The organism is Rhizomonospora bruguierae, assembly GCF_018397995.1.
Lineage (GTDB): Bacteria > Actinomycetota > Actinomycetes > Mycobacteriales > Micromonosporaceae > Rhizomonospora > Rhizomonospora bruguierae.
Window position 1 is genome coordinate 57,672 of record NZ_BBQH01000026.1, and the last position, 57,303, is coordinate 114,974.

Consider the following 57,303-nt stretch of genomic DNA (forward strand, 5'->3'; position numbering starts at 1 on the left):
ACCCCCCGCTCCCCGAACTCCGGCGACTCCACCAGGGTCAGACCCTGGCCTCTGCGCCGGCCCTGGCCGGTGCGGCCGGGGCCGCCTTCGGCGTCCGGCGTCCGGGCATCCACCAGTTGGCCTTGCCGCACAGCTCCATCACCGCGGGGACGAGGACCATCCGGATGATGGTGGCGTCGACGAGCACGGCGACGGCCATGCCCAGGCCGATCTGCTTGACCGCGACGTCCGGCCCGAGCACGGCGGTCGCGAAGATGGCGATCATGATGGCGGCCGCGGCCGTGATGACCTTGGCCGTCCCCGCCAGGCCGCGGGTGACCGCCGTCCGGGTGTCGTCGGTGCGCTCGTACTCCTCACGGATCCGCGAGATCAGGAAGACCTCGTAGTCCATCGACAGGCCGAACAGCAGCGGGAACATCATCATCGGCACCCAGGTCGTGACCGGCATGTCGGTCGGGAAGCCGAGCGCCGAGCCGAGCCATCCCCACTGCACGATGGCTACCAGCACGCCGTAGGCGGCGCCGATCGACAGCAGGTTCAGCACGGCGGCCTGCAGCGCGATCGTGACCGACCGGACCAGCACGACCAGCAGCACCAGGGACAGCGCGATGACCACCGTGATCATCAGGGGCAGCCGGGAGCCGGTGTCCTCGGCGAAGTCGATCGCGCCGGCGTTCGGGCCGCCGACGTAGATCTTTTCGCCGCCGGCCGCCCCGGGCAGCACGTCGTCGCGGAGCTTGTGCACCAGGTCCGCGGTCGCCTCGTCCTGGAATCCGGTGGTGGGGAAGGCCATGAAGATGACGGCCTGCCCGTCCGTGCTGACCCGCGGCGGCGTGGCGTAGGCGATGCCGTCGGTCCTGCGGACCGCTGCGACGAGGGGACTCAGGTCGGTGCCCGCGGAGCCGACCTCGGTGGCGAAGATCAGCGGCGCGCTGTACCCGGGTCCGAAGCCCTCGGAGATGATCTTGTACGAGGTGTAGCTGCTCCGGTCGTGCGGCTGGACGCTGGCGTCGGGCAGGCTCAGCCGCATCGACAACACGGGTGCGGCCAGAATCAGCAGCGCCGCGCCGGCCAGGATCGCGGCGACCAGGGGCTTGCGCTGGATCACGCCGGCCCAGCGTTCGGCGGGGGTGCGGCGCTCCCGGGCCGGGCCGTCGCCGGCCCGGTGCCGGCGGGAGGTGCGCCGGGGCAGCCGCAGCGCATTGATCTTGTAGCCGGCGAAGCCCAGGAACGCCGGCAGCAGGGTCACCGCGGCGAGCATCGTCACCAGCACGGTCACCGACGCGCCGATGGCCACGCCGGTCATCATCTTCTGCCCCATGGTGACCAGGCCCAGCAGCGCGATCATGACGGTGGTGCCGGCGAACAGCACCGCGTGACCCGCGGTGGTGATCGCCCTGACCGTGGCGCTCTCCGGCTCGTCGCCGGCGCGCAGGTTGTCCTTATAGCGGGTCAGGATGAACAGTGCGTAGTCGATGCCGATGCCGAGCCCGATCAACACGGCGACGAGCACCGTGAAATCGGGCGACGGAACCAGGTGCCCGGCGAGCTTCATCAGGGCGACGCCGCCGAGGACCGCCATCAGCCCGGTCACGATCGGCAGGCCCATCGCCACCAGCGACCCGAAGGCGATGAACAGGATCACCGCCGCCGCCAGCAGGCCCACCCCCTCGATCGGGCCCTGCGGGGGTGTCTCCGCCTTCTCCGCCTTCTCTCCGCCCAGCCCCAGCGTCAGGCCGTCACCGGAGGCGTCCTTGACCAGGTCCACCAGCGGCTTGACCTCGGTCTTGGGCACGTCCTTGTCGGTCAGCGGGATGGTCGTGCGGGCGATGTGGCGGTCCTTCGTCACCAGGTTCTCGTCCTGGTACGGCGAGATCACCGGACCGGTGACGGGCGAGGCGTCCAGATCGGCGATGACCTTTTCGATCCGTTGCCGGGCGGTCGGGTCGTCGATCCCCTGGTCCGCCTTGATCGCGAGAGTCAGCGTGTCCCCCTGCTGCTCGGGGAAGTGCTTCGCGATCAGGCTCTGGGCCTGGGCGGAATCGGAGTCCCCACCGGCGTAGTCGTTGTCGGGCGTGGCGGGGTAGCCGAAGCCGACGAACGCCAGGGCGATGACGCCGACGATCCAGGCCAGCAGGACCGGGCGGCGGCGCCGGTAACAGAACCGGGCCAGCCTCGCCAGGGCGCCGTCGGCCCGGGGAGTCGCGCGCGCTCCTGAACGTGAGTCAGGGTGATCGTTCATGCCGTGATCGTCGCGCCGGTGCGGGTGTCCCGGCCTCGGACAGCGGATGTCGACGGCTACGCAATCGGGCGTAGTCGGTCGGTGCCCCGCTACGCCCGTCGCAGTACCGGGTCGCGCGGTTGAGCCGAGCGTTGTCCCTGCGTCACAACTATATGATCGCCGCATGAAACGCCCCGCCGTGCCGCCAGCCCTGCGCGCGGTGGCGTTGGACGTGGTGCTCGCGCTCTTCATCGCCGTGATGCAGGTGCAGGGCACGGTCGCCCGCGTCGCCGTCGACGGGGCGAAGCATCCGCTCAGCGACTTCGGCAACCTCGGGTACGTCCTGCTGGCGCTGAGCGGCCTGGTCCTGACCGTCCGCCGCCGCTGGCCGGTCGCGATGTTCGTCACCACCGCGCTCGCCAGCCTGGTGTACTACGGTCTCGACCTGCCGGACGGGCCCGGCTGGCTCGGGCTCTTCGTCGCCCTGTACACCCTGACCTCCTACGGGGACGGTCGCCGGTCGCTGGTGGTGGCCGGCGTGGGCACCGCCGTGCTCACCGTCGGGTGGCTGGTCGCCGCGACCGACATCGAACCGCGCGCCGCCATCGGCTGGGTGTTCTTCCGGATCGGCGCGTCGGTCATGAGCGCCGCCCTCGGCGAGTCCGTCCGGTCCCGGCGGGTCATCGCGGCCGAGGCCCAGCGGCGCGCCGACCTGGCCGAACGGACCCGCGAGGAGGAGGCGCGGGCGCGGGTCGACGCCGAGCGGCTGCGGATCGCGCGGGAGGTCCACGACACCGTCGCGCACGCCATAGCGATCATCAACGTGCAGGCCGGTGTCACCGCGCACGTGCTCGACAAGCGGCCGGAGGTGGCCCGCGAGGCGCTGGCCACCATCGAGCAGACCAGTTCCCGGGCGCTGCGGGAGATGCGGGCCATCCTCGGGGTGCTGCGCGACGACACCGACGGGCGGGTCCCGTACCCCGGGCTCGGGCAGATCGACGAACTCGCCGCCAAGGCGCGCGACGCCGGACTCGACATCAAGATCGAGGAGGTGTCGGCGGCGGCGCCGCTGCCGAGCGCGGTGGGCAGCGCCGCCTACCGGATCGTGCAGGAATCGATCACCAACGTGATCCGGCACGTCGGCCCGACCCGGGTGACGGTGGCGCTGAATCCCGGAATCGACGTTCTGGAGATCCGGGTGACCGATGAGGGCCGCCGGATCCGAGCCGGTGACGGCTTCGCGGTTCGACCGTCCGGCCACGGCGCGGAGAAGCCGGCCAAACCCGGTCGCGGGATCCTGGGCATGCGTGAGCGCTGCCGGCTGCTGGGTGGGGAACTCGACGCCGCGGCGACCCCGGAGGGCGGGTTCGAGGTCACGGCCCGGCTGCCGCTCGCGCCGATCGGATCGGTCCGGTGACCGCGCCGGCCGCGCCCTCGACCGGCGCCCCGATCAGGGTGCTGGTCGTCGACGACGAGGGTCTCGTGCGATCCGGGTTCAAGGTCCTGCTCGACCTGGAGGACGACATCACGGTGGTGGGGGAGGCCACCAACGGCGCCGAGGCCGTCGAGCGGGCCCGCGCCACCCGCCCCGATGTCATCCTCATGGACATCCGCATGCCGCGGCTGGACGGGATCCAGGCGACCGCCCGGATCGCCGGGACCCGCGGGCTGGAGCAGGTCCGCGTCCTCATCCTCACCACCTACGACACCGACGAGTACGTCTTCGAGGCGCTGCAGGCCGGCGCCAGCGGCTTCCTGCTCAAGGACGCCGGACCGGCCGAACTGCTGCACGCCATCCGGGTGGTCGCCGGCGGGGACGCGCTGCTCGCGCCGCGGATTACCCGGCGCCTCATCGGCCAGTTCACCGCGCGGCGGGCGGCCAGCCAGGTCGCCCAGGACCGGCTCGCGGTGCTGACCGGGCGCGAGCGCGAGGTGCTGGCCCTGGTGGGCCGGGGCCTGAGCAACGACGAGATCGGTGCCGAGTTGTTCCTCAGCCCGGCCACCGCGCGTACCCACGTCAGCCGCGCCATGGTCAAATTGGGGGCGCGGGACCGGGCGCAACTGGTCGTGATCGCATACCAGACCGGACTGGTCAGCCCGGACGAGGTATGACCGCGGATCATCGCGGGGGACGTGGGATGGCGGCAAGCCGGGCGGAGGGGAACGTGACCATCGACGAGGCGAACGGCTGGCTGCGCAGGATCGCCGAGAACCCGGGCCACTCGCGGTGGTACATCCAGCGGTTCCGCGACCTGGCGGCACGTGGCGAGGACCTGGCGGGCGAGGCGCGCCTGGTCGACGCGGTGGTGTCCCGCGGCTCCCGGATCCTCGACGCCGGCTGCGGCACCGGGCGGGTGGGCGGTTTCCTGGCCGCGGCCGGTCACGACGTCGTGGGCGTGGACCTGGACCCGGAACTGATCGCCGCCGCCCGCGAGGAGCACCCGGGGCCGCGCTGGCTGGTCGGTGACCTCGCCGGGTTGGACCTGCCGGCGGCGGGCATCCCGGCCGGCTTCGACGCCGTGGTCTGCGCCGGCAACGTGATGACCTTCGTGGCGCCGGCCACCCGGCGGGAGATCCTGCGCCGGTTCGGCGCGCACGTGCGGCCCGAGGGTCGGGTCGCCGTCGGGTTCGGCGCCGGCCGCGGCTACGAGTTCGACGCGTTCCTCGCCGACGCCGCGGCGGCCGGGCTGACCCCCGACCTGCTGCTGCGCAGCTGGGACCTGCGGCCGTTCACGCCCGGCTCGGACTTTCTGGTCGCCCTGCTCACTCCGCAGCCGCCGCGCTGACCCGCACGGGCCACCCCACTGCGGCCACCCGTCGAGTGACATGGCCCCCTCGCTGCCGGCGTGGGTTCAGGTCGGCGCCACGTCGCCGCGCCGCCGGGCGGCTTCCGCCTCGGCCGCCTCCGCCTCGGCGGCCTGCATGTCGGGCACGTAGCTGCGCCGCGCCCACAGGGTGATCAGCCCGTTGGCCAGCAGCGGCACGAGCATGAGCAGGAAGGCGTCGCGCAGGCCGGCGGCGTTGCCGGCCTTGCGCGACCCGCCCAGCCAGTCCGCCAGCAGGCCGAAACTGAGCGGGGCGATCGCCTCGGCGACCAGGCGCAGCACCGTGCGGGCGCTCTCGGCCCGCCCCCACAGCCACGGGGTCACGATGTCGAGCCGGGCGGCGTCCAGCGGCGGGTTGGCCGCGGCGAGCATCGTCGTGCCGAGCAGGAAGAACGGCAACGCCACCAGCACCGACCGGGTCAGCAGGCCCGGGGCGAACAGCAGCGCCGCCGCCGTGTAGGTCAACGCCGGCACGATGATCCGGGCGTTCGGGTGGCCGCGCGCGAGGAACTGGTCGGCCATCCGGCCGCCGAGCATCGTCCCGGCCAGGGCCGCCGCGCCGACCGCCAGGACGAGCAGGGTGATCTCGCGGGTGTTGACGCGGAACCACCCCTGGACGAACACGATCGTGAAGGTGCGCAGGCCGGCGAAGAAGAAGTAGCCGATCGAGGAGGAGACGACGAGGATGCGGACCGTGCGGATGCGCAGGATGAACACGAACGCCTCCCACAGCGCCCGCGACTCCCGCCGCAGGTCGCCGGAGCCGCGACCCTCCTCCCGGCGAAACGGGTTCCCGCGCAGCGACACCGGCGTCGAGTCGGGGACGGTCTGGGCGCCGGCGACCACCCGGCTGGCCCCGCCGCGCGCCGGCTCCGGCAGCCAGCGCAGCACCGCGGCGGCCAGTCCGAGCCCGAGGACCGCCAGCAACCAGAACCCGTACCGCCAGGGGAGCACCGTGGCGATGGCCCCGCCGGCCAGCAGCCCCAGGCCGGCGCCGACGAGTTCGCCGCTGAGGATCCACCCGTACACCTTGGCCCGCTCGTCGACCGGGATGTAGTCGCCGAGCAGCGAGGCGAGCAGCGGGCCGCTGGCGGCGATGGCGCCGCCCAGCGCGAGCCGGGAGGCCAGCAGCCACGCGTAGCTGCCCGCGGCGCCGCTGAACAGCAGCGCGATGCTCCACAGCACGATCGTGTAGATGAGCAGCCGGGTTCGCGGCACGTGGTCGGCCAGCGCGCCCATCGGGACGGTGACGAGCGCGCCGATCCCGGACGACGCGGTCGCCAGCAGCCCGAACTTGGCCTGGCTGATCTGGAACGCCGCCTCCAGTTCCCGGGCCAGGGCGCCGATCATGCCCATGTCCGCCGAACTGGTGGCGAGCACCGCGGCCAGCAGCACCACCACGCGGGTCCGGGCCGGGCCGCCCAGCGCCGACTCCAGCCGGGCCACCGGCGCGCGCAGGACGGTCACCGGTGGCCGCCGGTCCACGGGGGTGACGCGCGGGGCGCCGGACCGGCGGCCGCGCGGGCGCCGTCGGGGCGAAGTCGTGACATGTCCGATCTGGCTACCCGACCGTGTCGACTCGTAACGGCGGCCGGGGCCGGTGATCGTCACACAACCGCAGACTTCCCGTGCGTTGGTCGCCATGAACCGTTGGGAGATTGGTGGGGTACATGCCGCCAGGCCCTGCCGCAGGCGGTCGACCTCTTCCCTGTGCCGGTCGCCGCCGCCCGGCCCCACACCGCCGCACCGGTGCGGGGCCGGGCCAGGACGTGGTCCGGGGGCCGCGGGGGCCGCAGGTGACGACCCGGGGCGAGGATCAGAGGGGGCAGAGGCGATGCTGTGGCCGTACTTTGACGACTGGCTGGTCGACCTGGTCAACGCCAAGCGCGCCGCCGCGGCGCCGCGCCGAGGCGACGGGGAGGCCGACGAGGATCTGGCCCGGCGGGTGGCGGACCGGCTCGGCGGCGACGTGCGGACCTGCTACGAGCGCATCGACGTGCGGGCCCACCGGGGCGTCGTCATCCTGGACGGCACGGTGAGCTCGGCGGACGCCCGCAAGCTCGCCGGAACCTACGCCTGGAGCGTGCGGGGCACGTTCGACGTCTGCAACGCGCTGGTGGTCGAGGACCCGGACCGGTGAGGCGTCAGGGGTTGCCGGCCTCGTAGCTGGCCCGGCGCTGCAGGGACATCAGCGCCTGGCCCCGACTGTCGAACGTCGCGAACGTGGTGTGCAGGCGCATGGTGTGCAGCACGGTGAGCACGAACCGGGACGGCGCCGCCAGGTGCAGGCCGCCGCCGCGGTGCTTGGCCCGCTGGTACGCCCGCACGACCACACCCAGCGTGGCCGCGTCGACCGTGTGTACCCCGGCCAGGTCCAGCAGTACCGTGTGGCGTTCGGCGACGGCCCGCTCCAGCGCGTCGCGCAGCGGGCCGACGCTGCCGGCCGTGAGGTTGCCGTGCGGCGTCACGACCGCCACGACCGGCAGCACCTCCAGGCTCACGGCGACCGCGTCGACGGCACCGGGGGACCCGATCCGGCGGTCGTGGATCTTGGAGACCTGGTTCGGGCTGGTCTCCGGGGCGGCGATCACGGGTTCTCTCCTCGGCTCGACAGGCTCTGGTAGGTGCTGCCCTTCGGCGTCGACGGCGACGACGGCGTGGCCGGCAGGATGGCGAAGACGTGGCTGACCCGGGCGATGGCCAGGATCCGGCGCACCCGGGGCGTGAGCGAGCGCAGCGTCAGGGTGGCGTTGGCGCGCCACATCTGCCGGTGCACGTCCAGCAGCAGCCCGATTCCGGCGGCGTCGATCAGGTCACAGCCGGCGAGGTCGACCACCAGGTGCTGCGGCGCCAGCGCGAGCGCCGCGTCGAGATGCGGGCGGACCTGCGGTATCCCGGCCAGGTCGAGGTCCCGGCCGATCCGGATCTCGACCACCGGGACCGTGCACACCGGGGTCGTCGACTGCCCGCCTCGATCCACCGGCTCCCCCTCGGCGTCCGGTCCGCGCGCCTTCGCGCGCACTGCTCCCACCGGTCCGACCAGCCTGGACCCGGCCCATGGCGGCGCTTCCGCGGACGTGTGACAGTTGCGTGACAAACGTCCTGCCAGGGGCCGGCTGCGACGGTCGGTGCCGATGCGGCCGGACATGATGGGTGCGTGACGTCGGTTCTGGTGATCGAGGATGACGACCGCATCCGGCTGTCGCTGGTGCTGGCGCTGGAGGACGAGGGCTTCACCGCGCAGGGGGCGGCGACGGCGGAGGAGGGCCTGTTGACGCAGCGCCGCTCCCGCGCGGACACGGTCCTGGTCGACCTCATGCTGCCCGGCGTGGACGGCTTCGAGTGCATCCGGCGCCTGCGGCACCACGACGACGTGCCGATCATCGTGGTCAGCGCCCGGGACGACACCCACGACGTGGTCGCCGCGCTGGAGGCCGGCGCGGACGACTACGTGGTCAAGCCGGTCGCGGTCAAGGAGCTGTCGGCCCGGCTGCGGGCGCTGCTGCGCCGGGCCCGGGGCGCGGTGACCGTCGGCCGGGTGCCCGCGCTCGTCTTCGGCGATCTGGACATCCGCCCGGAGGCGGGCGAGGTGCGGGTGCGCGGTGAGCTGGTCAACGTCACCCGCACCGAGTTCCGGCTGCTGTGCGAGCTGGCCGAGCACGCGGGGCGGGTGCTGTCCCGCGAGCAGTTGCTGCGCCGGGTCTGGGAGTACGAGGTCGGCGACGAGCGGCTGGTGGACGTGCACGTGGGCCGGCTGCGCCAGAAGATCGAGGTCGACTCGGCCGAGCCCCGGCACCTGGTCACCGTGCGGGGACTCGGCTACAAACTTCAGCGATGAAACCGTTCAGCCTCCGCACCCGGGTCACCGCCGGATTCACCGCCGGTGCCCTGGCGCTGTCGGCGGGCATGGCGGTGACCTCGTACGAGCTGATCCGCCGGTCGCTGCTCAGCGAGCGGGAGCGGGGCGCCGTCCGGTCGGCCTACTACAACGCCACCATCGTCAACGGTGGGCTGGTCGGCGCCGAGCCGGACGTCGTGGACGTGCTCCGGTCGCTGGACACCGGTACCGAGCGCCGCCCGGTGCTGCGGCGCGACGACGCCTGGTTCTCCCGCAACGCCGACGCCGGGGTCACCGAGGCCATCCCGGCCCCGCTGCAGGCGCGGGTCGCCGCCGGCCTGCCCACCATGCAGCGCATCCGGGTCGACGGCGCGCCGGCCCTGGTCGTCGGCGTGCCGCTGGCCGGCGGCGCCGCCTTCTACCAGATCGACTCGCTGCGCGAACTGGACCGCACGTTCCAGATCGTGGCGCTGGCGCTGACCGCCGTCGCGGTGATCCTGGCCGGCGCGGGGGCGCTGCTGGGCTCGTCGATCAGCCGGTACATCCTGCGCCCGGTCGCCGGCGTCGCCTCGGCCGCGCGGGACATCGCCAGCGGCAACCTCGGCGCCCGCCTGGACCCGGCGACGGAACCGGACCTCGCCGTGCTGTCCGTCTCGTTCAACGACATGGTCGACCGGCTGGCCCAGCAGCTCGAGCGGGACCGGCGCTTCGCCGCCGACGTCGCGCACGAACTGCGCTCGCCGCTGCAGACGCTGGCGGCGGCCGGCAGCGTCGTGGCCGCCCGCCGGGGCGACCTGGACGCCCGCACCGCGACCGCGCTCGACCTGCTCACCGCGGAGATCGCCCGGTTCCAGACGCTGGTCAACGACCTGCTTGAACTGGCCCGGGCCGACCAGCCGGCCCGCCGCGAGCACGTGGACGTGGCGGAGTTGGCGCGGCAGGCGTGCCGCTCGCGGCGCATTCCCGACGGGATCGTCCAGGTCGAGGACGGCCTGCCGATCATCTGGCATGTGGACCGGCGCCGGATCCTCCAGTTGCTGGGCAACCTGCTCGACAACGCCGCGCGCCACGGCGGGGGAGCGACCGCGGTCCGGCTGGGCCGCAGCGGCGACCTGTGCTATCTGGAGGTCGACGACGAGGGCCCCGGCGTGGACCCGGCCGACAAGACCGTCATTTTCGACCGGTTCGTCCGCGGCCGCACCTCGGTGGCGCGGGCCGGGGGCGACGGCACCGGGCTCGGGCTCGCGCTCGTCGCCCAGCACGCCGCGGCGCACCATGGCACGGCCGTTGCCACGGCCAGGCCGGGCGGCGGCGCCCGGTTCCGTGTCGAGCTGGCCGGATGCCTGTCGTGAGCGGGTGCCTGCGGGTGAGTCGGGCGTCCGGGACGGTTTCTGAGGTGCGGAGGGCGGCATGAGCGTGATGTCCCGCGCCAGGGCCGGCTGCCTGTGGGCGGTGGCACTGGCGCTGCTCGGCGGCTGCGGCGTGCCGATCGACGACGAGCCCCGGGACGTGCAGCCACCGCGGGGGCCGTGGCCGTCCTTCACGGCCCCGCCGAGCGTCGCCGACACCCCGGTGGGTTCCTCTCCGGAGCGGCTGTGCTTCGTCCGGGACGGCCGGCTCGTCCCGGTCACCCGGCGGGTCGCGGACAGCCCGGACATCGCCGAGCAGATGCGGGACCTGCTGGCCGGCCCGGTCGACGTCGAACGCGACGAGGGCCTCACGACCGCGCTGACCGGAACCGGCGCCCTGACCGTGCTCGGCATCGCCGACGGCACCGCCCGCGTCGAGATCGGCGAGCCCGGCGAGGGCACCGGCCGCAGTGACGACGTGCTGGCCTTCGGGCAGCTCGTCTGCACCCTCACCGGCCGGCGGGAGATCACCGGGGTGGCCTTCGTCCGGCAGGGTGAACCGGTCCGGGTTCCTCGCGCCGACGGCTTCCTGTCGATCGGGCCGCTGAGCGCATTCGACTACGCCAGCATCACCCTGCCCGGGTAGCGAGCGCGCGGCCAACGGTGAGTTGACAGGCGAAGTAGTTAGGCACACTATGTAGCCGTGGACGGGATGACCGGCGGGAAGTGGCTCGGCGACTCCACGGTCGCCCTCCGACCCGGCCGTGGCCTCGGCTTCGTGTTGCTGAGTCGGCAGCGATGAACGCTGCCGAGCAGTGGCCAAGCGACTGGCTGCGGGCGACGCTCGGGCTCTGCGTGCTGCGGGCGCTGCAGCCCGGCCCGTCGTACGGCTACGCCATCATCACGGAACTTGCCCGCCGCGGCTTCGGCGAGATCAAGGGCGGAACGCTCTACCCGCTGCTGGCCCGGTACGAGGCGGCCGGCCTGGTCGAGACGCAATGGCGACCCGGAGCGGCCGGGCCGGGCCGGAAGTACTTCGCGCTGACCGACCAGGGGCGCAGTGAACTCACCAGGCTGCGCGCGGAATGGGCGCGCTTCGGCACGGTTCTCGACGATTTCCTCACCACCACAAAGGAGTGATCATGAGCGCGACCACCGATCGCACCTGGATCGACGACTTCGTGGTCGAACTACGGCTGCGCGGTGCCTCCGGCCGCGCCATCGGCGACGCCGTCGCGAGCGTGCGAGAGTTCTTGCGCGGCAGCGGCCAGAGCGCGACCGAGGCGTTCGGGTCACCGCGCGAGTATGCGGCCAGCCTCGACCTGACCAGCTCCGCGAAGCCGAAACAACAATTCCCGACGGTAGCGCGGTCCCTGGCCGGCCTCATCGCCTTCATCGGATTCAGCATGGCGACGACGTCCTGGCTTCGGGGCGACGAGAAGTTCCGCATCTCGGCGGGACAGCTTCTGGTCTTCGCTGTGCTTCTCGTCCTCGTGCTGCTGCTGCCGCTGTACCTGAACGTCCTGTTGCGATACCGGTGGCTGCTGGTGGCCGTCGTGATCGCGGGCGCCGGGATGGGCGCGTTCCTGACCCTGGCCGAGCCGCGCGGGCCGGCGAACACCACCCATGCGGTGTTCGCGGTGCCGCCGGTGCTCGCCGTCATCGTCACGGCGGCCGTACTGGTGGCGTTGTCGATCGAGCAGAGCATCGCCGCGCTGAGCGGCGCCGGCGTCGATCCGGTGCGCGAGCCACTCACCACGGCCGGATCGGTGCGGGGGCGCCGCGGCGCCGTCGGCATTGCCTTGGGCTTGGCCTGGATGTACCCGGCCGCTGCCCGCTTCTACCTCGGTGCCGTGCTCCTCCTCGCCCACTGATGGCGGCCTACCGGCGAGCGAGTACGCCCACGGGGCCAGATTCGTTCCACGAGCGGGAGGGATGATGTGACGATGGCGGACGAGGGCGGCTATCTCCTGGACAACCAGCAGAGCGAGGCAGGGGTCCGGTTCGATGCCCTGGCGACGCTGTTCAACCCCGCCACCTTCCGGCACATCGAGGCGCTCGGCATCGCGGCGGGCTGGCGGTGCTGGGAGGTCGGCGCGGGCGGGCCGACCGTGCCGGCCTGGCTGGCCGGGCGGGTCGGCCCGGCCGGGCGCGTGCTCGCCACCGACATCGACGTCACGTGGATGAGCGCATCGAGCGGCTACGAGGTCCGCCGCCACGACGTCGGTGCCGAGCCGGCGCCCGAGGGCGGGTTTGACCTGGTCCACGCGCGCCTGGTCCTCGTGCACGTACCCCAGCGCACCGCGGCGCTCGCCGCCATGGTCGCGGCGCTGCGGCCCGGCGGCTGGCTGCTGCTGGAGGAGGCCGACCCGATGCTGCAACCGCTGGCCTGCCCGGACGAGTCGGGCCCGGCGCAGCGGCTGGCGAACAAGCTCAAGCACAACTTCCGGACGCTGATGGCCCGGCGCGGCGTGGACCTGTCCTACGGGCGCACCCTGCCGCGACTGCTGCGCGGCGCGGGGCTGGCCCAGATCGGGGCCGACGCCTACTTCCCGGTCGGCGGAGTCGCCTGTGACTTGCTCGAACGGGCCACCGTGGCGCAGATCCGCGACCGGCTCGTCGCCGCCGGCCTGGCCACGAACGAGGAGATCGACCAGCATCTGGCTAATGTCACGGCGGGGCTTCTCGACGTGGCCACGTCACCGATGGTCTCCGCGTGGGGACGCAAGCCCGCGTGACCGGCTGCGGCAACCATCCATGCACGCCGTTGGGCGCCGCGGGCGTGAACCCGGTCACCGGCTCGGGATCAGGCCGGTGATCCGAAGAAGGGGGGACTGCCCAGGCATCATGCGCCGAAGAGCATCTTCCATGTTGGTCCACACTGGGGGTATCTTGAGGCCGCCAGCGTTGCTGCACTTGCTGGCCTCGCTGAGCGGAGGCTCACGCTTGCCGTCGAGGTGCCGACACGCGAGTTCCGTGTTGGCTGGACGAAATGTCTCGGGCTATGGCATCGCGACCTAGTATCCGCCGACCGTTGGTCGCGGTAGCCGCAGGAGGTGGTGAGGTGACAATGGGGGGCTCACGGCCGTGATCGGTCACCTTGGCGTCGCCCATCGGTTGGGTGTGCTAATGTGACACAAATCGAGAACCAATACTAAACAGCACATTCGGCGCAGCTTGGTCGAGCGCCGCACAGAGTTCCGTGTTTGGCGGACAGGGAGACCTTCGAACCTGGCCGGATCTGAGCGAGGGGCTCATGGTCACTGCTTTCATGTTTCCTGGCGCTGGCTCCTATTTCTCGACTCCCTTCGCGCACTACTCGGCGGGACGACGTATCGCCACGGAAGTCGCCGAGCGCATCGATCCGATCAGTGTCGCTTATGGCTGGTCGTCGGTACTCTCCGAATCGGGTCTAGATTCATGGGATCCGTTGAGTGAGTTGCGAACCTTTCATCTCCAGCTCTGTTGTTGGCGAATTCTTGAAGAGGAACTCGGACTCCGGGCCGACATAGTTTTCGGACATAGCCTCGGAGAGATTACATCCATGGTCGCCGCAGGGGGGTTCACTGTCGAAGACGGGGCGCGTCTTCTCTGCGAGCGGGCTCGCTCTCTCGAGTCCTACGCACAGCCGACCGCGGCGACGGCGGCGTTCATGCTCTCCCCGAACGAAGCGGAGGAATTTGCTCGGCAGGGAAATGATATCGTGGTCGCCGCGATAAACAGCCCGACACAGGTGATTCTCTCCGGGCCGGCCGAGCAGGTGCGACGATTGCTGCGTATCGCCGACTCCCGCGGCATATTGGCGACGAGGCTGCGCACCGGCCCGTATCCACAGCATCACCCCTGTCTCGATTCCGCTTTGCAGCATTATCTGGAATCGGTGCACGGAATCCAGACCGGGGTCATGCGGACGGCCGTGTATTCGACGATACTGGGGCGATGGCTTGCGCCGGATGATGACCTGCTCGCTGCGGTCGGGGCGCAGTTGGTGCATCCACTGAATTTCCCGCGGGCGGTGACAGAACTGCGCAAGGCGGGGGTCGACCGGTTTGTGGAATGCGGCCTCAGGGATAGCCTGTCGCGGTTTGTCGTCGAAATCGCAGGGGGCGACACCCGCGTTTTGACTCCATTTAGAACACGCCCAACCGATGCCAAGATTCAACAATACCGTAAGGAGTAGTCATGCTGCCCGACAACGACGCTCTCCTGGAGCGCCTGCAGAAGATGTACGCTACCGTACTGGAACTGCCCGAAGAAGTGGTGACGCCAGATGTGGACTTGGAGGCGGAACTCGGTCTGGACTCCCTGCAGCACCGGCTCGTGCTCGCGAATGCCGGGGAGTTGTGGGCAGTAGACACAGGAGCTTCCGAGTCTCCAGCGACGCTCACCCTTCGTTCGGTGGCCGATTTGTTGCAACGCCTCGACTCCGCAGCTAAGGCATAAGCGGTGCCCGCCGAACAGGTCTGCCTGGTCGGGGCAGGCGTGGTGCTCCCCGGGTGTGCGGGAATCGAGGATCTCTGGCATCGGGCGCAGCACGGACCACTCCTGTTTGGAAGACCTGACAGGTTCCGAGGGCATGAGGCGTTGGCCGTGGCGACCGAGGATGGGACCGGGCGGGTATACGACCTCCGCTTCGGTGCGGTACGCGAGGCTCCCGAACAGGGGGATGGGGATCTCCAGGCATCTTGGCTACGCCGTGCCCTGCGGCAGTGTCTGGCGGCGATGTCCGGGCCTTCGACCAGGCCCGGGCTCTTTCTCGCCGCGTCTACCGACACCAGCTATGAGATCGACATGGCTCTCACCGCCGACATGCTCGCCGCCGGTGCGGCGAGACACCTGCCGGTCGATGCGGACGACGCCGGGGCCAGCGAACGAATCCGGCACCGGTTGGCGCAGGCCGACCCGTGCGCCGGTTCGCATCACGGTGAGTTCCTTCCGTATGAGCTAGCCCGGAGGGCGATCGACGGTCTCCTGCCGCAGGACACCCCGATCCTGATCGTCGACAACATCTGCCCATCCTCGCTGTACTCGGTGGACCTCGGGGTCAAGCACCTGCTCGACGGCGCGGTGGACGTGGCCTTCTGCGGCGGGGTGAGCTCGCACGGACCGCTACGGCAGATCTATTTCTCAGAGATGGGAACGCTGTCCTCGTCAGGCGAGGTACGGGCGTTCGACTCGGCGGCGGACGGCACCGTCTTCTCAGAGGGCGCCGCACTCGTCACGCTCAAACGCCTCAGCGACGCGCTGCGCGACCACGACACCGTGCTCGCGGTTCTCGCCGGGTTCGGTGCCGCCGCCGACGGAAAGAGCAAGGCGATATTCGCGCCCAGCCAGGAGGGCCAGGTCCGGGCGATGATCCGGGCGAGGAGCGTCAACGACGTGCCCGGCGGCCAGGTAGCGTGGGTATTGGGACATGGCACGGCTACCCACGTGGGTGATGCCACCGAATTGCGTTCCATCGCCGCCGCGCATCCTGGCGGCACTCCCTGGGTGACCGGCAACAAGCCAATGCTCGGCCACAGCGGAATGGCGTGTGGGGCCGTCTCTCTTATCCAGGCAGCCCTTGGGTTGCATCGGTCTACCATTCCCCGGCAGCCCAATCACACGGCGTTGCCCGACTACGCTCGCTCGCTCTCAGTCCGGATTCCTTCCGCGCCGGTGAGACTCGACCAGTCGATGACGGACGGGCAACCGCCGTTTGTTGGTGTCTTCGCCTGCGGGCTGGGGGGTATCAACGGATACCAGCTCCTTGTCTCCCCGGACGCGGGTGAGCACACGGTGCGGTCCGCGCCTCCGTCGCTGTGTGACGAGCTGGTTCTCGTTCGCTGGAGCGCACTCCTCCCAGGACGGCCGGACGACGACGTCATCGCGGCGCGGATGTCCAGGGGAGAGGCGGGTGCCGAGGCGCTTCGCTTTGAGCGTCCCTACCCGGTCCCGGCATTCGAGAAGTCACTGATACCACCCAAGGTGGCGGCTCAGTTGGACATGAGCCAACTGCTGGTGGTCGAGCTCGTGAACCGCCTCGGGGCATCGGAGCCCGACCGGGGTTTGCTCTGGAACGGACTGGAAGAACGCACCGGCATCTTCGGCGCGCACTATGGTTTCACCCAATCGGCGGTCGACTCCACGCTCCGATCTTTGGGCACCGGTATCGCCCGATCGCTGGCTGGAGCGGATGCCCGAGCGGCGGCCGATTACCTGCGGGAACATCGATCGAGCACCAACCCGGTCGGGCCCTACAGTTTGGTGGGGCGTATGTCGTCCACCGCGCTCGGCTGGGTGGCGAACCGTCGAGACCTGCACGGGCCCACGATGATGGTCGACACTGGCCCGGCCTCCGGACTGGCGGTGTTGCACGCGGCGAGCAGCTACCTTCGACGCGGGGACATTGACCTCGCCCTTGTGATGGCGTGGAGCGCGGGCCCACTGGAGCAGAATGCGCAATCGCTCGGCCTCTGCCCGCAGGAGGTCGCCGAAGGCGCGTATGCGGTCGCGCTCGCGCGCCCCGAGACGGCCCGGGCACAGGGTTGGCAGGTGCTCGCGCGAGTGCGCACCGAACTTCGTGCGGATCCCCATGCGACAGACGAGCGGGGGACACCGAGCTATCTGGCTGGGGACGGGCTTGTCGGTGTGCTGCGTTCCATCCTCGAAGGCAGCCTGCCCCGACGCTTTTCGAGCACGGCGGGGCCGGCGGTCGACTTACTGCCGCCGTCGTGAGGCGGCTGTACCCAGGAGACTCGCCATGACACAGTTGTACTCGCTTCAGCTCGATCCCTGTCCAGGGGTGCCGGGGTTCGCGGAGCGCGAATCGCTGCCACCAGGCGCGCTGGTGCTCACCGATGATGGGGATATCGCGAACCAGCTGTCCAACTCAGCCGAGCCGAGCATCGTGGTCGTTCCACCCGAAGCGGCCACCTGGGACGAGGACGCGATGGTTAAGCTCATGACCGTCGGGGAAAGGGTCCCCGGTCACGTCCGCGTCATTACCTCCCTGCACGCGACCGGGTGGCCGGCGCCGCCTCAGCCGCAGTTGCTCGCCTTGCAAGAAGCGGCCTTCCTGGCCGCCAAACGGATAGCTCATTCGAACCCGCCGGACTCCTCATTCGCCGCTCTCGTCCTGGACCCCCTTGCGGGCGGGGCACCTCATCCGCACGGGGCGCTGCTCACCGGTCTGATCAAGGCCATCGTCTGGGAGTTGCCACGTACTCGCGTGTATGCCGTGGTGACTGACGCGGGCAGCCTGCCAACCGCACTGGCGCAACTGCGCCGCGAGTCCGTGTGTGTCCGGGGCCTACCCGTGGCCTACTACCGTGGGCAGTCGACGCCCGCCACGCGTCTGGAGGAACGGCTGCTGCCGGACAACGCCGCCACCGTCGGCGCACGCGATAGTGCTCCATCGTGGTCGACGGGTGAAGGGCCGGTCGTCCTCGCAGTGGGAGGAGCACGCGGCATCACAGCCCGATGCGTCGAAGGTCTGCGCACGTGGCCTTCGATGCTCTGGCTACTCGGCAGCACCGACCTGGAGACGATGGCGGAGCAGTCTCGCGAGATCGGTGAAACCACCAGCACGGAGTATGCGCGGAAACGCCGAGCAGCGGATCCCGGGGCCCATATCGCCCAGGTGCGGAGCTTCTATGACCGATGTCGTAAATCCCGCGAGTCTCTATCGCACCTGGCCGTCCTGCGGCAGCGGTTCGGTGCTACCCGGGTTCACTATCTGGGCTGTGACGTCACAGATGAGGCCGCCGTTCGCCGCGTCGCGGCAACAATCCGCAGCACGACACCCCGCCTCGACATGGTCATCAACGGTGCCGGAATCAGCGGCGCGCGACGGTTGGCGGCCAAGGACCTGACGACCTTTCGGAAGGTGCGGGACACCAAGGTAGCCGGGTACCACAATCTCAAGGCGGCTTTCAGCGATCCCGCACCTGGCCTGTGGTGCAACTTCAGCTCCGTAGCCGGAGCTTTCGGCCTGGCCGGGGAAAGTGACTACGGTCCGGCCAATGATGTTCTGAACTCCGCAGCCCGATACGAGACCGCGCACTCGGGGGTTGCCGAATACTCCATCTGCTGGAGCCTGTGGGGTGAATCAGGTCTCGGGCCACGGACCGGCTTCACAGAGTACACGGCGCGGACCGGGCAACTCGGCCTGCTCACAGACGCCGAAGGACAACGCCTGTTCAACGCCGAAATGGGGGCTCAGCGGTCGGGACGACGGGCAGTGCCCACGCCGTTGGGCACTGCGGAACTGCAAATGTTGCGTACCCGGTTCCCCGCGCTGGTGGACGCTACCCACCGGAGTCCCTATCTCGGGGATCCGTTGCGGGGGGACGATGGCGAACTCGTCTGGGAACTTGACCTTAGCCGGTACGTGCATCTCTATGGGCACATCCGAGAGTCACGGGCACTCGTGCCCGGAGCGCTGGCACTGGAACTCGCGGCGGAGGCGGCCGGTTACCTTGCCGGTGCGGCGCCCGTGAGCACCTTTCGAAACATCCGCTTCCAAGCTCCGATCGCAGTAGACCCTCAGGTGGTCAGGTACGTGCTCACCGCCTCATACACCCCGGCCGGGTTCGACTGTGGTGTGGTCCGGGTCGGTATCCACTCGCGGGTTCCCGGCGGGCCCCACGACCGGCGCGTCCAGCACTTCAACGTCCTGATCCCGATCGGTGACGCCGCCACGTCCGATCGGCGCGACAACCAGGGGGGCGCGACGACTGCGAAGCGGGCATCCGCCGCGATGTCGATGTCCGGGATCTTCGACCACGTTCGAGATGTGCGGCTTGGCGCGCGGCTGACCTCGGCCCGGTGGGAGCCACGCCTTTCCCAGGGGAACGACGACGAGTTCTTCTCTCGACACCGAATTCCGTGGCTATTGGCCGACGCCCTGTTGCAGACGGCCTGTTCCACCGGAGCACCGAACCGGTACGCGACACCGCATTCAATCGAAGAACTGAGACTGTTCACCACGGACAACGATTTCATGTTGTCGAAGGCGACGAATGGCATTCACCTGCGCGTCGACCACTCGGACGGGATTGCCGAAGGCGTTGCCAGCGGATCAGAAAATGGCGAGACGCTCCTTGCGATGAAGGACCTCGCGGTCAGCGGACGAGACCTGGCGAAGTGGTATGGATCATGAGTAGCCCGCAGGATGTCCTGCTGCGCCTGTTCAGCCCCGAAGGGCGCGCGAACCCTTATCCCTTCTACCGCGACCTGATGGCACGAGCTCCCGTCCTGCCGATCGGAAAAGATCGTGCGATAGTCATGGGATTTCGGGAAAGCGTCGACGTTCTGTTGCACTCGCAGCTGTTTCCGGTGCCCGATCCCGGCTATGCCGATCGCTCCTGGCCGGGCTGGCAGGTGCATCCGTCAACCATGCTCCTCTACAACAGCCTGCTCTTTCTCAATCCGCCGGAAAATCAGCCTGCGCGTCGTCTGGTTTCTCGTTTCTTCAACCCCAGACGAGTTAAGCTGATGCGTCCGATGATCGAACGTCACGTTGCCGCGCACATCGACATGCTTGTCGCCAGTGACGGCGGTGTTGACGCGACACAATCGTTCACCTCCATCCCGAACTCCGTGATGGGTGAGCTGCTCGACCTCCCGCACGACGACGTGAAGCAGTTGATGGCATGGCTCGACATGTTCCTGGAACGCAATGAGCTGCATCCCCCCGACAAGAGGCTCCGGGATGCTGATGAAGCCGCTTCCCACCTGATCTCCTACGTCAGGAGAAACCGCTCGGCGCGCCCGGCTGACGACGCCGGCCTAGCTGGATTGCTGACCCAGGATGGTTCCTTCGACGAGCAGGACATCATCAGCAACCTGGTATTCGTGCTCAGCGCGGGTACGGTGACCACGAGTTCTCTTCTCGGCAGCGGAATGCTCCAGCTCGCCCAGGACAATGATCTGCTACGCCAGGTGCGCACGGACGATGCCTTGCTGAGGTCGTTCGTGCTCGAAACCCTTCGCCACGACCCACCGATTCAGTATGCCGCCAGAGTCGTGGCCAAGGATACCGAGCTGGGCGGGCTGCCCATCGCCCGCGAGAGCCTGATACTCGTGTGCTTGGGCGCACTGGGCCGGGATTCCCGGCGATTTTCGAATCCGAGCGATTTCGTCGCGGACCGGTTCGTGGCGCCAGGTGCAGATCCCAGGGACATCTTGTCTTTTGGCCTGGGGGCACATCGCTGCGCCGGATCCGAGCTGGCCTTGGTCACGGCCGAAATCGCCTTCAGGCAACTCGCCCGGAGAGTCGAAGCGCTGGCCACGGTCAGCACACCGCAGCGGCAAAACCGCACGGTGGTCCGCAGATTCAGCAAGCTTGAGGTCCGGGTGTCCACGGTACCCGCGGTGGATCAGCAACGCACTCGGGATCGGCGGCCGGTGGCAGGGCAGCACGAATCACGGAGGCCAGATCAACCTCGGATGAGCTGAGGTAGAAGTGGCCGCCCGGGTACGTGCGCAGGTCGAAGGAGCCCGTGGTGTGCCGCCGCCACGCAACGGCCTCGTCCAGGAGGACCTCCGGATCGCTGTCGCCGAAGTAGACGTGGATCGGGGTGCGCAACGGCGCGGCATGGGACGAGAGCCGATAGGCGTCGATCGCTTCATAGTCGTTGCGCATCGCCGGTAGGGCCGCGCGGAGTGCCTGGCGGTTGTCGAGGAGGCGCGGGTCCGTGCCTCCCAGCCGTTTTAACTCGGCGAGGACGTCCTCCTCGTCACGCAGCCGTACGGCTCGTACCCGACGGCGCGACGGCGCGCGACACCCGGAGACGAACAGCCCCAGAGGGATGTGGCCATGCATCTCCAAGCGTCGGGCGACCTCGAAGGCGACTAATCCACCCATGCTGTGGCCAAACAGCGCGATGGGCCGGTCCAGACAGCGAGCCAGTTCGTCAGCCACCGCGTCCGCGAGTGCCTCGATCATGGGGACGCATGGCTCGCTGCGGCGGTCTCCGCGGCCCGGGTACTGGACGGCGAACACCCGGAGGTTGTCACTGAGGGCACGTGACATCGGCAGGAAAAAACTCGCCGATCCGCCGGCATGTGGAAAGCAGACCAACGTACTCGCTAGGCGTGGACCGGTGCGGTAGTTCCGGAGCCACCCCCTGTCGCCCCTGCTCATGCATGCCTCCGTAGTCACGATGCTCACTCGGTGCCGCGGCATGGAACCCTGCCGTTCAGTGCCGGAGGGGGCGCCGCTGCCTTCCCTCCAAGACTGTCTTACGTGGGCCACCAGCGTGGAAGGGGCACTCTCGGTGCAGTCGTGCTGTCCGTTCAGGTTGGCACCGAAACGAACGCAGAAAGTCCCCGCGCTGCGGACCTGTCGCTTCTTGGCCGGGCGTGGCTTCAGCGCTCGGGCATCACAGTAGTTTGCGCAGTCGCCGGCGGCGTTCGGCGTCGCGGGCGGCCAGCCAGGCGACGTCGGCGCCGGCGGCTTGATCGGTGCTTCCGGGCGGATCGACGATCGCCAGCCACTCTCCCAACGGTGTGGCCAACCGGTGTTTCAGTCCACAGTAGATCTCGTACGCTTCCCGCCACCGTACCCGGGCCGCGGCCAGGTCGGTGGTCAGCAGGCAGGAGGCGAGCAGGTCCAGGACGGCGGCCCCGCGCAGCGGGTCGCCGATCTCGGTGGCCAGGTGGAACTGCTGGTCAGCGTGCCGGCGGGCGGTGCGCAGGTCGTCGCCGCGCAGCGCCACCTCGGCCAGGTCGTGGTGGGCGTGGCAGGCATTCTGCAGGTCGCCGGCGCCGATGGCGAGGCTTAGGGCGTGGGTGAGCGCCTGGCGCGCGGCGGCGTGCCGTCCGAGGTCGAGCAGGGCGACCCCGAGGTTCAGGTAGGTGATGGTGGCGTAGCTCGGATCGCTGCCGTAGTCGGGGTCGGCCAGGGCCGCGCGCAGGTGGCGTACGCCGGACAGCGCGTCGCCCTCGGTGATGCACAACCCGCCGAGGTTGACGTGCATGCCCGCCGCCAGCCGGGTGTACCCGATCGTCTCGGCCAGCCGCAGAGCCTCCCGGTAGTGCTCCCGGGCGTCGAGGTATCGGCCCAGTTGCTTGTGGGCCACGCCCAGCGCGTTGTGCATCCGGGCCGCGGCGCGCGCGTCGCCCAGTTCTTCGGCGCAGCGCAGGCCCAGGCGTGCCGCGGTAATCCAGTCCGACCAGTGCCGGCGCAGGTGGAAAAGGCGAACATGCTGTCCGCGAGCTGCCAGGCGCTGCGCCGCCAGCCGTGCCGCTCGGCCTGGCGGATGGCTCCGATCAGGTTCTCCCGCTCCTCGTCGTGCCAGCGCAGGGCGGTTGTCCGGTCGGCGAATCGCAGCGACTCGGCGGGCGGGTACGCCAGGTCGCGGGGCCAGTCGTCGCGGCGGGGCAGCAGCTGCGGGTATGCCTCGTGAGCGGTCTGTACGTAGAAGTCGACCAGTCGGCGGCGGGCGCGGGCCACCTCGGCCGGGTCCGTGTCCGCCGCCCGCTTCCGGGCGGCGAAGCTGCGTAGCAGGTCGTGCATGGTGTAGCGGCCGGGCAGGTGCTCGGTCACCAGGTGCGCGGCACACGGCAAACCGAGCGGCTCGCGGACGTCCGCCTGCCGCAGGCCGGCCAGCGCGGCCGCCGCGGGCAGGCCGAAGTCGTGGCCGGGAACCAGGCCGAGGTACCTGAACAGCCGCCTGGCGCCGGAGGGCAGCGCGGTGTAGGACAGTTCGAACGCCGCCTGGACCGCTGCCTGCCCGTCCAGGCCCCCGTCGAGCGTGGCGAGCGGGTCCTCGCCAGCCAGTTCCCGGGCGTACCAGGCGATGCTGCTGTGCGGGTGGACGGCCAGGTTCGCCGCGGCGACGCGGAGCGCCAGCGGGGGGTAGGCGCAGCGGCGGGCCAGTTCGGTCGCCGCGACCGGCTCTGCCGCTACCGCCCGGTCGCCGAGGACACGCCGTAGGAGCGCATCCGCCTCGACGGCGGAGAGCACGTCCAGCGTCAGGCTGCGGGCGCCGTCCCGGGCGACCAGCCCGGTCAGGCGGTGTCGGCTGGTCACCAGGACCGCGCAACCGGGCCAGTCCGGCAGCAGTGGGCGGACCTGGTCGTCGCTGGCCGCGTTGTCCAGTACCACCAGGACCTGTCGCTCGGCGAGCAGGGAGCGGTACAGGGCGGACGCCTCGTCGACGTCCGGCGGGACGCTGTTCGGGTCCGCGCCGAGCGCGCGCAGGAACACCGGGACCGGGACGGAGGTCGGCACCTCTCGACGTACCCGCCAGCCCCGGCTGACCCCCCACGCCGCCACGCGCCGAGTCAGCTCAGCCGTCACCCACTCGGCAAGCCAATCGGTGAACGACAGAGGGAACAGACCACCGACAACGACTCGGCCGCCCGCGCTGACCGTTCCCCGAGATCCACCTTGGAGACCTTACGAGCAAGGTTCTCCCACCGGGAGCCAGCAGCGCGCAAGGCCCACTCCGGTGACAGCCGGCCGACAGCGGGGATCTGTCAGGGAGGCCGACTGGTACCCGCCGGGTCCTCCCTGACGACCATGGGTCGGTGGCTGCTGGCCGTGGAAGGCGCCTGTCGTTACCGTGGACAACGCGAGAACGCGCTGACGAGGGAGAACCATGGATCCGGTAACAGCGGGTGTCCTAGCGGCAACGGTAGTTCCCCTGGCCAGTGGGGCGGCGGGTGAGGCGGGTAAGCAGGCATGGAACTCGCTGCTCACCGCGTTCCGTCGGAGGTTCGGGCGGGACGCGGCCGCGTCGGTTGAAAACGCGATAACGGCCGGCGAAACGGCGGACGCCGAGTCGGTCATGGGCGAGGTCGTTCGTTCCGCAGAAAGTGATGCCGAGTTCGCCGGATGGCTCCAGGAGTGGATTCGTGACGCCGCACCGCTGGCGCAGCGGCACACCGCCGTGCGGAACGTGGTCGCGGGGCAGGCGGAGATCGGCGGCGGGCTCGTGCAGGCTCACACCATTAACGGCGCGGTGACTTTCGGCGCCCAACCCACTCCTCGAGAAATTCCACGAATCGATAGCTCTGTGGATTCCGTCCAGCCATCGAAAGTTTCGCCTACCTCCGGGAAACAGCCCAGGGATGCCGCCCTGTCTCACCGACGCCGAACGCAAGAAGGTTCAAACGAATATCCGCACGTTCAGTCACTCCTATCTGCACATCCCGGAGATTGAGATAAAGTAGTGCGAAAGCATCGAATAAGCCAAAATAGCCGGGAGCCGGGAGCCGGGAGCCGGGAGCCGGGAGCCGGGAGCCGGGAGCCGGGAGCCGGGAGCCGGGAGCCGGGAGCCGGGAGCCGGGAGCCGGGAGCCGGGAGCCGGGAGCCGGGAGCCGGGAGCCGGGAGCCGGGAGCCGGGAGCCGGGAGCCGGGAGCCGGGAGCCGGGAGCCGGGTAGCAGAACTCTGCTTGTCGGCTCACAATGGACTGATGTCCCGGTCGGTGGTTGGTCATCGTGTCGGGTGATTCGGGCGCCGGGGTACCGATGGGGTTGGATGCTCGGCGGTGGGCGACGGTGTCGGGTGCCCGGACGGTGTTGGCGGTTGGTCGGACGGTGACGTCGACGGTGCGCTTGCTGGAGGTCTTGGATCTGTTCCGGGACGACGTGCGGGTGCAGGTCCTCTTCGTGGTGGATCCGGGGTCGGTCTTTCGTGATGGTGTGCGGGAGTTGCTGGGGTCGGTCGGGGCGAAGATCGTTTCGTGGGATCTGGTGGCGACTCTCGATGTCGATCTTGTTCTGACGGCGAGTGAAAATGTGGAGCTTGCCGGGGTAGTGGCTCCGGTTGTGGTACTTCCTCACGGGGTGGGGTTCCACAAGCTGATTTCTGTCCGCGACGGTGGTGTCCGTGTTTCGGGGGTGGTCCCGGATCGGGTGGCGGCGCGGGATGATGTGGCGCTGGTGGTGTCGCATCCGGGGCAGATCGCGCAGTTGAAGCAGGTGTCGCCGCTGGCGGCGGAGCGGGCGGTGGTGGCCGGTGACCTGACCTATGACCGGTTCGTAGCGAGCGGGCGGTTGCGGGATCGGTACCGGCGCTTTCTGGGGGTTGAGGACGGCCGCCGGCTAGTGGTGTTGACCTCGACGTGGCGGGATCAGTCGTTGTGGGGGCGGTGGCGCAGCCTGCCGGAGCAGGTGCTGGCCGCGTTGCCGGCGGATGAGTACCGGGTGGCGATGATCCTGCATCCGAATGTGTGGTTCGGGCACGGCCCGTGGCAGGTCCGTACGTGGTTGACCCGGGCGCGGGAGGCGGGGCTGATGGTGGTGCCGCCGACCGCGGGCTGGCAGGCGACGGTGCTCGCCGCGGATGTCGTGGTGGGCGACCACGGATCGGTGACCTTCTACGCCGCCGCGATGGACACGCCGCTGCTGCTGGGTGCCTTCGGAGACGAGGCGGCTCCCGCGACGACGATGGCCGAGTTGGGTCGCCTGGCGAACCGGCTGGATCCGGAACAGCCGTTACGGCCGCAACTCGACGTCGCAATGGCAGGGCACCGACCCGGCCGTGTCGCTGCCCTGGCGGGGGAGGCGTTCGCGTTGGTGGGCCAGGCCAGCTCGACGTTACGGGACCTGCTATACGAGCGGTTGAACCTCACACCACTTCCCGGCCCGGCAGCGGTACACGCCTGGCCGGTTCCGGTCCCGGAACACACGCCCGCCGCCTCATTCGTCGTCTACACCACCGTGGATGTTCTCGGGGTGGTGGTACGGCGGTATCCGGCAACCGTGGAGCCGTATCCGGAGGAGGAGACGGGCCGGGTGCTCCGGCACCGCGCGGTCTATGACGACGAACCGGATCTGCGGTCGGTGGAGAACGCCTCGGTCATCGTCCGGCGCGGCACCTGCGACGAGGCGACCGCCACGGCCTGGGCAACAGCCGAGTTGCACCGGAACCCCGGTGTACGACTCACCGCCGCCTCCTCCGGCCGCACCTGCGTTGCCGTGTTGGACGACAACCGGCAGGTTACTGCGACGTCGGAATGGATCCATGATCCGATGCTGCCGGCGGCGGCCATCTACGCTCTTCTCCGTCTCCGACGCCTCACCGATGGTGCAGTTACGGTTCGCGTTGGAGGCTGCGAGACGCCCTTCGAGGTGCGCATACACGTGAGCTGAACGAGGCAGGAGCCTGCCCACTGAGCAGCGAGTGCACCTTACCGTTTCGCGGATCGCAGCGGTGAGTCACATCGGGTGAGCTGGTGTCGTGGGGTGGAAGTAGGCTCCCGCTCATGCGTCCTGCGACCGCTATCGACGAGTTGACCAAGCTGAAGACGGAGGCCGCGACGGCCGGTGGTTTCGTGCGCCGGTCGGGCGATTTCGAGTCGTGGAAGGGCCGGGTGCGCGGGTCTTCGTCCGAGCCTTGGGCGCAGAGAACAACCTCGTCGACCGGTTCGACAAGGTTCGGTACACACTCATGATGATGACGGATCTGACGCCGCAGTCGTCTTTCGACGACGCGCGGCGGCGGGGAGTGGAACGAGCGCTTGGGCTGATCGACGCCGCTGTCTACGAGCTGGGCTTGGCCGGTGGTGATGAGCCGGTGGACGAGCACGCGTACGACCCCGAGCTGTGGGCTCACGTGAAGACCCTGGTCGACGACGAACAGTGGGGAATGGTGGCGAGCCAGACCGCGATCTTCGTGGAGAACCAGATCCGGGGCTGGGCCGGCAACCCGCAGGGACGCGACGGCAACCTCGTCGGTAAAGCTCTTTACACCGACGTGTTCGGGGACGCGAGCGACTACCGGCTCGGCCGCCAGGCCAGCGAGCGTGAAGGCTGGCGGGCCCTTGGCGTCGGCTTCGCCCAAGCGCTGAGCAACGTCGACCGGCACCGGATCCAGGACCGCGATGACGCCAAGCGCTACGCCCTCGGCGTGCTCGGCTTGGGAAGCTTGCTGCTGACGCAGTTGCGGCACGAACATGGCGACATCCTCAAAACCGACACGTGATGCCCGTCAACCGTCCCTTTCCGTCCGGCTGAGCATGACTTCGTTTACGAGTCTGCCGAACCTGTTTGGGTTGGGAGTCTGGCCCGAAGTTCGTCCGCGTGGGGATTATGGGTTGCGTCCAGGATTTGCGCGGCGCGGGTGAGTGACTGTTCGGCGGCTTGCTGGTCGCCGAGCCGTTCCGCGACGGTGGCCAGCGTTTCCAGGGCTTGCGCTTCGTAGTGTGAGGCGCCTCGGGCGGCGAGGACCTGCACCGCTTCCACCAGCGCTTGGGCGGCCCGTTCATCCTGGCCGAGGTGGGCGTAGGCGGTGCCGAGGCTCGCCAATGCCCGCGCGGCCATCCGCCCGTCGTCCATGGCGCGTAGCTCGTTTAACGCCTGCGTCAGTGGGGTGATGGCCTGTTCGTGCTGGCCGGTCGCGTCGAGTGAGCAGCCGAGGAAGTACGTCGCGAGCGCCGCTCCGCGCCGTCCGTCGGGGCCGCCGGCCTGCTGGTTCGCCGCTATCGACTGTTGGTAGGCGGCGATGGCCTGTTGCGGGTCGGTCTTGTCCAGGTAGCGGCCTCGGAACTCCCACACCGAGGCCAGCAACACCGGGTTGCCGCAGCGTTCGGCGAGCGTCAGCGCCAGGTCCAGCTCGTCTCTGGCCCGGTCGAGCTGGTCCAAGTCCAACAGAGCCCGCGACGCCAACGTCCGCATCCGCGCTTCAACGTCGACCCGGCCGACCTGCTGCCCAGCCATGGCACCGAGGCGGCACACGTCGATCAGCTCGTGGGGTCGTCGTTCATTGAGGTATAGCGCGGCCAACGCCTCGGCCAACTGCCATACCCGCTGCGGCCAGCCCCGGTCCGCGCAGAGCCGCAGCACCGCCATCAGGCTGGCCCGCTCCCGCGACAACCACCCTTGCGCGCCAGCCGCACCACCGGTGAACGGGTCGCCTGTCTCGGTGCGGAGTTGCTCGTGATCGGCGAGGCGGAACCGCCGCACACCCATCACCGCGCGGTCGGCGTACGCCGCCCGTACCAGGTAGAAGTCCGCCAACGCCTCCAGCGCCCGCTCCGCGGTCTGTGGTGGTTCGTCGGTCCGGCCTCGGTCGGCGGCGTGCCGACTGACCAGACCGAAGAACCGGCACCGACCCTGCGGCAGCTCCTCGACCAGGTTCGCCGCCCGCAGCGCGCCCACCGCCGCCCGCGCCCTCGGCACAGGAACACCGAGCAGCGCGGCGGCTACCTCGGCGTCGAACTCCAGCCCTGGCACGAGGCCGCCGACCCGGTACACCCGCGCCGCGTCATCCGGTAGCGCTTGGTACGCGGCGGTGAACACCATCGACACCCCGGAGCTTCCGTCCAACGACAGCGCGTCCAGCCCCTCGCGTAGTTCCGCGACGAACTCCGCCACACTCAACGTCGGCTCCACGACCAGCCGCGCCGCCGCGACCCGCAACGCGATCGGCAACCCGGCACACAGCTCGACCAGCTCCGACACCAACGCCGGCTCACCGCCGAAACGATCCGTTCCGCAGACCGCTACGAGGGCTTCCCGGGCGCTTACCTCATCCAGAGGATCGATCATCAGCAGCTCCGCGCCGTCCAGTTGCAGCTCACCGACCCGGTACGCACTCGTGGCGACCACGACGCTGCCAGGGGCCTTCGGTAGCAGCGCGCGGACCTGCCGGGGCTCGGTCACGTCGTCGAGGACCACCAGCACCGCAAGTTCCGCCGTGCAGGTCCGGAACAGATTCACCCGCTCGGCAGCCCCGGCGGGGATGTGCTGGCCGTCCACGCCCAGGTCGCGCAGACAACCAGCCAGGGCCTCACCCACCGCAGCCTCGCCACCGACCTCCGAACGCAGCGCGGCGAAGTCGACGAACAACTCACCACCCGGGAACCGGGCACCGACGCGTTCGGCGATCCGCCGAGCCAACGCGGTCTTGCCGACCCCCGGCAGCCCACTCAGTACCGAAATCCGCAACAGTGCCCCGCCAGCGGGGGCGGGGAGGCCAAGACCGTCCAACCGGTCAAGCTCCCGGACCCGGTTGACGAAGTAGCGGTCTGACGCCGGGACCTGCCGAGGCACGCGCGCCACCCGAGGCAGTGCCGGTGGCAGCGACACGATCACGTCACCGAGGTGGTAGCCGGCCTGGACCACCGCGCCGGCGGACCCTGACCCGGAGAACTCGTTCGACACCGACGACAAGCCCACGAGCTGACCATCGGTGCTGGCACCGCGACCGCTGGCCTCGTCGGCACCGTCCACATTCACTCCCGATCAGTCCTCCACGACAGGTTTCGGCCCGCCTGTCGCAATTGAACCTCACCTTACGCGACCTGACAGCACCTGACCGCGAGGTCGCCGGCCTCCCGATCAGCCCCGGTCACCTACCAGGACTGGCCGACGTTGCTCGAACGGGACTGAGTCGACGCCGTCCTCCGACCAACAGAACCCCTGCCGCGCCAACTTGCCGATCATCGTGGGACTCGACAGCCGGCGCCGGCTGTCGGGCGTCGGTCAGGCAGCCGTTCGCCGGGCGATGTCGTCCGGATCAGCGAGGTCGGCGAGGCGTAGCCGGGCTCCGGGTCGGCGGTGGAGCCACCACACGTCGTCGGCGGGGCTGGCGGCCCGTTGTGTGGTGCTGTCGCGGGCTGCGGTGGCGACGGGTAGACCACGTCGGCGTCGGTGAGGCGGGCGTGTAGGTGGCGTTCCCGTACGGTCGAGTGGAGCCAGAACAGCACGGTCCAGATCCGGTTGGTGACTCGGGCCAGGTTCATGTAGCCGTCGATTTTGTCGACCACGACCGGGAGCGGTTCGGTGCCGGTGTCGATCTCGGCGAAGAACCGGAGGCTGGTGCGGTGTTCGGTCCAGATCCCGTGTCCGTCGGTGCGGACCCGTGGCCGGTAGATGTAGACCTGCGGCGGGTCGTCGGGTTCGGCGAACGCGCCGGGGCGTTGGAAGCGGGAGGCGGGCCACCACCGGTCCAGGCTCGCGCCGAGGTGGGTGCGGGCGTGGCCGGCGAGGTCGGTGAAGAACCCGTTGACCGCGAGAAGGTGCGGCAGGTTGGACGTGTTCGTCAGGTGCCAGCGCCGTTTACGGGCCTGGTCCTTACGCGGCAGGTCTTCGCCACGGTGCGCGGCGGTGCCGACGATCAGCGCCACCCGCGGAACCCATCCGGTCGCCCGCCCGGCGCGACGCTGCGCCACCAGGTACAGGGGTGCGACGATCTCTAGCCCGTCAGCGCTGATCGGGAACGTGGTTTTCGGGCAGCAGCAGCCGGTCCAGCTCGGCCAGTTGCTCGGCCCGAACGGTGAAGTCGGGTACGGCGGCGGGTAGCTGGGCCGGCGCGGGACGGCCGGCCGGGCGTGACAGCGACATCGCCGGGCGCTCCGGCGGGACAGTGACCTGCCCGCGCAGGACTCGCAGGTGCGCCTCCCGGACCTGCGCACCGGGCTCCACCCCCAACTCGACGCCGAGGCGCTTACCCAGGTCGGCGAAGACCGCCAGGGCCGCGGCCTGGTGGCTGCAGTTCCTCGTGGCGCAGACGGACGTCAGTGGCGTGTGGGCGGCTCCGCGCCGCACCCGGCTGACCGTCTACCTCGCCGGCACCGCGGTGAATCTGGTCATCGCCGCCGGCTGCCTCCTGGCGCGCGCCGCCATCCCCGCGGGCCACGCCCACGACCTGCTCGCCGCCGCCACCCTGCTGGCCCTGCTGGCCCTGCTGCTGATCCCCACCGAGCTGCTGGTCTTCATGCGCACCGACGCGTACTACGTGGTGCAGGACCTTGCCGGTTGCACGAACCTGTACGCCGACGGGTCGGCGTACGCCCGGTACCGGGCGAAGCTGCTGTGGCACGGGCTGTCCCGCGGGCGCGTCGACCGGCCGACCCCAGCCGCGCACTGCCCCGGCACGAACGCCGGGCGGTACGGGCGTACACCGCTCTGCTCGTCGGCGGCACCGTCGCCTGCCTGACCGTGGCCGTCACGGTCACCCTGCCGTTCGCCGTGACGCTGCTCGCTCGGGCCGTGGTCACCCTGGGCAGTGGCGCCTCGGTGACGAAGGTGGGCGACGCGGCCGCGATCCTCGCGGTGACCGGCGGCGTGGTGACCCTCTGGACCCGCGCCTGGTGGCGGCGGCACGGCCACCAGATCCACCGCCTCCTGGCCCGGCCACATTCGAGAGGGGAGGGGAGGTGACCCGCATGGCGACCATCGAGATCCGCAAGCTCGACAAGATCGAGACGACCGGCGCCTGCAACGACATCAACAACTGATGACCGGCGCACGCGGCACTCGGGAAGCGGGCGGCCACGGCCGGACACCCGCTTCCCGACATCCGCGTCCGCCCGCATCGACGAACCAGCCGTTCGGGGCCGAACACCACGTCGTCCAGCCGAACGGCGGCCCGTCCGTCTGTCCGCAGTACACGGCGCGTGCAGGTACAAGGAGAACTGGTCCTCGGGAAAGTTGCGGGCGCAGGCGGCGAGGTACGCCGTTTCGTAAGCTAGCGGCCATGCGGCCTGACGCCGGTAGAACTGCGTGCCCGGACGTGCGGCGAGGAAGAACGCGGTGCCACCGTTGGCGCGCAGTACCGGATCGTCGTCGTAGGTGACGAGTTCGTACTCGTCATGGCCGATCGGGTCCGCCCGGTCCCAAATCGGCAACCGCGGCCGCCCAGTGCCGTCGTCGAGAGGTTCACCGGGCCATTCGTGATCGGGGCTGTCGTAGTACCAATGGCCCGGATAGGTGAGCGCGAGTGTCTTGATGCCGAGCTTTCCCGCGAGGATCCTCGCGATGTTGTCGAGGAACCGGTGATCGCTCCCGCCGCCGTGGAGGAGCAGGGCCCCGACCGCCTTGCCGTCCGGGCCATGAAGCACGTGACCGGTCTTCGGCGTGTACAGCCACCCTGCGATGTCCCAAGCCATGCTCGCACAGTCGATTCGAAAGTACTCGTTGCGGCGCTCGTAGGGAATGTCGGGACGGTCCAGGACGTCGGCCGACAAGGCGGCGAGTTGCGCGGCGTCGATCTCGCGGATCTTGTCCATCATGATCTTCGCTCAAGCGGCCGTCGACGCGGTCGCGGCTAGGTAGTCGCCGGCAGCCGCAACGCCGACGACGTCTGCGTACTTCTGGTCCATGTCGAAGAGGTTGATCCAGTGCGACGCCTCGGTTCGGTCGAAGCACGCGTCGGAGACGACACCCACCTTGTAGCGATGTGTGGCGGCATCAACGACCGTTGCCCGGACACACCCGCTGGTCGACTCTCCGCACACGATCAAAGTGTCGATGCCCAAGGCGGTGAGGTGGAACTTGAGCGGGGTTCCCTGGAAAGCGCTCGGTGCTGTCTTCTCGACCACCAATTCGCCCGCACGCGGATACACCTCGTTGACGAGCTGGTAGGCACGCGCCCGCTCCTCGGCAGTCAGCTTGCTCAAAACGTTGCGAGTCTCACGTGCCCACGGGCTCGCGAAGCCTTCCAGCAGACCGATGTGGACGACCGGGACGCCGACGCTGCGGGCCTGATCAAGCAGTGTGGCGATGCGGTCGACGGCTTCCCAGCCCTGGCTCCCGCACGACATTGGCCACCGCTTGACCGACTCCAAGATGTCGGCACGCTCGGTTCCCAAGGCAGCGTAGTAGACATCGACAACCAACAGAGCAGGCTTCGAACCGAAACCGAACGGCTGCGTCTTCTCCCGGCCTGCACGCCGCAGAACTTCTCTGTCTCGATCGGTCAGGAACCTGTCCCATCCGGCTTGTTCCATCAGTCTTTCCTCTCATGCCGTCAACGCCGCGGACACATTGGTCTCGACGAGTTCGCTGCGGACCAGAAGCGCGCCGCCGTCCAGCGGAGTGACCCATACCTCGTCCTCGATCTCGAAGAGGTGGCTGCCGCGGTAGAGCCGCACCTTCATCGTCTGCTGGCCTGTCTGCACCGCATAGTCGGTGTGTTCGCCGCGATAGACGACCGCCTTGACAACCCCGCGCCACGCCGTGGAGTCGGGCCTGGTCGCGCGCAGCTTGAGACTTTCCGGGTGCAGGTAGACATCGACCGCGTCACCGGTCCTCAGCTCGACTCCGCAGGGAGCTGACAGCGGGCCCAGCGGCGACCCGACGGTCGCCGCCGCACGGTCAATCGTCTCGACGATGCCCTGCACGATGTTGCAGACACCCATGAAGCCCGCGGTGAAGGCGTCCTTTGGTGAAGAGTAGATGTCCCGCGGTGTACCTCGCTCAACGATCTTCCCGTCGCGCATGACGACGATCAGGTCGGACATCGCGAGGGCCTCGCCTTGGTCGTGTGTGACAAAGACCGTAGTGATACCGAGTCGGCGCTGCACCGAGCGCAGCTGGACGCCCATCTGGTCGCGCAGGCCGGCGTCGAGGTTGCTCAACGGCTCGTCCAGCAACAGCACCCGGGGCTCGCGGACGAGAGCGCGTGCCAGCGCGACCCGCTGCTGTTGTCCACCGGAGAGGTCGGGCGCGGGACGATCGGCGAGTGCGCTGAGTCCGACCAACTCCAAGACCTCCATCGCCTTCTCTTTGGCGTGGGCCTTCTTCGTGCCGCGTCGGATCATCAACGGGTAGGCGACGTTCCCGAGCACCGTCATATGCGGCCAGATCGCGTAGGACTGGAACACCATGCCGATCGGCCGTGCGTGCGCGGGAACGAAGTGACCGGACGACTGCGAATAGACGGTCTCATCATCGATCGAGATGCGACCGCCGGTCGGTCGCTCGAGGCCCGCGATCATCCGCAAGGTCGTGGTCTTCCCGCAACCGCTTGGGCCCAGCAAGGTCACGAACTGCCCCTCGGGGACATCGAGCGAAATCTCGTCGACGGCGAACTCACGCTCGATGCTGTTCCCCTTGGTCGGGAACCGCTTGGACAGGGCGCTAAGTGAGATCATTTCCGCATGGGACCCTTTGAGTCGGTGGGATAAATCGACAGCCCTTGGCCGCGACTGATGCGGTGCATCAGAAGCAGGAGGCAGACAAGCAGCAGGGTCATTAGGACGCCTAGAGCGGCCACAAGCGGGTAGGAGTTCCCGTTCGACCAGAGGTTGTAGACCGTGACCGCGAGAACCTGGTTGTCATTCGTGTAGAGCAGGATGATTCCCGAGACCTCACGGAACGTGAGCATGATCGCCCAGAGTGCGGAGGCAAGGAGAGCCGGTCGCAGCAGGGGCAGGTAGATCTTCCATATTGTTTTACCCCAGCTGCCACCGCTCGTCGAACTCGCGTCTTCCATGTCCTGGTGGATCTGGTTCATGCCCGCCACCATGTATTGCATCGAGTACGGCATGCTCACCGTGACGTAGGCGATCACGAGGATCGTCAACGTTCCGTACAGGTGGATCGGAAGTGGGATCACGAGGTACCAGAACAAGATCCCGACGCCGATGATGATGCTCGGCACGGCGATCGGCACCATCGCGAGGAAGTCGAGCACGCCGCGGCCTTGCGTCTTGGTCTTGACCGTGATGAATGCGACCACGGTGCTGACCGCTGTGACGATCAGTGCTGAAATCAGCGCGGCGAGCACGCTGTTTCGCGCTGACACCAACAGCGACGGCGTCTCGAAGATCCGCCGGTAATTGTCGAACGTGAGGTGGCTCAGCGCGTCGATGCTTGGCGAGCGATATCCGTCAGTGACCGAGGACCATAGCAGCATGAGCATCGGCAGCACCGCCGTGACTATGAAGAACACTGCCGCTACGCTCCTGCCGAGCAGACGCCAACGGCCCAGGGGCACCGTGGTCGGGCGGAATCCTTTGCCGGTGATCGTCTGGGCGCGCGACTTGCGCACGAAGTACTGCGAGACGAGCAAACCGGCGGTTGCGATAATCAGGACGTACAGGCCGATCGCGCCGATCGTGCCGTAGTCCGGTGGAAATTCCTTGGTAGCGGAGAAGATCTTCGTGACAAATACGTGGTTGCCACCTGGGACGCCGATCAGCTGCGGCACCTCGAACGTCGAGATGGCCAGCACGAACATCAAGAAGCCTGCCGAGATGATGCCTGGCCGCACCAGCGGCAGGGTGACGCTGCTGAACACCTTGAACGGTTTGGCACCGGACATCCGCGACGCTTCCTCCATGCTCGAGTCCAAGCCGGTAAACGTGGCCAGTCCCATGAGGAAAGCGAGCGGCGCGAGGTGGGTGGCCTCGACGAGAACCATGCCCGTTACGGTGTAGATGTCGAACGTGGGGAGCCCGATCACACGGAACAGCTTGTTGAGGGCTCCCGCGTCGGGAGACAACAGCAGGGTCCACGCCATCGTGCCGAGAATGCCGGGCAAGATGAGAGGGAACAACGAAGCCGCCCAGATCAACGGCTTCCACGGGCAGTCCGTACGTGCCACGAGCCAGGCGAGGCAAAAACCCAACGTGGTGGCGAGCGCGGCGGACGCCGCGGAGTAGCGGGCCGACGTGGCGACGAGATCGCCAAACCGGGGGTCGCGCGCGGTGTCCAGGACGTGATCGAGGGTCCAGGATGATGTCGCACTCGAGAGGAACGTCGTGCGAAGGCTGGCGTATAACATGGTCACTACCGGCACGACGGCCAGGTAGGCGACCACGAGGGCCGCGGCGATCAGGGCGATGCTGCGCGCCGAGATGCGCTTCAGACCTCGGTGATCCGACGGAGCCCGAGCCAGGGCCGGCGGCCCAGTCGCAGGGGTCTGGGAGGGTTGACGCGCCGCACCACGGAGACGGGTCATGGTTGCGAACGATCCATGAGTGCCGTGGGTGTGGGCCACGGGCGCGAACGCCCGTTCCCCACACTCGTTCGGTCAGGGGACACGAATGGCCTCCCGATACTCATTGAGCTTCGCGTTGTACTCGTCCATGCTGAGCATCGGAGCGAACACAGGCGACCACTTGCTCGGATCCCAGACCGTCGGGTTGTTCTCGACGTCGTCGCGCACCGAAGTGAACCCGGTGGCCTTGATCATTACGTTCTGGCCCTCCTGGGTGCCCCACCAGTTGATGAACAACCGAGCGGCAGCCGGATTGGGCGCATCCTTGGCAAGCACCTGGAAGTAGGGCACCGTCAGCAACGGATTCAGGTTGATGAAATCCACGGTGTCCGGGGTCGACGCCTTGGCCGGCGCTGCGTAGGTGCCGTAAGAGACCGCGGCAGCCGGCTCACCGGCCTGCACCTGCGTGATGCCTTGGCTGTTGCTCTCTACCAGCCGTGGATTGTTGGCCCCGAGCCGTTCCAGCAAGTCTTTCGCCTTGTCCGGCCCCATCGCTGCGATGAGGCTGGTGTAGAGGTCGGCGCCGTGCGGCGTCATAGAGAAGTTGCGCTTCCACTCGGGCTTGGTGAGGTCCTCGAGCGACGCCGGGGGATCAATGCCCTTCTTCTTGAGGGTCTGGGGATTGTAGGCGACTGCCCTTGTCGTCACGAACGCAATCGACTGGTAGCCCTCGGGAACTCCGTCCACACCCTCGGGAAGTTCGGGCATCGTTTTCGGCGTGTAGGGTTCGAGGGCGTTGATCGAGATCAACTGGCTCGTGTGGATGCCGTCCTCGGTGATGACGTCAGCGACGAACTTGCCGCCACGCTGTTCGGTGTTCACCCTCGCGACGAGGTCGTCAACGCCGAGCGTGATCGCCTGAACGTCAACGCCGGGGTACGTCTTGTTGAACGCCTTGGCGACTTCGGCCATCGCCTTTTCGTTGAGCGGCGTGTAGATGGTGACCTTGCCCTCGTCCTTGGCCTCCGTGTACAGGTCATCGACAGAAAGTGAGTTGAGGGAAGTGGATCCGCGACCGCCTCCGCCGTCCCCGCCACCATTTCCACACGCGACCAGAGTGAAGGGGAGAACCACGCTCGTCATCGCAAGCACCAGATAGTTGCGTCCTCGGACCGGACGCCGCTGGCTCGCCCTCGCGCCTACGGTCCTTCTGATTGCCATGTTCGTTCCTATCGTAGAATCGCGAGCGGCCACCGAGGTGGGACCAACGTCCTGAGCTCGCCGTCGCTCGTTGACGATCGTGCGATCAAACGCCCTGCGGCCACCGCCGACAACCGCCGTGTACCGATCACTGGAACGGCGAGCCCACGCCGTTCGCGGTCCGGATGCTGGATTGATGACACGGCCCCGACGGCGCAGCTCTCGCGATCCAACGCCACGAGCCGGGCGTCCTGGTAGCTGCCATCGCAGGCGCACTGGTCCACCACAACACGCCCAACCCGATCAGCCTGTGACGACCGCACGCCATTTGGCTACGGATCTCGGTCCGAGTACCTCACGTGCTGGTCCGTCACGCGCCCGGTGTGCACCTGGTCGAATACCGCCGCTCTGCTAACGGCTGCCGTGGCGGCCCAGCTGAGGCGACGGATAGACAATTAATGCGGCGCTCCGCCGAATGCTGCTGCTGGCGGGCGCCGGTGGAACGTGGCCGGAGGCGCTACCGCGAGCGCAGCCGGTCCAGCGCGATGTCGACGATCATGTCCTCCTGTCCGCCGACCAGCCGCCGGGCGCCCACCTCGACCAGCAGATCGCGCGCGGCCACGCCATACTCGCGGGCCGTCGTCTCCGCGTGCCGCAGGAAGCTGGAGTAGACGCCCGCGTAGCCGAGCGTCAGGGTTTCCCGGTCCACCTGCACCGGCCGGTCCTGCAACGGGCGGACCAGGTCGTCGGCGGCGTCCATGAGTGCGAAGAGGTCGCAGCTGTGCTGCCAGCCTTGCAGCGAGGCTACCGCCACGAACGCCTCGATCGGGCAGTTGCCGGCCCCGGCGCCCTGTCCGGCAAGCGAGGCGTCCACCCGCAGCGCACCGGCCTCCACCGCCACGACCGAGTTGGCTACCCCGAGCGCCAGGTTGTGGTGCGCGTGGATGCCGATCTCGGTGCCCTCGTCCAGCACGTCGCGGTACGCGCGCACCCGGTCCCGCACGTCGTCCATGGTCAGCCGCCCGCCTGAGTCGGTGATGTAGACGCAGTGAGCGCCGTAGGACTCCATCAGCTTGGCCTGTTCGGCCAGGCTGGACGGGTCGTTCATGTGCGACATCATCAGGAACCCGGCGACGTCCATGCCGTTCTCCCGTGCCCACGAGACGTGTTGCGCCGAGATGTCCGCCTCTGTGCAGTGGGTTGCGATCCGCACGCTGGTGACCCCGAGGTCGTGCGCTCGCCGCAGGTCGTCCACGGTGCCGATGCCGGGCAACAGCAGGGTTGTGAGCCGCGCGCGCCGGACCACCTCGCGCGCCGCCTGAATCCACTCCGTGTCGCTGTGGCTGCCCGGACCGTAGGTGAGGCTGCCGCCGCCGAGGCCGTCGCCGTGCGAGACCTCGATCGCGTCCACCCCAGCCGCGTCGAGCGCCGCAGCGATCTGCCGCACCTGGTCCAGCGTGTACCGGTGCCGGATGGCGTGCATGCCGTCCCGCAGGGTCACGTCCTGTACGTAAACGCTGGTCATCGGGTCACCTCCAGCTGGCGCTCGGCCATCCGCTCGGCGACACGGAGCGCTGCCGAGGTCATGATGTCGAGGTTGCCGGCGTACGACGGAAGGTAGTGCGCCGCCCCCTCGACCTCTAAGAAGACGCTGACCCGCATCAGTGGTTCGCCGGGCGGCACCTCGGCCAGCGTGCCCACCGGCTCGTCGACGGCGACCCGCGTGAACTGCACCTTCTGCTTGAGCCGGTACCCTGGGACGTACGCTTGGACGGCGGTCACGGCGGTGCGGACCGATTCGGTGATCGCCGCCTGGTCGGCCTCGCCGACCAGGCAGAGAACCGTATCCCGCATGATCATCGGCGGTTCGGCTGGATTCAGGATGATGATCGCCTTCCCGCGCGCCGCGCCGCCGACCCGCTCGATCGCGAGCCGGGTTGTTTCGGTGAACTCGTCGATGTTGGCGCGGGTTCCCGGACCGGCCGAGCGCGAGGCGATCGACGCGACGATCTCCGCGTAGAAGACCGGGGTGACCGCTGCGACGGCCGCGACGATCGGGATGGTCGCCTGGCCGCCGCAGGTAACCATATTGACGTTAGGCTCTGCCAGGTGGGCGTCGAGGTTGACAGTGGGCACCACGTACGGGCCGATGGCGGCCGGCGTCAGGTCGATCATCCGCTTGCCGTGTGGCCGCAGCGCCGCGGCATTGCCCCGGTGTGCGCCGGCCGACGTCGCGTCGAGCACCAGTTCGATCTCGTCGAAGGCGGGCATTCGGATCAGACCGGGCACCCCCTCGGCGGTGGCGGGTACGCCCAGCCGGGCTGCCCGGGCCAGGCCATCGGACTCCGGGTCGATGCCGACCATCGCGGCGATCTCGAGCGAGGGTGAGAGCCGGAGTAATTTTATCATCAGGTCACTGCCGATGTTGCCGGACCCGATGACCGCCACCTTGGTTCTACTCATTGGGTTACCTCCGTGAATCATCGCGGCGTCGCGGGCTCGGCGTCGCCGAAGCGCGCGGTCACCGTGCCCAGCCCGGCCAGCTCTGCGTGGAACACCGCGCCCGGCGCAACCGGCACCATCGCGCCCAGCGCGCCACTGAGCACCACCTCGCCAGCGCGTAGCGGGGCACCCATCTCGATCGCGGTCCGGGCCAACCAGGCGACCGAGTCCAGCGGGTTGCCGAGACAGGCCGCGCCTGTGCCGCTGGAGACCACCGTCCCGGCCGACGTCATGGTCATCTGGACCGCCGGCAGATCCAGGCTGGCGAGCGGGACGGGCATCGAGCCGAGCACGACCGCTCCGCTCGATGCGTTGTCCGCGATGGTGTCGACGATGCTGATGTCCCAGCCAGCGATCCGGCTGTCCACCACCTCGATGGCCGGGAGGACGGCGCGGGTCGCGATAGCCACCTCGGCCGCACCGATCGAGCGGCCGTCCAGGTCGGCCCCGAGGATCAAGGCTATCTCCGCCTCCACTCGGGGCTGCAGCAGCCGCTCGTACGGGATGAGCTCGCCGTGCTCGTACATCATGTCGTCGAACAGGGTCCCGAAGTCGGGCTGGTCCACGCCGAGTTGGCGCTGTACCACCTCGGCGGTCAACCCGATCTTGCGTCCGACCGGGCGGTAGCCGCGGGCGATCCGGTACTCGGTGAGCTTTCGCTGTACTGCGTAGCCGCCGGCGACATCGCCGGGAGCGAACAGGTCGCGGATGGGCGGGCAGGGCCGCCGCCGCTCCTGCGCGTCCCACAGGATGCCGGCTGCGGTGCGAACTCGGTCAGACATCGAGCACCAGCCGTTTTGATAGTGCGCGGGATACGCACGGCAGTAACACCTTGCCGCCCGCCCGCTCTTCCTCCGACAGCAGCGAGTCGCGGTGGTCCGGCACGCCGTCGATGACCCGGGTCTCGCAAGTGCCGCAGATGCCCTCCCGGCAGGCGCTCGGGATCCACACGTCCACGCTCTCCAGCGTGTCCACGATGCTGGCATCCGGCTCAACCAGGACGCTCGTACCGGAGCGCTGGCAGATCACCTCGAACGGCGCCCCTGGGTCCGGCTCACCCTCCTGGGGCTTGGGGGCGAACCGCTCCAGCCGCAGGCTGCCCGGCGGCCAGGCGGCGCAGCGTGCCTCCACCTCGGCCAGCAGCGGCTCCGGGCCGCAGCAGTAGATTAAGGTATCCGGCTGCGCCTCGCGGAGCAGCGTGTCGAGGTCGAGCAGCCCGCGTTCGTCCTGCGGGACCAGCTCCACCGCGTCGCCGTACTCGGCCAGCTCGACAAGGAACGGCATGCTGGCGCGGGTGCGGCCGCCATACACGAGATGCCATTTCCGCCCTTGCGCGGCCACCTGCCGCACCATGGGCAGCAGCGGGGTGATCCCGATGCCCCCGGCAAGGAACAGGTACCGGGGGGAGGTCTCCAGCCGGAAATGGTTGCGCGGCCCGCCCACGCGTACCGTCTGGCCAGGACGTAGCCGGTCGTGGACGAAGGCGGAGCCACCGCGGCTGCCGGTGGTTCGCCGGACCGCAATCCGATAGCGGCGCCGGTCGGCCGGATCGCCGCACAGCGAGTACTGCCGGATCAGGTCGCCGGTGCGCAGGTCCAGGTGCGCCCCCGGCTCCCAGGGCGGTAGATCACCCCCATCCGGGGTCGTCAGCACCACCGACAGCACCCCGTCCGACTCCCAGGTGAGCTGCCTGGCCAGCAACTCGATATCGGTCATTAGCGTTGTCCGGTCAGAAACGCGATGTTCAGCTCGTTGAACCGGTCGGCGTGCTCGTGCTGCGGCCAGTGCCCGCACTCGCCGAAGATCTCCAGCCGTGAGCCCGGGATCGACGTCTGCATGCGCTCGGCCTCGGGTATCTCGCCGAACGGGTTCTGCGCCCCCCAAATCACCAGGGTTGGTGCGGTGATCCGACCCATCTGCTCGACGGTCAGCAGGTCGGGTTGGCGGTTCTCCATCTCCTGTAGGCAAAGTAGGTTGTCGAGCGCTGCCTTGAATTCGGGCCGGTGGTAGATGGCGTGCCGCACCTCGACCAGCTCGTCGCTGACGTCGTGGGCCGGGTCGTACATGAGCAACTCCAGCCGCTTGCGGGTCAGGGCGATGTCATCGCTGTTCACCGCCGCTCGGGTGCTGTTCTTGATCCGCTCCATCACCGCTGGGTTCGCTACCGTGCCGCCCGGCGCCACCAGGGTGAGCCGGCCCACCCGGTCCGGGTGCTCGACGGCGAACCGGCCGGCGACCCAGCCGCCGAGCGACTCGCCAACCAGGTGCGCCCGGTCGACGCCCACCGCGTCGAGGTAGGCCAATAGGTGCGCGACGTAGCGAGGGATCCGGTATGGGTAGTCTGGCCCGTCGGTGTAGCCATGGCCGAGCATGTCGATCGCGTGGCAGGCGAACTGGCGGGCGTGCGCCGGGATGTTGCGGATAAAGGCCTCGAGGTGGCCGCTGGTGCCGTGGAGGAAAATAACAGCTTCGCCCTCGCCGGCCCGCAGGGTGCGGGTGCGTACCCCACCGGCGTCCACGTAGTCGAGAGAGAACGGCACCCCGGTCAGGTCGGTCCAGATAGTCATCTCAGCTCCAATCCGGGTCGGCGCTGGCTGCCGTTGGCCGCGGCTCGACCAGGGCCACCGCCATGCCCGTCAGCCACTGGGGGAGCGGAGCGTAGGCAAGTGTGCGGCCCTGCGAGGGCCCCACGGCTGCCGCCATCGCGATCCAGGATCTGATCTCCTGGCCGCCGTTGCCGGCCTCTGCCTCCACCTGATCGTTGGTGTACTCCGCGAGCTCGCCGAGCCGGCCAGCCGAGAGAAGGTCGAGGAACCGGCGGTCGAACGCCTGGTTGATGTCCGGCTCGGCGGACTGGATGATGTGCCGCCGCCGTACCTCGTACTCGCGCCACGACTGGCGGCCGTTGAGCCACGCCTTGACCAGGAACCGGTCGTCGTCCGAGAACGTCTCGAACCACTTGGGCCACGGCAGCCGGTGGGAGAGCCCACCCGAGGCGATGACCACCACGCGTTTCCCGGTGCCGTCTGCGTCGACGGCGCGGCGAATCGCCGCACCCAGCGAGTGGCACCGGCGCAGGGTCGGCAGTGGCGGTGCGAACATGTTCAGCACCACCGGCACGATCGGCACGTCCAGGTTCGGCACCAGGTATTGAAGGCTGTGGGTGATGCCGTGGTCGACCTGCAGCCGGAGCGAGAACGCGACGTCGAACTCGTCCGCTACGAGGGAGTCCACGATGTGCCGGGCCAGGTCCGTGTCGACCGGCAGCGGGCCACCAGGGGTACCCGCCTCGCCCGCGCCGGCCACCTCGGCCACCCCGATCGTGATCGCGGGCATCAGGTCGAGGAAGAAGCCCCGGAAGTGGTTCGAACCGATCACCACGACCGCATCCGGGCGAGCCGCGGCAATCACCGTGGCCGCCTCCTCGAGCCCCTGCCGGAACCGGAGCGCGGCTGGCACGTCCGCGACCGACTCCCAGTTCGTGTTCATCAGCGTGCTGTGCGATGCACCCACGCCGAGGGCGATCTTGCTCATCGGACCAGCCGCTGGTCACGTACCACGGTGCCGGTGGTGAGGACAAGCAGCCGGCGCAGGCCGCGGCGCACCGGCGGCAGGCTGGCCAGGGCCACGGCCGTTGCGGCGGCCAGGACGACAATCGACGGGCGACGGGTCATTTCGGGGAACCTTTCGGACTGGGGAGCGGCTGGACCACCGGGTCGGACTTCTCGACCAGCCGGCGCCAGGCCGTGATCGACACGTCCGGCCGGTACAGCCGCTCCGGCGGTGCATCGGTGACGTCCACCATCCACGCGTCCTGGCCGGTGAACTGACCGTGGAACAGCCACCTGATCGCGGCCAGGTACTTCACCTTGAACGCCGCAGCGGTGAGCCCGCGTTCAAAGCGCGCCATCAGCTGCACGTATCGAACGCGGTCTTCGTCCACCGGCACGTACCATTCGTAGTGGATGAACTGGGGATAGGCGACTCGCAGCAGGCCGGGCAGTCGGATCGAGACGAAGCCCGGAATGTCCAGCGAATCGATGACCGGGTTGACCTTGCTGCCCTTGCCCGGCCGGTCCGGCAGTGGCACCCGCTTCCACCAGCGCTTGTTGGTCCATACGCCGAGTCCAGGGAATTCGGCCTCCCAGTGCAGCTCCTCCTGGACGCGGATTAGCCACGGCCCGACTTTGGTAATCTCGGTCTTGTTCCAGGCCGGCATGACCTTGAACAGCCGCCACAGCGCGGTGTTGTGCAGATACTTGGCGTGCCCCTCGTCGAATCCGTTCTCGGCCGCGAACCGCCAGTTGCCGTTGCGTACGTTGCTGCGTCCGCCCATGACAAAGTCGTTGTCCAGCAGTTCGTCGGGGATCTCCCGCTCGACCGGCGGCACCGGTCCCGTACCCATATAGACCCACACCATCCCGAGTCGCTGCTCGGTGGGGTACGTGCGTACCTTCATCCGGCCGCAGATCGGCGAGCCGGGGCCGTCGGTGAGTACGGCGCACAGGTTCCCGTTCTTCAGGTCGAAGGTCCAGCCGTGGTACGCGCAGCTCACCGTCTCCGGGAACTGGCGGCGGCCGTGAGAGAGTGGCACCCCGCGGTGCGGGCACCGGTCGTGTAGGGCGTAGATCCGGTCGCCCTCCCGGACCAGCACGATCTCCTCACCGAGCAGCTTGATCGGTACCGGCTTGCGACCGATCCCATCCGCCCAGCCGACCGGGTACCAGTAATTGCGCAGGCCCAGCACGGCGTTGTCGTACCGCGGCCAGGTCGACCAGTCCTGACCCTCGCGGATCGGGGCCTGGCCTTCGGGCGTGTCGTTCTGCCACACCGGGTTTGCCGGCCGGTCCGAGGACCGTTCTGTTGTCATTTCGCGGGAACCTCCCCATGCGATGTGCCGGCCCGCTGGCTCGTCGCCCCGTACGAGGCCAACCAGTGGACCGCGTTGTCGAGTTGGATGACGTCGGCGTACTTCGCGTCCATCTCGTAGAGGCTGACCGCGGCCGACAGGTGGGATCGGTCGAAGACCGCCTGCTCCACGACGAACGGGGCGAAGCCGTGCGAGAAGGCGTCCACCACGCTGGCTCGTACGCAGCCGGAGGTGGTGGCGCCGGCGACGACGACGCTGTCGATGCCGCGTGAGCGCAGGTAGGTCGTGACCGGGGTATCGAAGAAGGCGCTCGCCCGGGGCTTGGCGACGACGAGTTCGCCGTCGGCCGGGGTGGCCTCGGGGGCGAAGTCCACCGCCCCGGGACGGCCGGTGACGAAGTCGCCCACCAGTTCGCCCTTGACGGTGGGCCCGAGAAGGCGGGCGGCCGGTCCGCTGGGCCGCAGGTGCACGATGGGCACGCCGCCCTCGCGGGCGGCGCCCAGCAGGGCGGCCACGGCGGGCAGGGCCTCGTATGCGGCGGGTCCGCAGGCGGTAGGCCATTCGGCGATAGAGGACTTCAGGTCCCGATCCGGTGCGCCGACGAACGCGGTGACGACGTCGATCACGAGCAGCGCCGGCCGCTCCCCGCGGGCTAGTCGGTGACTGAACGAGGAGTATGCGGTTCCGGCCTCCCCGGCGAAGATCTCCTGCCACCAGCGGGTCATCTGGCGACCACTCCTCGTGCTCCAGTTTCGATCTCATCCCGGGTCCGGCTGCACGCGTCAACGGCGGCGGCGACCAACAGCCGGGTGAGCTTGACCATGTTCGGCAGGGACACAGCGTTCATGCCCATGGGGAAGTCGACCTCGGTGCCATCCGGATTCGTTACCCGTGGCATCCCGATCCGGGCGGTTGGGATGCCACGGTTACGGAGGATGTTGCCGTCGGTGGCGCCGCTGGTGGTCCTTGCCGCCTCGTCAAGCACCTGTGGGGCGCCGGTCACCGTCGCGTACGCCCGCCGGCACGAATCGACGATCCAGGTCTCCGGTGGAGTCGAACTGCCCGGGATGGACAGCGTCATTTCCCATTCCGCGGACACGTCGCCGAGGCGCGCCAGAGCTTCGTCGATCGCCTGGGCAAACTGCCGGCGAGCGTCCACGGGCCGGGTGCGGGGGCTGATCCGCAGATCGACGGTGAATTCGCAGACCGCTGGGCTGGTGGCCGCCATCCGCTGCCAGCCGCCCCGGATCGAGGCCACATGGCCCTGTGGCGCGACCAAGCCGGAGGTGTTGCGAGCGGTGTATTCCGGGAACCAGCGCTCCAGCTCACCGATCAGCCGGCCGGCATCCACGATCGCGTTGCGGTACGGCAGTCGCTGCCGGCTGCCGACGTAGTTGTACGTGCCATAGACCCGCACGGTGAACCAGCAAAGCCCGACCTCCTCCCACGAGATGAACCAGCCGGGCTTGGCCAGAATCGCGTGGTCGGCCTGGACGCCCTGTTCAAGCATGAACGAGCATCCATTGCCCTGCCCGGTGTTGGCCCGCGTGACCGAGTTACGGCTGTTGGTCGGCATCCCGCCCGCGCCGAATCCGACCAGCAGCGAGCCGTGCAGCGGTAGGCCGGCCGCGGCGATCGCCGCCGCGGCGACCGCCGCGCAGGCGGCGTGCCCCTTTGGGTTGCTGGCGCCGAGGCCCACCACTCGGTCACCATCCAGGAACCCCACCGGGCGCATGTCCGGGCGCAGCGCCGGGCCCACGTACGGCACGTCCTCCTCGGCGGTCCCCACGGTCAGCGTGTCGATCGGGGCGTAGAGCAGCAGGTCCTTGCCGGTGTCGTCGCCGGCGAGCCTGCCGACCGCGTTGCCCTGCCGGTCGTCGATCTCCTGATACCACGAGTCCAGCCCGGCCTGTGCCAGGTATCCGGTCAGGAACTGGGCCAGCTCGCGCTCGTCGCCGGTCGGGCTGGGGATGGAGACCATGCGCAGGGCAAGATCGCGCAGCCTGTCCTCGTCGATCGCGGCCCAAGCGCGTTCAATCGCCGACCGAAGACTGCCCGAGTAGCTTTCCGCCATCGCCCCTCCCTATGCGCAGCACCACCTCGGTCCGCTCGCCGGTACCGGGATGCATAGGTTTGCCGAACGTGACCCCGCTGGCCACCTCGGCATCCCGGTGAGTGGACCGCATCTGTCCCGGGCCCTGCCGGGCCGGTTCTAGGCTGGTCGCATCCCACTCCCGCGACGGCGGTCCGGAGAATCGCGGATGCGTTTCGACGGCTCGGAACTCCCGGGACACCCCACCTACCAATGAGGACTAGTTACCGATGATCGCCCCCAGGTTCTCCCCAAACTATGTCCGCACCCGCAGCGGGCTACTCCACTACGTGGAGCTGGGTTCGGGGGACCCGCTCGTCCTGCTGCACCAGGCGCCGCGCTCGTGGGACGAGTTCCGTGAACTGATGCCACTGCTCGCCGACGGGCGTCGGGTCATCGCGCCGGACATCGTTGGTTTTGGTGCCTCCGAACTCATCCACGACCACTCCATCCAGCGGTACGCCGACTCCGTCCTGGCTCTACTCGAGGAACTCGGCCTGGAGCAGGCGGACCTGCTCGGCCATCACCTCGGCGGGATCGTGGCGGTCGAGGCATCCGCGCAGCAGCCGCAGCGGCTGCGCCGGCTGATCCTGTCCGGCACCCCGTACGTGGACGAGACGTTCCGCAAGCGCCGACCGCCGATGCACCCGCTGAGCCTGGTTGAGCAACAGGACGATGGGCGGCACCTGATGGAGCTGTGGGTCCGTCGCAGCGGCTTCTACCCACCGGCGCGGCCGGACCTGCTCGACCGGTACGTCCGCGACGTACTGCTCCAGGGGAGCCAGGCGGAGGAGGGCCACCGCGCGATCAGCGAGTACCGGATGGAGGGCCGCACCACGTACCAGGGCCCGATTCTGTGCATCGGCGACCGACGCGATGGCAGCGGGCCGCTCGGCCAGCACGAACCGCCGGTGCGCCAGGGCGCTGCCGGGCGGCGGCAGCGGCACTTCGATCCCTACGATGAGCTCGTCGGGCGCGAGCACGGTCTGGAACGGCTCGGCGAGCAGGTCTGCCGCTGGCACGGTGCGGGTCGCCCCGCCCGGCGCCTGGCAGGAAACCCACCCGTTGGTCGCGACCAGGAACGTGGCCGGGTCGGAGTGCGGCTCGCCAAACGCCAGATTCCCGCCGATCGTGCCGCTGGTGCGCACCCGTGGGTTCGCCACCTGCCGCTCCACCGCCGCGAGTGCGGGCAGCACCGCCGCCACCTCGGACGACCGCTCGATCTGCTGGTGTGTCGCGGTCGCCCCGATGCGCAAGGCCCCGCCGGCCACCGCGATGCCGGCCAGGCCCGGAACGCCCTTAAGGTCGACCAGCACCGGGTAGTCGGCTAGGCCGAGCTTCATCGCCACCACCAGTTCGGTGCCGCCGGCGTAGGCGACCGCGTCACCGTCGTACTCCGCGAGCAGGTCGCAAGCGTCCGCGATCGACTCCGGACGGCGGATGGTGAAGGCCGGCAGCATGACGCTCCAATCTCGACGAATCAGCCCGGGGCTGTATCGCTCGTGGTCTGCTGAATCCACCGCCACACCCGGTCCGGGGACATCGGCAGCTCCCGCACCGGCACGCCGGCATCGGTCACCGCACTTACCAGCGCGGCGGTCAGGCCGCCGAAGACGCCCTCCCCGCAGCCCTTGGCCCCGAACGGCCCAGGGCCGTCGCCGTTTTCAACGATGACGCAGATCATCTCGGCGGGCACATCCGTCAGTGTCGGCACCCGGTAGTCCAGCAGGCTGTCGTTGAGCAGCACGCCGTCCTCGCTGAACCGCATCTCCTCGAAGAACGCGTTGCCGATCACCTGAAGCGTGCAACCCTCGTCCTGGCGCTCGACGAGACTCGGGTTCACCGCTCGTCCAACGTCGGCCACGGTTACCACCCTCGGCACCTCGACCAGTCCCGTCTCCGGATCCACTGACACCTCCGCGCCAGCCACACAGACTTCCCAGAACAGGGCCGGCCCCGCCCCGGTGAGTTCGCTGGCGTCGCCGTCCGCCCCTATGGGCCCGGCTGCGGCGAGTTCGGCGATGTCCCAGGACCGCTTGCCCGTGCTGATCCGCCCGTCCCGCAAGGTGAGTTCGTCAACGGGCACACCCCCGTGCTCGGCGGCGGCGGCCAACAGCGCGGTCCGCAGCCGTTCGCTTGCCCGCTGCACCGCCAGCCCAGCGACGGTGGTCGAGCGGCTGGCGCCGGTGGAGCGGTCGTACGGCGTGTGGTCGGTATCGGTGGGCAACACCACCACCCGCTCCATGCCCAAGCCGAGCACCTCCGCCGCGATCTGAGCGTGCACAGTGCGGGCGCCCTGCCCGATCTCCTGCGACCCGACCAGCACCATCACCCGGCCGTCCGGCCGCAACTCGACCCGGGCCGCCGAGCGCGCCGACACCCCGGCAGGCGAAACGCCGACCGAGATGCCCCGCCCCCGCCACGCGGGCAACGCGCCGCCCCAGTCCAGTCGCTTGGCCACCTCTCGCAGGTCGCCCGCGAGGTCGGCGTCGAGCGGGCGCTGCCCAGGGATCAGCGTCTCGCCCCGGTCGAGCAGGTTACGCAGCCGCAACTCCAACCGGTCGATACCGAGCAGCGCCGCCACCTCGTCGACCTGCGACTCGCCGACCCACTGCAGATGGGCGGCACCGAAGCCGCGGTACGACCCGGACGGCGGCAGGTGGGTGTAGACGCAGGCGGCGTCGATGTCCACCCGATCCCAGCGGTAAGGCCCGACCGCGGCCATCCCGGCCACCATTGTGACCGTCGGGCCGTTGTCTGCGTACGCGCCGGTATCCATCCAGATCCACGCCTGGCGGGACACGAAGCGCCCATCCGGGCGCACGGCGGTGCGCATCCGGCAGCGCATCCCGTGCCGGCGGGTGGTCACCATCGCGTCCTCCACGCGGTTGACCAGCCGGACCGGGCGGCCAACGGCCCGTGCCACCGCGACCGCTACCGGTTCCATCTTCGTGTACGACTTGCTGCCGAAGCCGCCGCCGACGAACGGGACCCGCACCCGCACCCGCTCCAGCGGCAGCCCGAACACGGTGGCCAGTTCCTGCCGGACCAAGAACGGGTGCTGGCAGGAGGAGTGCACACTGATCCCGTCCGGCTCCCAGCTCGCGACCACCACATGCGGCTCCATCGCGTACTGATAGACGGCAGGGAAGATGTACTCGTGCTGGACCACCACAGCGCCGGCCTCGTCCACCTCAGCGACTCGCTCGTGCTGCAGTCCGTGGTGGTAGAAGGCATTGTCCATGCCCAGTTCGGTGCCGGGCGGGCAGGCGAACCCCGGCCGCGGTGCCCGGTCGTGCACCCGTGCCGCGCCCGGCGCCGCCGCAGCAGCCACGTCGAGCAGGGCGGGTAGCTCGTCGTACTCGACCTCGATAGTGGTCACTGCTGCTGCCGCTGCCTCCTCGGTCTCGGCCGCGACGGCGGCCACGATCTCGCCCGCGAAGCGCACCACGCCGTCAGCGAAGATCGGTCGGTCGCGCACGTAGTGGCCCCAGGTGGCGTCCAGGTCGACTAGATCGGCGGCGGTGACTACCGCGACCACGCCCGGCACCTCCAGCGCGGCAGCGGGGTCGACGGCAGCGATCCGGGCGTGTGCCACGACGCTACGCAGCAGCTTGACGTGCAACACTCCGGCGACCGGCAGGTCGGCGCCGTAGACGGCTGCACCGGACAGTTTGGCCGCCAGGTCGGGCCGAACCACCGACCGCCCGACGGCCGTTCCCGCGGGTATCACCGCTGCTGCCCAGTAGGCGCGCTCGCGGCGGCGTCCCGGCCCGGCGCCGGAGCGATCCCGGCGATCTCACAGATCGCATCCACGATTGCGCGGTAGCCGGTGCACCGGCACAGGTTGCCGGCGAACTCCCGCTGGACGTCCTCCCGTGAACGCAGGGTGCCCCGCGCCAAGAGCGGCTTGAGGGTCATCAGGAAGCCCGGCGTGCAGTAGCCGCACTGGAAAGCATTGTGCTCGGCGAAGGCGGCCCCGACGACGGCGAACCCGTCCGCGGCGGCGAAGCCCTCAATCGTCTGCACCTCGTCGTCACCAGCATCGTGCGCGAGGAAGCAGCACGAGCTAACCGGCTCCTCGCCGACCAGCACCGTACAGGTACCGCAGACCTGCATGTCGCACGACCGCTTCGCGCCGGTCAGCCCGAGCCGGTCGCGCAGCACATCCAGCAGCAGGGCGTTGTGTGCCAACTCGAGTTCGTGGATGGCACCGTTGACCTTCAGCCGTACCCCCAACGCGGGGCTCCTCTCCCAGGTTCGCCACCGGCGACGATCAGTACACCCGCTCGGCCCGCGGCCTGCCTACCGCGCCCGTCCGCCCAGCGGAACGGCCGGCTCCCCACCCGTCCATCCGATCGGCGAGGCTGGGGCCCGGCGGGCCGGCCGGCGGCCCGTGTCCTCACCGGGAGGGAACTCATCGCACCGTCAGGCCCGCGGCGCTGCGCAGACGGCCAGTGCGGTACGCAGGTAAATCCGAGCGCAGGCGTGCAGGTCCGCCTCGACGATCGCGACATTGCCCGCGCCGGTGCCCTGGCCAGGACCGAAGGTAACGGCCGGCATACCCATCTCGTTCCACACATTCAGGTCCCGCCACATGCTCGCCGGGGAATGGCCAGGCGGGGTACGCCGTACCGGATCCACCTCGGCGTCGGTGGCCGTCCACAGCGCATCCACGAGCGGCTCGGCGCCGGCCGCTTGGTAGCCGCGGCGGAACAGGTAGCACTCCACCTCGGCGTCCACGCCGACGGACCGGGCCAGTTCGCGCAACTCCTCCTGGACACCCAGCGGATGCTCACCAGGCGGCAACCGCACGTCCAGGTAAAAGATGCACGAGGCAGGGGAGAGGATGGGCTGGGTCGGGTGCCCCGCCCGGATCGCGCCAATATTCACCTTCGGCACCACCTCACCGGCGTCGCACACGATGCGCGAACGCTCCTGGTACTCGTACGCCCACCGCTCGATCGCAGGGATCAGCGGCGCCGCCCGGACGATCGCGTTGGGATGCGCGTCCGGGGCATACGGCCGCTGCAGGTACGGCGTGTAGACCGCCCGGTCCCGGCCCCGCACGGCGATCCGGAAGAACGCCTTGCCGGGCTCGATCCAGATCGGCGTGAACGACGTGGTCTCGGCCACCACGACATAGTCGGCGAGCGCGCCGTGGGTGGCGACGAACCGACTGCCGTAGTCCTTGCCGGCGAAGCGCGGCCCCTGGTACTCGTCCACCGGTTCGTGGCCGATCTCGCCGGTCACCATGGTGAGCACGAGGTCGCCGGGCAGCTGCACGCCGGACCGGCGCAGCGTCGCGGCGGCGACCAGCCAGCACGCCATCGGACCCTTGTCGTTGACCACGCCCGCCCCGACCAGGTCGGCACCGTCCCGCCAGGCGGTGTGGAACTCCGGCAGGTCCGGCTCCCGGAAGTAGGTGTAGTCGCCGGACGTGACCGCAGTGTCCATGTGGCTGTTGAACAGCAACGACCGGCCACCGCCGCGTCCCGGTATCCGGGCCACCACATTCGCCGCCTGGTCCGGCAACGCCCGCACGGGGCGCGGCGCCAACCCGGCATCGCCGCACCAGTCAAGCAGGAAGTCGCTGACCGCGTGCTCCTGGCCGCTCGGGCTGTCGATTCGCCCGAGTTCGAGGGCGAGTTCGGTCACCTCACCCGGTTCAATGCTGTCGGCTATATCCCACACATTCTTCATTGCCCTATTCACCCTTGCTTTGTCGAATCGAGGATTAACACCAGTGACTAAGATTTCTCACCTGTTCGCCGCCTGGGCCGGCCGGCTGCGCCCATCCGACCTGCCCGAGGAGGTCCGCGACCGGATAACGCTGCGGGTTGCCGACGCGGTCGGCCTGGTCGCTGCGGCGTGGGACACCCCGCCGGGCAAAGCGGTTCGGGACCTGGCTGCGGAGCTGTCCGGGTCCGGGAGGGCCCTGCTGTTCGACCCGCGTCCGCTGCACCCGGCGTCGTCCGCCCTGGCCCACGGCACGCTGGTACACGCCCTGGACTACGACGACACCTTTCCGGAGTCGGTGATCCATCCGATGAGCGTGCTGCTGCCCGCCGCGCTGGCCGCCGCGGACGACGAGCGTGCTGGCGGCGAGGTGGTCGCAGCGCTGGCCGCCGGCGATGAGTTGCTCGCCCGGCTCGGCGCCGCCGCCGGCCGCCGGCTGCACGCCCACGGGTTCCAGGCCACCAGCGTCTTCGGCCCGCTCGCCGCCGCCCTGGTCGTCGGCGTGCTGCGCGGGCGCTCGCCGGCGACCGTCGCCAGCGCGATGGGCCTTGCCGGCAGCTTTTCCGGCGGACTGTTGGAGTTCCTCAGCGATGGCACCTGGTCGAAACGGCTGCACCCGGGCTGGGCGGCACACGGCGGGGTGATCGCTGACGGGCTCGCCGCCCGCAATTTTCCCGGCCCAGCCTCGATTGTTGAGGGCAGGCACGGCCTGTTCACCGCGTTTCTTGGCGACGAGGTGGACCCAGCGCAGGTCACTGAAGGGTTGGGCGAGCGGTGGCTCTCCGCCACCGCACAGATCAAGCTGTACCCCTGCGCGCATGTGCTGCATCCGTTCATCGTGATGGCCCATGACCTGCGCCACCGCGACGTCCGGGTGTCCGACATTACCGAGATCGTCTGCGGTGTCGCGCCCTGGTATGTGCCGATCGTCTGCGAGCCGCTGGCGGAAAAGCTGAACCCGGTAGGCGAGTACCAGGCCCGCACCAGCCTTCCCCTCGTGGTCGCGCTCGGTCTGCTCGATGAGGACGTGGACAGCGACTCGTTTGAGCCGGTCAGCGTCGGCCGGCCGGAACTTCGCGCGCTCGCCGCCAAGGTCCGGTACGTCGCCGACCCGCAGCTCACCGAGGGCTTCGGCGCCCGCCTCCGGGTGGTCACCGCCGACCGGACGTTCGATGGTGATCCCTGGCTCACGGTGGACGTGCCGGACCGGGTCCGGCGGAAGTTTCTTGCCGCGACTGCCCGCGGCGCGGCGGCCGGCGTCACCCCTGCCGAGCCCGCAGAGGCGCTGTGGGCGGTTGCCCGGAGGTTGGACCAACATCCGATGGGCGTCCTGCGCCGGGCCGCACTGTCGCTCGCCGGGTACTGGGAGGGGAGGCATGGTTAGCGGTCGAACAGCGGCTGGATGCGTGCGGGGTCGCGGGAGTGGGTGAGCGCTAAGGCGAGCAACAGCCGGGTCTTCCACGGGTTGAGGTTGCCGCAGGTCACGAAGCCGTGCGGGACGGCCTCCGGGCGAGGCGTCACCCGGCCCGCCGCGACCCGGCTGGCCTGGCACACCACTACACCCGCCTCGGCGGCCCGTTCCAGCGCGGCCCGTTCGGCAGGCGTCGGATAGCCGGCCCCGGTGCCGGCGCTGACGATGCCGGCCGCGCCCGCCCGCACGCTCGCCTCAACCATCGCCCCATCCGCGCCCAGGTATGACACCACCACATCGACTCGGGGCAGCCCGGTCAGGCTGGATGGATCGAAGGCGCCCTGCGCGGGCCACCGCTCGAGGCGGTGGTGGAAGACTACGGTGCCGTCACTCTCCACAAACCCGAGCGGCCCCACCTCCCCGCCGCGGAACGCGGCGACCCGGTTCGTTGCCGCCTTCGTCGCGTCCCGGGCAGCATGGATGGTGTCGTCCAGCAGTACCAGGACCCCGCGCCCTCGCGCTCCCGGGGAGGCCGCCAGCCGTACCGCGTTGAGCAGGTTCAGCGGCCCGTCGGCGCTCAGCCCGGAGGCCGGACGCATCGCGCCGGTAACGACCACCGGCTTGCCGGGCGGGCACACCAGGTCCATGAAGAACGCGGTCTCCTCCAGCGTGTTGGTGCCGTACGTGACTACCACCCCCGCTATGTTCGGCTCGCCGGTTAGCCGCCGCACCAGCCGGCCGAGGTCGAGCAGGTCGGCCAGGCCCATGCCGTGGCTCGGCAGGGCGGGCCGGACCTCCGGGTGGATCTCGGCGACCGCGGCCAGCTCAGGGATCTCGTCCAGCAGGGCGCAGAGTTCCCGATGTCGATTCGTGTCGCCGTACCGGGACAGGTCCAACCGGTCCCGCCCGACCGCGCTGATCGTGCCCCCGGTGCTGACCAGCGTGATCCGGGGGAGCCGGGCGGTCAACGCCGGCGCCGGCGTCGGCAGAGCCCCACCGCGGCCAGCACCGCCACGCTGACCACGGCCGTTGGCACGAGGAGCCGCTTCAGCACTGGCAGCGCGCCGACGTCGAGCAGGTCGATGGCCTCATCCTGGGCCGGCCGGCCGGGCTGTGGGCCCATCGGAGTAAGCAGGGCTTCGGGCCGCGGTGCCACGGCGGGCGTCGGCGTGACGGTAGCAGCCGCCGGTGCGGGTGCTATGACTGGCCCGGCGGCCGCCTCCGCTGCGGGGTGGCGGGCCAGCTCCGCGGCGAGCGCCTCGGCGAACCGGCCGATCAGCTTTTGCCCGACCTCGTCCAGCACCCCTCGGCCGAGCTGCGCCGGCTTGCCAGTGATGGCCAGGTCGGTCAGCACCCGCACCCGGGTAGCGCTCTCGCCGTCGGGGGCCAGCGTCCCGGTCACCGTCGCCTTCGCCGTACCGGTGCCACGGTTCTCCTTGCCGCTGGCCACCACCACCACCCGCCTGGCCTCGTCGTCGCGCTCGGTGAACCTGGCCGCGCCCCGGTACATCACCTGCATCGGGCCGACCTTGACCTTGACGGTGCCGTCGATCTCGTCGCCCTCCACCCGGGTCACCGCCGCTCCCGGCATGCACGGCGCGACGCGCTCGACGTCGAGCAGCACCTGCCACGCTTCCTCGACACTGACCGGCACGGTGAACTCGTGTTCCAATTGCATTACTGCCTACCTTCCCCTTGCCCTTTGCCTACCAGCGGATGTCACCAGCAGGACTTCAGCAGCTCTTCGATTTCCGCCATGGTCACCTCGCGCGGGCAGTAGGCCATCATCGGCTCGGCGTAGGTCGCGTTCGCCAAGTCCGGCAGATCGCCCACCGCTACGCCGACCTCGCGGAGAGTGGCCGGCACCGGCAGCGGGGCGAGCATCTCCGTTAGCCGGTCGGTGACCTTGGCCGCTACCGCCTCGGGCGGCCCCGCCGGCGCGGGCAAACCCAACGCGTTCGCAACCAGGTACACAGTCGGCCCCGCAGCGGGCAGCAGCCGTCCGGCGACCGGAGCCAGGAAGATCCGGTGCGCCACACCATGCTGTAGGCCGTACCTGCCGCCCACCGCGTGTCCAATCGAGTGCACCAGCGAGACCATCGCGTTGTCCGCGGCGATGCCGGACAGCAACGCGCCTACCTGGGCATCGCCCCGCGCGGCCAGGTCGTCCGGTGCCTCGATCGACTGCGGCAGCGCGGCGGCCAACAGGTGCAGTGCCTGTATCGCGTACGCGTCCGCCATCGGTTGCCGGTTACGCGAATACGTCGTCTCGATGGCGCGTGCCAGGGCCGTCACCCCGCTGGTAGCGGTCAACTCCGGCCCGGTGTGCATCACCATCAGCGGGTCGAGCACCGCCACATCCGGTACCAGCAGTGGATCGCGGAACAGCAGCTTCTCCCCAAGCCGCTCGTCGCGGATGCCGGCCCACGGCATCACCTCGCTGGACGAGCCGGCGGTGGTCGGCACCGCGATGTGCGGGTAGGCGGCCTTGGTCAACGCGAGGGCCGGCCGGCCCTCGCGGCCCCGCCCCTTGGGCACCTGGTACTCGGCGAGCGGATGCCCTCCCTTGGAGAGCAGCAGGATCAGGTACTTCGCCGTGTCGATAGCGGCGCCGCCGCCGAGGCTGAGCACCGCGTCCGAGCCGGAGGCGAGCACCATCTGCGCTGCCGCCTCGATGTTTGTCATGCCGGCCTGCGGACGGATCCCGTCGAAGACCCCGACGATCGCGTCACCCAGCACGTCGCGCAGTGCCGCCATTTGCGGCCCAGCTCCCACTGTGCGGCCGCATACCACGAACACGGTGCGGGCACTTAGGTCGGACAGGAGTTCAGGCAGCCGGCGGTGGCTACCCTGGCCGGCGACCACCCGGGTCCGGGGATGAGTCTGCTCAAATCCGGCCCGATCCGGCATCGGCTGCGTCATGTGTACCTCCGTAGGTGTTCCCGTTGCGGCCAGGCCGCCGTCCGTGCGGTCCCAGTCGCCAGTAGGCCGGCAGCAGGTCGCCAACAGGCGACAGGTCGCTCGGTCACGAGGCCGGCACCCGGCCGGGCCATCGGTTCAGGGCCGGTGCGGCGGCGGTGGCGCCGACCAACGCCATGGCTGGCCCGAGCGGCCAGACCAGAAGTAACGCCGCGATGCCCAGCGGCGAGGTGAGCAGCGCCACCGCGCGGTACGTGCCCACCTCGGCCACCACCCGCCCGCGTTCGTCGGGCGGCGCCGAGCGCGCGGCCAGGAACGAACTCAACGTCTGCAACACACCCGCCCCGGCGCCGCTGATCAGCAGCAGCACGGCGACCACCGGCACGGCCGCCGGCCACAGTCCGGTTCCGGTGAGGCTGGCACCGGTGGCCAACGCCGCAGCCGGGCACAACAGGCGCAGTAACCGCCCGGAGACCAGGCCGACCAGCACCGAGCCAGCAATGCTGGTGGCCGACCCCAACCCCACGAGTAGCCCGACCGTCGAGGTGGAGTGCCCGGCTGTGGCGAGCACCACCGGGATGTACGAGCCGAGCAAACCACGCCAGGTGCCGGCGGAGACGGCGGCCAGCAGCGGGGTGCCGAGGCCCGGTCGGCGCCAGATGCGGCGGCGGGCCGTGCCGGCGGAAGCAGTCGGGGGCAGAAGTGGCAGCCGTGGCAGCCGCAACACCGGTAG

General features: G+C 69.4%; 51 protein-coding genes and 4 pseudogenes. 22 read left to right on the forward strand and 33 right to left on the reverse strand.

Annotation, left to right across the window (positions count from 1 at the left end; translation table 11 throughout):
• Positions 1–37: 37 nt before the first annotated feature.
• Positions 38–2,242, reverse strand: a complete 2,205-nt coding sequence (locus KJS59_RS15050; protein WP_213453493.1) for an MMPL family transporter — start codon at positions 2,240–2,242, stop codon at positions 38–40.
• Positions 2,243–2,405: 163 nt separating this feature from the next.
• Between KJS59_RS15050 and KJS59_RS15055 the strand changes: the two genes are divergently transcribed.
• The 3 genes from KJS59_RS15055 to KJS59_RS15065 are packed head-to-tail and all read left to right on the forward strand — an operon-like array spanning position 2,406 to position 5,007.
• Positions 2,406–3,638, forward strand: a complete 1,233-nt coding sequence (locus KJS59_RS15055; protein WP_213453494.1) for a sensor histidine kinase — start codon at positions 2,406–2,408, stop codon at positions 3,636–3,638.
• On the forward strand, positions 3,635–4,333 hold the full coding sequence (locus KJS59_RS15060) for a response regulator transcription factor (protein ID WP_249714213.1): 699 nt from the start codon (positions 3,635–3,637) through the stop codon (positions 4,331–4,333). The genes KJS59_RS15055 and KJS59_RS15060 overlap by 4 nt, the downstream gene beginning before the upstream one ends.
• A 53-nt stretch (positions 4,334–4,386) precedes the next feature.
• Positions 4,387–5,007: a class I SAM-dependent methyltransferase gene (locus KJS59_RS15065; RefSeq protein ID WP_376771179.1), complete on the forward strand. Its 621-nt coding sequence runs from the start codon at positions 4,387–4,389 to the stop codon at positions 5,005–5,007.
• 66 nt (positions 5,008–5,073) lie between these two features.
• Here KJS59_RS15065 and KJS59_RS15070 read toward each other — a convergent pair whose 3' ends face one another.
• On the reverse strand, positions 5,074–6,531 hold the full coding sequence (locus tag KJS59_RS15070) for an MFS transporter (protein ID WP_213453496.1): 1,458 nt from the start codon (positions 6,529–6,531) through the stop codon (positions 5,074–5,076).
• A 349-nt stretch (positions 6,532–6,880) separates the two neighbouring features.
• Between KJS59_RS15070 and KJS59_RS15075 the strand changes: the two genes are divergently transcribed.
• Positions 6,881–7,186, forward strand: a complete 306-nt coding sequence (locus KJS59_RS15075) for a BON domain-containing protein (protein WP_213453497.1) — start codon at positions 6,881–6,883, stop codon at positions 7,184–7,186.
• A 4-nt stretch (positions 7,187–7,190) separates the two neighbouring features.
• Here the strand turns inward: KJS59_RS15075 and KJS59_RS15080 are convergent, their stop codons facing one another.
• Together KJS59_RS15080 and KJS59_RS15085 are read right to left on the reverse strand one after the other, a co-directional pair.
• Positions 7,191–7,637, reverse strand: coding sequence for an STAS domain-containing protein (locus KJS59_RS15080; RefSeq protein ID WP_213453498.1), 447 nt, complete (start codon positions 7,635–7,637; stop codon positions 7,191–7,193).
• On the reverse strand, positions 7,634–8,068 hold the full coding sequence (locus KJS59_RS15085; RefSeq protein WP_249714215.1) for an STAS domain-containing protein: 435 nt from the start codon (positions 8,066–8,068) through the stop codon (positions 7,634–7,636). The genes KJS59_RS15080 and KJS59_RS15085 overlap by 4 nt, the downstream gene beginning before the upstream one ends.
• Before the next feature lie 135 nt (positions 8,069–8,203).
• On the opposite strand from KJS59_RS15085, the gene KJS59_RS15090 reads away from it, so the two are divergent.
• The 11 genes from KJS59_RS15090 (at position 8,204) to KJS59_RS31200 (ending at position 20,673) form a co-directional block, all read left to right on the forward strand.
• Positions 8,204–8,884, forward strand: a complete 681-nt coding sequence (locus KJS59_RS15090) for a response regulator transcription factor (protein ID WP_213453500.1) — start codon at positions 8,204–8,206, stop codon at positions 8,882–8,884.
• Complete coding sequence (locus tag KJS59_RS15095) at positions 8,881–10,236, forward strand: sensor histidine kinase (RefSeq protein ID WP_213453501.1); 1,356 nt, start codon at positions 8,881–8,883, stop codon at positions 10,234–10,236. Before KJS59_RS15090 ends, KJS59_RS15095 begins: the two co-directional genes overlap by 4 nt.
• Before the next feature lie 58 nt (positions 10,237–10,294).
• The gene (locus tag KJS59_RS15100; protein ID WP_249714225.1) at positions 10,295–10,879 is read left to right on the forward strand and encodes a GerMN domain-containing protein; all 585 of its coding nucleotides are present in this window, start codon (positions 10,295–10,297) and stop codon (positions 10,877–10,879) included.
• Between the two features lie 152 nt (positions 10,880–11,031).
• Complete coding sequence (locus KJS59_RS15105; RefSeq protein ID WP_213453502.1) at positions 11,032–11,373, forward strand: PadR family transcriptional regulator; 342 nt, start codon at positions 11,032–11,034, stop codon at positions 11,371–11,373.
• Positions 11,374–11,375: 2 nt separating this feature from the next.
• Positions 11,376–12,107 carry a hypothetical protein gene (locus KJS59_RS15110; protein WP_213453503.1) on the forward strand — a complete coding sequence of 244 codons (732 nt, stop codon included), beginning with the start codon at positions 11,376–11,378 and terminating at the stop codon, positions 12,105–12,107.
• Between the two features lie 72 nt (positions 12,108–12,179).
• A complete protein-coding gene (locus KJS59_RS15115; RefSeq protein WP_213453504.1) occupies positions 12,180–12,971 on the forward strand; it encodes a class I SAM-dependent methyltransferase in 792 nt (263 codons plus the stop codon).
• A gap of 518 nt (positions 12,972–13,489) precedes the next feature.
• Entirely contained in the window at positions 13,490–14,413 is a 924-nt protein-coding gene (locus tag KJS59_RS15120) for an ACP S-malonyltransferase (protein ID WP_213453505.1), read from the forward strand.
• Positions 14,414–14,415: 2 nt separating this feature from the next.
• Positions 14,416–14,676 (forward strand): acyl carrier protein, encoded by a 261-nt coding sequence (locus KJS59_RS15125; protein ID WP_213453506.1) that lies wholly within the window; start codon positions 14,416–14,418, stop codon positions 14,674–14,676.
• A gap of 147 nt (positions 14,677–14,823) precedes the next feature.
• The gene (locus KJS59_RS15130; RefSeq protein ID WP_213453507.1) at positions 14,824–16,950 is read left to right on the forward strand and encodes a beta-ketoacyl synthase N-terminal-like domain-containing protein; all 2,127 of its coding nucleotides are present in this window, start codon (positions 14,824–14,826) and stop codon (positions 16,948–16,950) included.
• Between the two features lie 25 nt (positions 16,951–16,975).
• A complete protein-coding gene (locus KJS59_RS15135; RefSeq protein WP_213453508.1) occupies positions 16,976–19,375 on the forward strand; it encodes an SDR family NAD(P)-dependent oxidoreductase in 2,400 nt (799 codons plus the stop codon).
• On the forward strand, positions 19,372–20,673 hold the full coding sequence (locus KJS59_RS31200; protein WP_249714227.1) for a cytochrome P450: 1,302 nt from the start codon (positions 19,372–19,374) through the stop codon (positions 20,671–20,673). The genes KJS59_RS15135 and KJS59_RS31200 overlap by 4 nt, the downstream gene beginning before the upstream one ends.
• 22 nt (positions 20,674–20,695) lie before the next feature.
• On the opposite strand, the pseudogene KJS59_RS15140 reads toward KJS59_RS31200, so the two are convergent.
• The 3 genes and pseudogenes from KJS59_RS15140 to KJS59_RS32235 all read right to left on the reverse strand — a co-directional run.
• Positions 20,696–21,403, reverse strand: a pseudogene (locus tag KJS59_RS15140) (thioesterase II family protein); the annotation flags it as partial.
• Between the two features lie 196 nt (positions 21,404–21,599).
• Positions 21,600–22,175 (reverse strand): tetratricopeptide repeat protein, encoded by a 576-nt coding sequence (locus KJS59_RS15145; protein WP_249714229.1) that lies wholly within the window; start codon positions 22,173–22,175, stop codon positions 21,600–21,602.
• 93 nt (positions 22,176–22,268) lie between these two features.
• A pseudogene (locus KJS59_RS32235) lies at positions 22,269–22,316 on the reverse strand (hypothetical protein); the annotation flags it as partial.
• A gap of 1,506 nt (positions 22,317–23,822) precedes the next feature.
• Here KJS59_RS32235 and KJS59_RS15150 point away from each other — a divergent pair.
• From KJS59_RS15150 to KJS59_RS15160, 3 genes are all read left to right on the forward strand, one after another.
• The gene (locus KJS59_RS15150; protein WP_213453511.1) at positions 23,823–24,386 is read left to right on the forward strand and encodes a hypothetical protein; all 564 of its coding nucleotides are present in this window, start codon (positions 23,823–23,825) and stop codon (positions 24,384–24,386) included.
• A 377-nt stretch (positions 24,387–24,763) separates the two neighbouring features.
• Positions 24,764–26,320 carry a hypothetical protein gene (locus KJS59_RS15155; protein ID WP_213453512.1) on the forward strand — a complete coding sequence of 519 codons (1,557 nt, stop codon included), beginning with the start codon at positions 24,764–24,766 and terminating at the stop codon, positions 26,318–26,320.
• A 304-nt stretch (positions 26,321–26,624) separates the two neighbouring features.
• Positions 26,625–27,152, forward strand: coding sequence for a TIGR02391 family protein (locus KJS59_RS15160; RefSeq protein ID WP_213453513.1), 528 nt, complete (start codon positions 26,625–26,627; stop codon positions 27,150–27,152).
• Positions 27,153–27,196: 44 nt separating this feature from the next.
• On the opposite strand, the gene KJS59_RS15165 is transcribed toward KJS59_RS15160, so the two are convergent.
• The 3 genes from KJS59_RS15165 to KJS59_RS15175 all read right to left on the reverse strand — a co-directional run bounded on the left by KJS59_RS15165 (position 27,197) and on the right by KJS59_RS15175 (position 30,718).
• Positions 27,197–29,401 carry an NB-ARC domain-containing protein gene (locus KJS59_RS15165; protein WP_213453514.1) on the reverse strand — a complete coding sequence of 735 codons (2,205 nt, stop codon included), beginning with the start codon at positions 29,399–29,401 and terminating at the stop codon, positions 27,197–27,199.
• Between the two features lie 209 nt (positions 29,402–29,610).
• A complete protein-coding gene (locus tag KJS59_RS15170; RefSeq protein ID WP_249714233.1) occupies positions 29,611–30,297 on the reverse strand; it encodes a replication-relaxation family protein in 687 nt (228 codons plus the stop codon).
• A gap of 76 nt (positions 30,298–30,373) precedes the next feature.
• Positions 30,374–30,718, reverse strand: coding sequence for a BTAD domain-containing putative transcriptional regulator (locus KJS59_RS15175; RefSeq protein ID WP_213453515.1), 345 nt, complete (start codon positions 30,716–30,718; stop codon positions 30,374–30,376).
• Here KJS59_RS15175 and KJS59_RS15180 point away from each other — a divergent pair.
• Both KJS59_RS15180 and KJS59_RS15185 read left to right on the forward strand, forming a co-directional pair.
• A complete protein-coding gene (locus KJS59_RS15180) occupies positions 30,696–31,109 on the forward strand; it encodes a hypothetical protein (protein WP_213453516.1) in 414 nt (137 codons plus the stop codon). The two genes, KJS59_RS15175 and KJS59_RS15180, sit on opposite strands and share 23 nt — an antisense overlap.
• Positions 31,110–31,111: 2 nt before the next feature.
• A complete protein-coding gene (locus KJS59_RS15185; protein WP_213453517.1) occupies positions 31,112–31,333 on the forward strand; it encodes a hypothetical protein in 222 nt (73 codons plus the stop codon).
• An 860-nt stretch (positions 31,334–32,193) separates the two neighbouring features.
• Here KJS59_RS15185 and KJS59_RS15190 read toward each other — a convergent pair.
• From KJS59_RS15190 to KJS59_RS15260, 15 genes are all read right to left on the reverse strand, one after another.
• Entirely contained in the window at positions 32,194–32,901 is a 708-nt protein-coding gene (locus KJS59_RS15190; protein ID WP_213453518.1) for a cysteine hydrolase family protein, read from the reverse strand.
• 12 nt (positions 32,902–32,913) lie between these two features.
• Positions 32,914–34,047, reverse strand: a complete 1,134-nt coding sequence (locus KJS59_RS15195; RefSeq protein WP_213453519.1) for an ABC transporter ATP-binding protein — start codon at positions 34,045–34,047, stop codon at positions 32,914–32,916.
• Positions 34,044–35,858, reverse strand: coding sequence for an ABC transporter permease (locus KJS59_RS15200; protein WP_213453520.1), 1,815 nt, complete (start codon positions 35,856–35,858; stop codon positions 34,044–34,046). Before KJS59_RS15200 ends, KJS59_RS15195 begins: the two co-directional genes overlap by 4 nt.
• A gap of 72 nt (positions 35,859–35,930) precedes the next feature.
• Complete coding sequence (locus KJS59_RS15205) at positions 35,931–36,980, reverse strand: ABC transporter substrate-binding protein (RefSeq protein ID WP_213453521.1); 1,050 nt, start codon at positions 36,978–36,980, stop codon at positions 35,931–35,933.
• A gap of 574 nt (positions 36,981–37,554) precedes the next feature.
• Positions 37,555–38,562, reverse strand: a complete 1,008-nt coding sequence (gene dmpG / locus KJS59_RS15210) for a 4-hydroxy-2-oxovalerate aldolase (RefSeq protein WP_213453522.1) — start codon at positions 38,560–38,562, stop codon at positions 37,555–37,557.
• A complete protein-coding gene (locus KJS59_RS15215; protein WP_213453523.1) occupies positions 38,559–39,500 on the reverse strand; it encodes an acetaldehyde dehydrogenase (acetylating) in 942 nt (313 codons plus the stop codon). Before KJS59_RS15215 ends, dmpG begins: the two co-directional genes overlap by 4 nt.
• Before the next feature lie 17 nt (positions 39,501–39,517).
• Entirely contained in the window at positions 39,518–40,321 is an 804-nt protein-coding gene (locus KJS59_RS15220) for a 2-keto-4-pentenoate hydratase (protein ID WP_213453524.1), read from the reverse strand.
• Positions 40,314–41,255 (reverse strand): PDR/VanB family oxidoreductase, encoded by a 942-nt coding sequence (locus tag KJS59_RS15225; RefSeq protein WP_213453525.1) that lies wholly within the window; start codon positions 41,253–41,255, stop codon positions 40,314–40,316. The genes KJS59_RS15220 and KJS59_RS15225 overlap by 8 nt, the downstream gene beginning before the upstream one ends.
• Positions 41,255–42,106 carry an alpha/beta fold hydrolase gene (locus tag KJS59_RS15230; RefSeq protein WP_213453526.1) on the reverse strand — a complete coding sequence of 284 codons (852 nt, stop codon included), beginning with the start codon at positions 42,104–42,106 and terminating at the stop codon, positions 41,255–41,257. Before KJS59_RS15230 ends, KJS59_RS15225 begins: the two co-directional genes overlap by 1 nt.
• A 1-nt stretch (position 42,107) precedes the next feature.
• Positions 42,108–43,073, reverse strand: a complete 966-nt coding sequence (locus KJS59_RS15235; RefSeq protein ID WP_213453527.1) for a DODA-type extradiol aromatic ring-opening family dioxygenase — start codon at positions 43,071–43,073, stop codon at positions 42,108–42,110.
• Positions 43,070–43,213, reverse strand: a complete 144-nt coding sequence (locus KJS59_RS15240; RefSeq protein ID WP_213453528.1) for a hypothetical protein — start codon at positions 43,211–43,213, stop codon at positions 43,070–43,072. Before KJS59_RS15240 ends, KJS59_RS15235 begins: the two co-directional genes overlap by 4 nt.
• On the reverse strand, positions 43,210–44,409 hold the full coding sequence (locus tag KJS59_RS15245; RefSeq protein WP_213453529.1) for a Rieske 2Fe-2S domain-containing protein: 1,200 nt from the start codon (positions 44,407–44,409) through the stop codon (positions 43,210–43,212). The genes KJS59_RS15240 and KJS59_RS15245 overlap by 4 nt, the downstream gene beginning before the upstream one ends.
• A complete protein-coding gene (locus tag KJS59_RS15250) occupies positions 44,406–45,134 on the reverse strand; it encodes a cysteine hydrolase family protein (protein WP_213453530.1) in 729 nt (242 codons plus the stop codon). Before KJS59_RS15250 ends, KJS59_RS15245 begins: the two co-directional genes overlap by 4 nt.
• The gene (locus KJS59_RS15255) at positions 45,131–46,483 is read right to left on the reverse strand and encodes a M20 family metallopeptidase (RefSeq protein ID WP_213453531.1); all 1,353 of its coding nucleotides are present in this window, start codon (positions 46,481–46,483) and stop codon (positions 45,131–45,133) included. The genes KJS59_RS15250 and KJS59_RS15255 overlap by 4 nt, the downstream gene beginning before the upstream one ends.
• Positions 46,484–46,779: 296 nt before the next feature.
• Positions 46,780–46,941, reverse strand: a complete 162-nt coding sequence (locus KJS59_RS15260) for a hypothetical protein (RefSeq protein WP_213453532.1) — start codon at positions 46,939–46,941, stop codon at positions 46,780–46,782.
• On the opposite strand from KJS59_RS15260, the pseudogene KJS59_RS32240 reads away from it, so the two are divergent.
• Positions 46,867–47,346 (forward strand): annotated as a pseudogene (locus tag KJS59_RS32240) (alpha/beta fold hydrolase); the annotation flags it as partial. The gene KJS59_RS15260 and the pseudogene KJS59_RS32240 overlap by 75 nt on opposite strands.
• Before the next feature lie 105 nt (positions 47,347–47,451).
• Here KJS59_RS32240 and KJS59_RS32245 read toward each other — a convergent pair.
• From KJS59_RS32245 to KJS59_RS15280, 4 genes and pseudogenes are all read right to left on the reverse strand, one after another.
• Positions 47,452–47,961, reverse strand: a pseudogene (locus KJS59_RS32245) (FAD binding domain-containing protein); the annotation flags it as partial.
• A 20-nt stretch (positions 47,962–47,981) separates the two neighbouring features.
• A complete protein-coding gene (locus tag KJS59_RS15270; protein ID WP_213453534.1) occupies positions 47,982–50,201 on the reverse strand; it encodes a xanthine dehydrogenase family protein molybdopterin-binding subunit in 2,220 nt (739 codons plus the stop codon).
• 29 nt (positions 50,202–50,230) lie between these two features.
• Entirely contained in the window at positions 50,231–50,740 is a 510-nt protein-coding gene (locus KJS59_RS15275; protein ID WP_213453535.1) for a (2Fe-2S)-binding protein, read from the reverse strand.
• Positions 50,741–50,929: 189 nt separating this feature from the next.
• Positions 50,930–52,204 (reverse strand): M20/M25/M40 family metallo-hydrolase, encoded by a 1,275-nt coding sequence (locus tag KJS59_RS15280; protein WP_213453536.1) that lies wholly within the window; start codon positions 52,202–52,204, stop codon positions 50,930–50,932.
• Positions 52,205–52,247: 43 nt separating this feature from the next.
• On the opposite strand from KJS59_RS15280, the gene KJS59_RS15285 reads away from it, so the two are divergent.
• The gene (locus tag KJS59_RS15285; protein ID WP_213453537.1) at positions 52,248–53,624 is read left to right on the forward strand and encodes an MmgE/PrpD family protein; all 1,377 of its coding nucleotides are present in this window, start codon (positions 52,248–52,250) and stop codon (positions 53,622–53,624) included.
• Here the strand turns inward: KJS59_RS15285 and KJS59_RS15290 are convergent.
• From KJS59_RS15290 to KJS59_RS15305, 4 genes are all read right to left on the reverse strand, one after another.
• Positions 53,621–54,619: an asparaginase gene (locus KJS59_RS15290; protein ID WP_213453538.1), complete on the reverse strand. Its 999-nt coding sequence runs from the start codon at positions 54,617–54,619 to the stop codon at positions 53,621–53,623. The genes KJS59_RS15285 and KJS59_RS15290 overlap by 4 nt on opposite strands.
• Entirely contained in the window at positions 54,616–55,329 is a 714-nt protein-coding gene (locus KJS59_RS15295; protein ID WP_213453539.1) for an SRPBCC family protein, read from the reverse strand. The genes KJS59_RS15290 and KJS59_RS15295 overlap by 4 nt, the downstream gene beginning before the upstream one ends.
• A gap of 41 nt (positions 55,330–55,370) precedes the next feature.
• Positions 55,371–56,573 carry an iron-containing alcohol dehydrogenase family protein gene (locus tag KJS59_RS15300; protein WP_213453540.1) on the reverse strand — a complete coding sequence of 401 codons (1,203 nt, stop codon included), beginning with the start codon at positions 56,571–56,573 and terminating at the stop codon, positions 55,371–55,373.
• A gap of 103 nt (positions 56,574–56,676) precedes the next feature.
• On the reverse strand, positions 56,677–57,303 hold a 627-nt coding region (locus KJS59_RS15305), incomplete at its 5' end, for an MFS transporter (protein WP_376771181.1).

What these genes read in the sequence shown, in the direction of transcription:
- KJS59_RS15050 (WP_213453493.1), bottom strand. Translation starts at nt 2,242, where the DNA reads ATGAACGATCACCCTGACTCACGTTCAGGAGCGCGCGCGACTCCCCGG.
- KJS59_RS15055 (WP_213453494.1), top strand. Translation starts at nt 2,406, where the DNA reads ATGAAACGCCCCGCCGTGCCGCCAGCCCTGCGCGCGGTGGCGTTGGAC.
- KJS59_RS15075 (WP_213453497.1), top strand. Translation starts at nt 6,881, where the DNA reads ATGCTGTGGCCGTACTTTGACGACTGGCTGGTCGACCTGGTCAACGCC.
- KJS59_RS15095 (WP_213453501.1), top strand. Translation starts at nt 8,881, where the DNA reads ATGAAACCGTTCAGCCTCCGCACCCGGGTCACCGCCGGATTCACCGCC.
- KJS59_RS15100 (WP_249714225.1), top strand. Translation starts at nt 10,295, where the DNA reads ATGAGCGTGATGTCCCGCGCCAGGGCCGGCTGCCTGTGGGCGGTGGCA.
- KJS59_RS15105 (WP_213453502.1), top strand. Translation starts at nt 11,032, where the DNA reads ATGAACGCTGCCGAGCAGTGGCCAAGCGACTGGCTGCGGGCGACGCTC.
- KJS59_RS15110 (WP_213453503.1), top strand. Translation starts at nt 11,376, where the DNA reads ATGAGCGCGACCACCGATCGCACCTGGATCGACGACTTCGTGGTCGAA.
- KJS59_RS15115 (WP_213453504.1), top strand. Translation starts at nt 12,180, where the DNA reads ATGGCGGACGAGGGCGGCTATCTCCTGGACAACCAGCAGAGCGAGGCA.
- KJS59_RS15120 (WP_213453505.1), top strand. Translation starts at nt 13,490, where the DNA reads ATGGTCACTGCTTTCATGTTTCCTGGCGCTGGCTCCTATTTCTCGACT.
- KJS59_RS15125 (WP_213453506.1), top strand. Translation starts at nt 14,416, where the DNA reads ATGCTGCCCGACAACGACGCTCTCCTGGAGCGCCTGCAGAAGATGTAC.
- KJS59_RS15135 (WP_213453508.1), top strand. Translation starts at nt 16,976, where the DNA reads ATGACACAGTTGTACTCGCTTCAGCTCGATCCCTGTCCAGGGGTGCCG.
- KJS59_RS31200 (WP_249714227.1), top strand. Translation starts at nt 19,372, where the DNA reads ATGAGTAGCCCGCAGGATGTCCTGCTGCGCCTGTTCAGCCCCGAAGGG.
- KJS59_RS15150 (WP_213453511.1), top strand. Translation starts at nt 23,823, where the DNA reads ATGGATCCGGTAACAGCGGGTGTCCTAGCGGCAACGGTAGTTCCCCTG.
- KJS59_RS15160 (WP_213453513.1), top strand. Translation starts at nt 26,625, where the DNA reads ATGACGGATCTGACGCCGCAGTCGTCTTTCGACGACGCGCGGCGGCGG.
- KJS59_RS15190 (WP_213453518.1), bottom strand. Translation starts at nt 32,901, where the DNA reads ATGGAACAAGCCGGATGGGACAGGTTCCTGACCGATCGAGACAGAGAA.
- KJS59_RS15195 (WP_213453519.1), bottom strand. Translation starts at nt 34,047, where the DNA reads ATGATCTCACTTAGCGCCCTGTCCAAGCGGTTCCCGACCAAGGGGAAC.
- KJS59_RS15200 (WP_213453520.1), bottom strand. Translation starts at nt 35,858, where the DNA reads ATGACCCGTCTCCGTGGTGCGGCGCGTCAACCCTCCCAGACCCCTGCG.
- KJS59_RS15205 (WP_213453521.1), bottom strand. Translation starts at nt 36,980, where the DNA reads ATGACGAGCGTGGTTCTCCCCTTCACTCTGGTCGCGTGTGGAAATGGT.
- dmpG (WP_213453522.1), bottom strand. Translation starts at nt 38,562, where the DNA reads ATGACCAGCGTTTACGTACAGGACGTGACCCTGCGGGACGGCATGCAC.
- KJS59_RS15215 (WP_213453523.1), bottom strand. Translation starts at nt 39,500, where the DNA reads ATGAGTAGAACCAAGGTGGCGGTCATCGGGTCCGGCAACATCGGCAGT.
- KJS59_RS15220 (WP_213453524.1), bottom strand. Translation starts at nt 40,321, where the DNA reads ATGTCTGACCGAGTTCGCACCGCAGCCGGCATCCTGTGGGACGCGCAG.
- KJS59_RS15225 (WP_213453525.1), bottom strand. Translation starts at nt 41,255, where the DNA reads ATGACCGATATCGAGTTGCTGGCCAGGCAGCTCACCTGGGAGTCGGAC.
- KJS59_RS15230 (WP_213453526.1), bottom strand. Translation starts at nt 42,106, where the DNA reads ATGACTATCTGGACCGACCTGACCGGGGTGCCGTTCTCTCTCGACTAC.
- KJS59_RS15235 (WP_213453527.1), bottom strand. Translation starts at nt 43,073, where the DNA reads ATGAGCAAGATCGCCCTCGGCGTGGGTGCATCGCACAGCACGCTGATG.
- KJS59_RS15240 (WP_213453528.1), bottom strand. Translation starts at nt 43,213, where the DNA reads ATGACCCGTCGCCCGTCGATTGTCGTCCTGGCCGCCGCAACGGCCGTG.
- KJS59_RS15245 (WP_213453529.1), bottom strand. Translation starts at nt 44,409, where the DNA reads ATGACAACAGAACGGTCCTCGGACCGGCCGGCAAACCCGGTGTGGCAG.
- KJS59_RS15250 (WP_213453530.1), bottom strand. Translation starts at nt 45,134, where the DNA reads ATGACCCGCTGGTGGCAGGAGATCTTCGCCGGGGAGGCCGGAACCGCA.
- KJS59_RS15255 (WP_213453531.1), bottom strand. Translation starts at nt 46,483, where the DNA reads ATGGCGGAAAGCTACTCGGGCAGTCTTCGGTCGGCGATTGAACGCGCT.
- KJS59_RS15280 (WP_213453536.1), bottom strand. Translation starts at nt 52,204, where the DNA reads ATGAAGAATGTGTGGGATATAGCCGACAGCATTGAACCGGGTGAGGTG.
- KJS59_RS15295 (WP_213453539.1), bottom strand. Translation starts at nt 55,329, where the DNA reads ATGCAATTGGAACACGAGTTCACCGTGCCGGTCAGTGTCGAGGAAGCG.
- KJS59_RS15300 (WP_213453540.1), bottom strand. Translation starts at nt 56,573, where the DNA reads ATGACGCAGCCGATGCCGGATCGGGCCGGATTTGAGCAGACTCATCCC.